The organism is Bradyrhizobium sp. B124, from assembly GCF_038967635.1.
Taxonomy (GTDB): domain Bacteria; phylum Pseudomonadota; class Alphaproteobacteria; order Rhizobiales; family Xanthobacteraceae; genus Bradyrhizobium.
Genome location: NZ_CP152413.1, coordinates 5,215,081 through 5,272,751 on the forward strand (window position 1 = coordinate 5,215,081; position 57,671 = coordinate 5,272,751).

45 protein-coding genes, 1 tRNA gene and 1 pseudogene (2 of these 47 only partly in view) are annotated in these 57,671 nt (G+C 64.5%); 23 read left to right on the forward strand and 24 right to left on the reverse strand.

Annotation, left to right across the window (positions count from 1 at the left end):
* The 7 genes in view from AAFG13_RS24855 to AAFG13_RS24885 are tightly spaced (at most 54 nt apart) and all read left to right on the forward strand, a layout consistent with a single transcriptional unit that may run on beyond the window.
* Positions 1 to 787, forward strand: the 3' portion of a protein-coding gene (locus tag AAFG13_RS24855) for a patatin-like phospholipase family protein (RefSeq protein WP_342708518.1). 386 nt of this gene lie to the left of the window's left edge; 787 of the gene's 1,173 nt are visible here — the last part of the coding sequence; its start codon lies off the left edge, out of view; it ends in the stop codon at positions 785 to 787.
* A gap of 34 nt (positions 788 to 821) precedes the next feature.
* Positions 822 to 1,970: an HlyD family secretion protein gene (locus tag AAFG13_RS24860; RefSeq protein WP_342708519.1), complete on the forward strand. Its 1,149-nt coding sequence runs from the start codon at positions 822 to 824 to the stop codon at positions 1,968 to 1,970.
* A gap of 36 nt (positions 1,971 to 2,006) precedes the next feature.
* Positions 2,007 to 3,626 (forward strand): MDR family MFS transporter, encoded by a 1,620-nt coding sequence (locus AAFG13_RS24865; protein ID WP_342708520.1) that lies wholly within the window; start codon positions 2,007 to 2,009, stop codon positions 3,624 to 3,626.
* Between the two features lie 31 nt (positions 3,627 to 3,657).
* On the forward strand, positions 3,658 to 4,122 hold the full coding sequence (locus AAFG13_RS24870; protein WP_342708521.1) for a carboxymuconolactone decarboxylase family protein: 465 nt from the start codon (positions 3,658 to 3,660) through the stop codon (positions 4,120 to 4,122).
* A gap of 32 nt (positions 4,123 to 4,154) precedes the next feature.
* The gene (locus AAFG13_RS24875) at positions 4,155 to 4,937 is read left to right on the forward strand and encodes a 3-hydroxybutyrate dehydrogenase (RefSeq protein WP_342708522.1); all 783 of its coding nucleotides are present in this window, start codon (positions 4,155 to 4,157) and stop codon (positions 4,935 to 4,937) included.
* A gap of 54 nt (positions 4,938 to 4,991) precedes the next feature.
* On the forward strand, positions 4,992 to 5,702 hold the full coding sequence (locus tag AAFG13_RS24880) for an SDR family oxidoreductase (RefSeq protein WP_342708523.1): 711 nt from the start codon (positions 4,992 to 4,994) through the stop codon (positions 5,700 to 5,702).
* Between the two features lie 15 nt (positions 5,703 to 5,717).
* A complete protein-coding gene (locus tag AAFG13_RS24885; RefSeq protein ID WP_342708524.1) occupies positions 5,718 to 7,031 on the forward strand; it encodes a threonine/serine exporter family protein in 1,314 nt (437 codons plus the stop codon).
* A gap of 301 nt (positions 7,032 to 7,332) precedes the next feature.
* Here the strand turns inward: AAFG13_RS24885 and AAFG13_RS24890 are convergent.
* The 5 genes from AAFG13_RS24890 to AAFG13_RS24910 all read right to left on the reverse strand — a co-directional run bounded on the left by AAFG13_RS24890 (position 7,333) and on the right by AAFG13_RS24910 (position 14,501).
* A tRNA-Ser gene (locus tag AAFG13_RS24890) sits at positions 7,333 to 7,422 on the reverse strand.
* A gap of 720 nt (positions 7,423 to 8,142) precedes the next feature.
* Positions 8,143 to 9,594 carry a trehalose-6-phosphate synthase gene (locus AAFG13_RS24895; protein WP_342708525.1) on the reverse strand — a complete coding sequence of 484 codons (1,452 nt, stop codon included), beginning with the start codon at positions 9,592 to 9,594 and terminating at the stop codon, positions 8,143 to 8,145.
* A 201-nt stretch (positions 9,595 to 9,795) separates the two neighbouring features.
* On the reverse strand, positions 9,796 to 10,605 hold the full coding sequence (gene otsB, locus AAFG13_RS24900) for a trehalose-phosphatase (protein WP_342713389.1): 810 nt from the start codon (positions 10,603 to 10,605) through the stop codon (positions 9,796 to 9,798).
* A 27-nt stretch (positions 10,606 to 10,632) separates the two neighbouring features.
* Entirely contained in the window at positions 10,633 to 12,123 is a 1,491-nt protein-coding gene (locus AAFG13_RS24905) for an MFS transporter (protein WP_342708526.1), read from the reverse strand.
* 344 nt (positions 12,124 to 12,467) lie between these two features.
* Positions 12,468 to 14,501 (reverse strand): methyl-accepting chemotaxis protein, encoded by a 2,034-nt coding sequence (locus AAFG13_RS24910; protein ID WP_212316596.1) that lies wholly within the window; start codon positions 14,499 to 14,501, stop codon positions 12,468 to 12,470.
* A gap of 464 nt (positions 14,502 to 14,965) precedes the next feature.
* On the opposite strand from AAFG13_RS24910, the gene AAFG13_RS24915 reads away from it, so the two are divergent.
* Together AAFG13_RS24915 and AAFG13_RS24920 are read left to right on the forward strand one after the other, a co-directional pair.
* On the forward strand, positions 14,966 to 16,138 hold the full coding sequence (locus AAFG13_RS24915; protein ID WP_342708527.1) for an FIST N-terminal domain-containing protein: 1,173 nt from the start codon (positions 14,966 to 14,968) through the stop codon (positions 16,136 to 16,138).
* A complete protein-coding gene (locus AAFG13_RS24920) occupies positions 16,135 to 17,505 on the forward strand; it encodes a hybrid sensor histidine kinase/response regulator (protein ID WP_342708528.1) in 1,371 nt (456 codons plus the stop codon). The genes AAFG13_RS24915 and AAFG13_RS24920 overlap by 4 nt, the downstream gene beginning before the upstream one ends.
* A gap of 98 nt (positions 17,506 to 17,603) precedes the next feature.
* Here AAFG13_RS24920 and AAFG13_RS24925 read toward each other — a convergent pair whose 3' ends face one another.
* The 4 genes from AAFG13_RS24925 to AAFG13_RS24940 all read right to left on the reverse strand — a co-directional run bounded on the left by AAFG13_RS24925 (position 17,604) and on the right by AAFG13_RS24940 (position 22,127).
* The gene (locus AAFG13_RS24925; protein WP_249132025.1) at positions 17,604 to 18,374 is read right to left on the reverse strand and encodes a response regulator transcription factor; all 771 of its coding nucleotides are present in this window, start codon (positions 18,372 to 18,374) and stop codon (positions 17,604 to 17,606) included.
* A 90-nt stretch (positions 18,375 to 18,464) separates the two neighbouring features.
* Entirely contained in the window at positions 18,465 to 19,145 is a 681-nt protein-coding gene (locus AAFG13_RS24930) for a response regulator transcription factor (RefSeq protein ID WP_212316593.1), read from the reverse strand.
* Between the two features lie 36 nt (positions 19,146 to 19,181).
* Positions 19,182 to 20,384, reverse strand: a complete 1,203-nt coding sequence (locus AAFG13_RS24935) for a transporter substrate-binding domain-containing protein (RefSeq protein WP_342713390.1) — start codon at positions 20,382 to 20,384, stop codon at positions 19,182 to 19,184.
* Between the two features lie 27 nt (positions 20,385 to 20,411).
* Positions 20,412 to 22,127, reverse strand: coding sequence for a PQQ-dependent dehydrogenase, methanol/ethanol family (locus tag AAFG13_RS24940; RefSeq protein WP_342708530.1), 1,716 nt, complete (start codon positions 22,125 to 22,127; stop codon positions 20,412 to 20,414).
* A 347-nt stretch (positions 22,128 to 22,474) separates the two neighbouring features.
* Here AAFG13_RS24940 and AAFG13_RS24945 point away from each other — a divergent pair, with 347 nt between their 5' ends.
* The 4 genes from AAFG13_RS24945 to AAFG13_RS24960 all read left to right on the forward strand — a co-directional run bounded on the left by AAFG13_RS24945 (position 22,475) and on the right by AAFG13_RS24960 (position 27,566).
* Positions 22,475 to 22,960, forward strand: coding sequence for a (2Fe-2S)-binding protein (locus AAFG13_RS24945; RefSeq protein ID WP_097675807.1), 486 nt, complete (start codon positions 22,475 to 22,477; stop codon positions 22,958 to 22,960).
* Between the two features lie 91 nt (positions 22,961 to 23,051).
* Positions 23,052 to 25,391 carry a xanthine dehydrogenase family protein molybdopterin-binding subunit gene (locus AAFG13_RS24950; RefSeq protein ID WP_342708531.1) on the forward strand — a complete coding sequence of 780 codons (2,340 nt, stop codon included), beginning with the start codon at positions 23,052 to 23,054 and terminating at the stop codon, positions 25,389 to 25,391.
* A 13-nt stretch (positions 25,392 to 25,404) separates the two neighbouring features.
* Positions 25,405 to 26,205 carry a xanthine dehydrogenase family protein subunit M gene (locus tag AAFG13_RS24955; protein WP_212316590.1) on the forward strand — a complete coding sequence of 267 codons (801 nt, stop codon included), beginning with the start codon at positions 25,405 to 25,407 and terminating at the stop codon, positions 26,203 to 26,205.
* Positions 26,206 to 26,453: 248 nt separating this feature from the next.
* Complete coding sequence (locus AAFG13_RS24960; protein ID WP_342708532.1) at positions 26,454 to 27,566, forward strand: CaiB/BaiF CoA-transferase family protein; 1,113 nt, start codon at positions 26,454 to 26,456, stop codon at positions 27,564 to 27,566.
* A 182-nt stretch (positions 27,567 to 27,748) separates the two neighbouring features.
* Here the strand turns inward: AAFG13_RS24960 and hppD are convergent, their stop codons facing one another.
* The gene (hppD, locus tag AAFG13_RS24965; protein WP_342708533.1) at positions 27,749 to 28,867 is read right to left on the reverse strand and encodes a 4-hydroxyphenylpyruvate dioxygenase; all 1,119 of its coding nucleotides are present in this window, start codon (positions 28,865 to 28,867) and stop codon (positions 27,749 to 27,751) included.
* Between the two features lie 123 nt (positions 28,868 to 28,990).
* On the opposite strand from hppD, the gene AAFG13_RS24970 reads away from it, so the two are divergent.
* On the forward strand, positions 28,991 to 29,467 hold the full coding sequence (locus AAFG13_RS24970; protein WP_212023276.1) for an Lrp/AsnC family transcriptional regulator: 477 nt from the start codon (positions 28,991 to 28,993) through the stop codon (positions 29,465 to 29,467).
* Positions 29,468 to 29,553: 86 nt separating this feature from the next.
* Complete coding sequence (locus tag AAFG13_RS24975; RefSeq protein WP_342708534.1) at positions 29,554 to 29,865, forward strand: DUF1272 domain-containing protein; 312 nt, start codon at positions 29,554 to 29,556, stop codon at positions 29,863 to 29,865.
* A 104-nt stretch (positions 29,866 to 29,969) separates the two neighbouring features.
* On the opposite strand, the gene fahA is transcribed toward AAFG13_RS24975, so the two are convergent.
* The 5 genes from fahA to AAFG13_RS25000 all read right to left on the reverse strand — a co-directional run bounded on the left by fahA (position 29,970) and on the right by AAFG13_RS25000 (position 35,580).
* On the reverse strand, positions 29,970 to 31,241 hold the full coding sequence (fahA, locus tag AAFG13_RS24980; protein WP_342708535.1) for a fumarylacetoacetase: 1,272 nt from the start codon (positions 31,239 to 31,241) through the stop codon (positions 29,970 to 29,972).
* Between the two features lie 143 nt (positions 31,242 to 31,384).
* Positions 31,385 to 32,731 (reverse strand): homogentisate 1,2-dioxygenase, encoded by a 1,347-nt coding sequence (gene hmgA / locus AAFG13_RS24985; protein WP_342708536.1) that lies wholly within the window; start codon positions 32,729 to 32,731, stop codon positions 31,385 to 31,387.
* A 2-nt stretch (positions 32,732 to 32,733) separates the two neighbouring features.
* The gene (locus AAFG13_RS24990) at positions 32,734 to 33,687 is read right to left on the reverse strand and encodes an MBL fold metallo-hydrolase (RefSeq protein ID WP_342708537.1); all 954 of its coding nucleotides are present in this window, start codon (positions 33,685 to 33,687) and stop codon (positions 32,734 to 32,736) included.
* 27 nt (positions 33,688 to 33,714) lie between these two features.
* On the reverse strand, positions 33,715 to 33,942 hold the full coding sequence (locus tag AAFG13_RS24995) for a DUF2783 domain-containing protein (RefSeq protein ID WP_342708538.1): 228 nt from the start codon (positions 33,940 to 33,942) through the stop codon (positions 33,715 to 33,717).
* Positions 33,943 to 33,951: 9 nt separating this feature from the next.
* On the reverse strand, positions 33,952 to 35,580 hold the full coding sequence (locus AAFG13_RS25000; protein ID WP_342708539.1) for an FAD-dependent oxidoreductase: 1,629 nt from the start codon (positions 35,578 to 35,580) through the stop codon (positions 33,952 to 33,954).
* Positions 35,581 to 35,884: 304 nt separating this feature from the next.
* Between AAFG13_RS25000 and AAFG13_RS25005 the strand changes: the two genes are divergently transcribed.
* Positions 35,885 to 36,334, forward strand: coding sequence for a MarR family transcriptional regulator (locus AAFG13_RS25005; protein WP_249132115.1), 450 nt, complete (start codon positions 35,885 to 35,887; stop codon positions 36,332 to 36,334).
* A gap of 327 nt (positions 36,335 to 36,661) precedes the next feature.
* Here AAFG13_RS25005 and AAFG13_RS25010 read toward each other — a convergent pair.
* A pseudogene (locus tag AAFG13_RS25010) lies at positions 36,662 to 37,546 on the reverse strand (NAD(P)-dependent oxidoreductase); the annotation flags it as partial.
* A 60-nt stretch (positions 37,547 to 37,606) separates the two neighbouring features.
* Positions 37,607 to 38,413 (reverse strand): N-acyl homoserine lactonase family protein, encoded by an 807-nt coding sequence (locus tag AAFG13_RS25015; protein WP_212316577.1) that lies wholly within the window; start codon positions 38,411 to 38,413, stop codon positions 37,607 to 37,609.
* A gap of 387 nt (positions 38,414 to 38,800) precedes the next feature.
* Between AAFG13_RS25015 and AAFG13_RS25020 the strand changes: the two genes are divergently transcribed.
* From AAFG13_RS25020 to AAFG13_RS25035, 4 genes are all read left to right on the forward strand, one after another.
* The gene (locus tag AAFG13_RS25020) at positions 38,801 to 40,405 is read left to right on the forward strand and encodes a caspase family protein (RefSeq protein WP_342708540.1); all 1,605 of its coding nucleotides are present in this window, start codon (positions 38,801 to 38,803) and stop codon (positions 40,403 to 40,405) included.
* Between the two features lie 140 nt (positions 40,406 to 40,545).
* Entirely contained in the window at positions 40,546 to 41,193 is a 648-nt protein-coding gene (locus AAFG13_RS25025) for an OmpA family protein (RefSeq protein WP_342708541.1), read from the forward strand.
* 245 nt (positions 41,194 to 41,438) lie between these two features.
* Positions 41,439 to 42,356: an efflux RND transporter periplasmic adaptor subunit gene (locus tag AAFG13_RS25030; protein WP_342708542.1), complete on the forward strand. Its 918-nt coding sequence runs from the start codon at positions 41,439 to 41,441 to the stop codon at positions 42,354 to 42,356.
* Between the two features lie 13 nt (positions 42,357 to 42,369).
* Complete coding sequence (locus AAFG13_RS25035; protein WP_212316570.1) at positions 42,370 to 45,519, forward strand: efflux RND transporter permease subunit; 3,150 nt, start codon at positions 42,370 to 42,372, stop codon at positions 45,517 to 45,519.
* Positions 45,520 to 45,848: 329 nt separating this feature from the next.
* On the opposite strand, the gene AAFG13_RS25040 is transcribed toward AAFG13_RS25035, so the two are convergent.
* The 6 genes from AAFG13_RS25040 to AAFG13_RS25065 all read right to left on the reverse strand — a co-directional run bounded on the left by AAFG13_RS25040 (position 45,849) and on the right by AAFG13_RS25065 (position 52,037).
* Positions 45,849 to 46,484 carry a pyridoxamine 5'-phosphate oxidase family protein gene (locus AAFG13_RS25040; protein WP_212316568.1) on the reverse strand — a complete coding sequence of 212 codons (636 nt, stop codon included), beginning with the start codon at positions 46,482 to 46,484 and terminating at the stop codon, positions 45,849 to 45,851.
* A 24-nt stretch (positions 46,485 to 46,508) separates the two neighbouring features.
* Positions 46,509 to 48,212, reverse strand: coding sequence for an ABC transporter ATP-binding protein (locus tag AAFG13_RS25045; RefSeq protein ID WP_212316566.1), 1,704 nt, complete (start codon positions 48,210 to 48,212; stop codon positions 46,509 to 46,511).
* Positions 48,209 to 49,042, reverse strand: coding sequence for an ABC transporter permease (locus AAFG13_RS25050; protein WP_342708543.1), 834 nt, complete (start codon positions 49,040 to 49,042; stop codon positions 48,209 to 48,211). Before AAFG13_RS25050 ends, AAFG13_RS25045 begins: the two co-directional genes overlap by 4 nt.
* Positions 49,042 to 50,043 carry an ABC transporter permease gene (locus tag AAFG13_RS25055; RefSeq protein ID WP_342708544.1) on the reverse strand — a complete coding sequence of 334 codons (1,002 nt, stop codon included), beginning with the start codon at positions 50,041 to 50,043 and terminating at the stop codon, positions 49,042 to 49,044. Before AAFG13_RS25055 ends, AAFG13_RS25050 begins: the two co-directional genes overlap by 1 nt.
* Positions 50,040 to 51,617, reverse strand: coding sequence for an ABC transporter substrate-binding protein (locus AAFG13_RS25060; RefSeq protein WP_212316561.1), 1,578 nt, complete (start codon positions 51,615 to 51,617; stop codon positions 50,040 to 50,042). Before AAFG13_RS25060 ends, AAFG13_RS25055 begins: the two co-directional genes overlap by 4 nt.
* A gap of 177 nt (positions 51,618 to 51,794) precedes the next feature.
* Complete coding sequence (locus tag AAFG13_RS25065) at positions 51,795 to 52,037, reverse strand: hypothetical protein (RefSeq protein WP_342713577.1); 243 nt, start codon at positions 52,035 to 52,037, stop codon at positions 51,795 to 51,797.
* Between AAFG13_RS25065 and AAFG13_RS25070 the strand changes: the two genes are divergently transcribed.
* The gene (locus tag AAFG13_RS25070) at positions 51,927 to 52,664 is read left to right on the forward strand and encodes a helix-turn-helix transcriptional regulator (RefSeq protein WP_342713391.1); all 738 of its coding nucleotides are present in this window, start codon (positions 51,927 to 51,929) and stop codon (positions 52,662 to 52,664) included. The genes AAFG13_RS25065 and AAFG13_RS25070 overlap by 111 nt on opposite strands.
* Before the next feature lie 243 nt (positions 52,665 to 52,907).
* On the opposite strand, the gene AAFG13_RS25075 is transcribed toward AAFG13_RS25070, so the two are convergent.
* Complete coding sequence (locus AAFG13_RS25075) at positions 52,908 to 53,582, reverse strand: Crp/Fnr family transcriptional regulator (protein ID WP_212316557.1); 675 nt, start codon at positions 53,580 to 53,582, stop codon at positions 52,908 to 52,910.
* 211 nt (positions 53,583 to 53,793) lie between these two features.
* Here AAFG13_RS25075 and AAFG13_RS25080 point away from each other — a divergent pair, with 211 nt between their 5' ends.
* Positions 53,794 to 55,872 carry an AsmA family protein gene (locus AAFG13_RS25080; protein ID WP_342708545.1) on the forward strand — a complete coding sequence of 693 codons (2,079 nt, stop codon included), beginning with the start codon at positions 53,794 to 53,796 and terminating at the stop codon, positions 55,870 to 55,872.
* 136 nt (positions 55,873 to 56,008) lie between these two features.
* A protein-coding gene (locus AAFG13_RS25085) for an adenylate/guanylate cyclase domain-containing protein (protein WP_342708546.1) crosses the window boundary here: on the forward strand, positions 56,009 to 57,671 show its 5' portion. 836 nt of this gene lie beyond the right edge of the window; 1,663 of the gene's 2,499 nt are visible here — the first part of the coding sequence; it begins with the start codon at positions 56,009 to 56,011; its stop codon lies beyond the right edge, outside the window.

The following is a 57,671-nucleotide window of genomic DNA, read 5'->3' on the forward strand; positions in this document are numbered from 1 at the left end:
CTTCAAGCCGCGCTTCCCCTCGCCGCTCTGGTCGCCCTTCGCAGGCGATGCCGCGACGAGCTTCTACGACACTACACCGTTGAAGCAGACGTTGGAGCGGCTGGTTGATTTTGATCGCCTGAACTCGGGCGAGATGCGCGTCAGCGTCGGTGCCGTCAACGTCCGCACTGGCAATCTGACGTATTTTGACACCGCCGAGCGCCGGCTGGGGCCGAAGCATTTCATGGCGTCTGGCGCGTTGCCGCCCGGCTTCCCTGCCGTCGAGATCGACGGCGAGCATTATTGGGACGGCGGCGTGGTCTGGAACACGCCCCTTTCACGCGTACTGACCAGCGAACCACGTGACACCCTGACATTTCAGGTCGATCTCTGGTCGGCCAAGGGTCGCGTTCCCAGCGACTTGATGGAGTTGTCGAGCCGGCAGAAGGACATTCAATATTCGAGCCGGACGCGCGCGATCACTGATCAGGTGCGGCGGATGCAGACGATGCGTCGGGCGTTGCAGCGCACGCTCGAACGCCTGCCGGCAAACGCAAGGCAGGATCCGGAAATCCGCGCGATCGCGGAAATGGCGCGCCATCGCGCCTACAACATCGTCCATCTGATCTACCAATCCAAGGTCTTCGAGAGCCAGTCAAAGGACTACGAGTTCGGCCGGAGTGCGATGCGCGCGCATTGGCAGAGCGGGCTTGACGACATCCGCCGCACGCTGGCCGACCCGCGTCGCCTCGACCCACCAAGCCATGAGCTCGGCATCGTCACCCATGATGTTCATCGTCCCGATTAACCTTCCGTGCTTCCTGCAGACATCGGAGAAAGTCATGTCCACCCTCACCTACGCTCCCGAACAAAACACCAAGACCGGCCTTCGCACGTCCAGGCAGGCAGTCAGGCGGTCGGCGATCGCCTTCGCCGCAATACTCGGCGTCGCCGGCGCGGCCGCTTTCGCCCGCTACTACATCACGACCGGCCGCTATTTGCAGACGACCGACGATGCTTATGTGAAGGCTGACTCCACGATCATCGCTCCGAAGGTTTCCGGCTACATCTCCGATGTGCTGGTTGCCGACAACCAGCCGGTGAAGGCTGGCCAACTCCTTGCGCGGATAGACGATCGCGATTTCAAGACCGCGGTGGATCAGGCCAAGGCTGACGTCGCCGCCTCCGCGGCCGCCATCCGTAACCTCGACGCGCAGATCGAATTGCAGCAGCCGATCATTCAACAACAGGCCGCCCAGGTCGATGCGGCCGAAGCCAATCTGAAATTCGCACAGCAGGAGCGTGCCCGCTACGACGACCTCATGAAGACGGGCGCAGGCACAATTCAGCGCGCTCAGCAGACCGACGCGGCGTTGCGGGCGCAGACTGCGCAGCTGCAGCAGGGCAACGCCGGATTGTCCGCGGCCAACAAGACCGTCGAGGTGCTCTCAACCCGGCGTGCACAGGCCGTCGCGCAACTCGAACACGCTCGCGCGCTTGAGCAGCAGGCCGCGTTGAACCTGTCCTACACGCGAATCACCGCGCCCGTCGATGGCACCATCGGTGCACGCACACTTCGGGTCGGGCAATATGTGCAGGCAGGTACGCAGCTGATGGCCGTCGTCCCCCTCGATCAGGTCTACGTGGTCGCTAACTTCAAGGAGACGCAGCTCACCTATGTGCGCAATGGCCAGCCCGTCGAACTGCGCGTCGATAGCTTCCATGCGACCAGGCTGAAGGGGCATGTCGACAGCTTGTCGCCGGCGAGCGGCCTGGAGTTCGCATTGCTTCCGCCGGACAACGCCACCGGTAACTTCACCAAGATCGTGCAGCGCGTCCCGGTCAAGATCGTGCTCGACGATCGAGGCCTGAGCGGTCTGCTACGTCCCGGAATGTCGGCGGTACCAACCGTCAACACCAAATCGACTGTTGTCACGGAGGGCGAAGCCGCGGGCCAACTGGCCTCGCGTGGCGGCGCCCCCCGCAGTTGAGCAAACGCATTCTCCGACGCGTCCGAGGAGACAACCATGACCACGCGGCAAACCACCGCCGACGGCATTCCGGCCAGCGAACATCTGCCTTCATCCGCGGCGCCGGCGTCTCCCGTCGTCTCTGCGAAAACCTGGCTCGCAGTGACCGGGGCCACGCTCGGCGCATTCATGGCCGTGCTCAACATCCAGATCGTCAATGCCTCGCTTGCCGACATCCAGGGCGGCATTGGAGCAGGCCACGATGACGGCGGCTGGATCTCGACCTCATACCTGATTGCCGAGATCGTCGTGATCCCGCTGAGCGGCTGGCTTTCCCAGGTGTTCTCCGTGCGCATCTATCTGCTCGTTAACGCGCTCCTGTTCCTCGTGTTCTCGGCGGCATGCGCGATGGCGCTAGACCTACCGCAAATGATCGCGTTACGGGCCGTGCAAGGCTTCACCGGTGGCGTGCTGATTCCGATGGCGTTCACGCTGATCATCACGCTCTTGCCGAAGGCAAAACAGCCGATCGGGCTCGCAATGTTCGCGATCTCCGCGACATTCGCGCCGGCAATCGGTCCAACCATCGGCGGCTATCTCACCGAGAATTTCGGGTGGCAATACGTCTTCTACGTCAACGTCGCGCCCGGGGCGGTGATGATCGCCATGCTTTACGTTTCGCTGGAAGCGAAGCCGATGAATCTGTCACTGCTGCGCGAGGGAGACTGGAGCGGCATCATCACGATGACGATCGGACTGGCGGCGCTCCAGACCGTACTGGAAGAAGGCAACAAGGACGACTGGTTCGGTTCGCCCTTCATTGTGCGGCTCGCGGTGATCGCTGCGGTCGCACTGACGCTGTTCCTCGTGATCGAGCTGACCACGAACAAGCCGTTGCTGAACCTGCGCATTCTGCTCCGTCGCAATTTCGGCTTCGGCGTGCTCGCGAACTTTCTGCTCGGCGTCGCGCTTTATGGCTCGGTCTATATCCTGCCAGTCTATCTGTCCCGTATCCAGGGCTACAATTCGGAGCAGATCGGTATGGTGCTCGCGTGGACCGGCTTGCCGCAGCTCCTGCTGATCCCGCTGGTGCCACAACTGATGAAACGCATCGACCCACGCCTCATCATCGGCATCGGCTTTGCGCTGTTCGCGGCCTCCAACTTCATGAACATCTACATGACCAACGACTACGCTGCCGATCAGTTGTTCTGGCCGAACGTCGTCCGTGCGATCGGTCAGGCCTTGTGTTTCGCGCCGCTCTCTGCTGTCGCGACCTCCGGGATCGAGCAAGAGAACGCCGGATCTGCATCCGCCCTGTTCAATATGATGCGCAACCTTGGCGGCGCGATCGGGATCGCCGCACTACAGACGCTGCTTACCAACCGCGAACAATTCCACTCCAATCTGCTTTCGCAGCAGGTCACGATGTTCGAGCAGGCGACCCGCGCTCGGCTCGATCAACTTACGCAGTATTTCATAAGCCATGGCGTCATCGACCGCGCCGACGCTATTCACCGTGCCTACGTCGCGATTGGGAAGATCATCCAGAAGCAAGCCTTTATCCTCGGCTTCAGCGACACGTTCTATCTGCTCGGCGTCTCGCAACTCATCGCTCTGGGCGCAGCGCTCATGCTCACCAGGCCCGACCGCCTCGACGGCGGCGGCGCCCACTGACGACCATCTTCAACCCCGAAGGAGAACGACCATGAAGCCCCGCATGAATTTCTATCAGGCCGCACCCGAGACCATCAAAGCACTCACCGCTGTCGAAATCCAAATCCAGTCGTCTGGGCTCGAATTGTCGCTGATCGAGCTCGTCCGGACCCGCGCCTCGCAGATCAACGGTTGTGCCTTCTGCATCAACATGCATACACAGGATGCACGCAAGCACGGCGAAGCAGAACAGCGGCTCTATCTTCTCGACGCCTGGCGGGAGGCTCCGCTCTATACTGATCGCGAACGCGCCGCGCTGGCCTGGACCGAGGCGCTGACCTTGATCGCCGAGACGCACGCGCCTGACGACGTCTACGAGGAGCTACGCAGGCACTTCTCCGAAGCCGAGGCGACGAACCTGACGATTCTGATCGGAACCATCAACGCCTGGAACCGGCTCTCGATAGCCTTTCGCGCGGTGCCGCCCGTGAAGGCAAAGCCTGCGACGGCTGCCTGATTTTTCCGTCTCAATCAGCGAAAGGAATTCCCATGTTGAAGGGAAAAGTCGCAATCGTCACCGGATCGACCAGCGGTATCGGACCGGGTATCGCGAAAGAATTGGCCCGGCTTGGTGCCGACCTGGTGTTGAACGGCTTCGGCGATACCGCGGAGATCGAGGCGATCCGTAGCGGTATCGGACGTGAGCACGGCGTGCGTGTCGTCTACGATGGCGCCGACATGGCAAAGGAGGAGGCCGTGCGCGGTTTGATCGCCGGGACGGTCGAGAAGTTCGGGCACCTCGACATCCTGGTGAACAATGCCGGCATCCAGTTCACCGCGCCGGTGGAGGAATTTCCTGCGACGAAGTGGAATGCAATTCTCGCCATCAATCTGTCGGCCGCATTTCACGCCATTGCCGCTGCAGTTCCTCAGATGAGAAAACAACGTTGGGGGCGGATCGTCAACATCGCCTCGACCCACGGCCTCGTCGCGTCCACCCACAAGGCCGCCTACGTTGCGGCCAAGCATGGGCTGGTTGGCCTCACCAAGGTGGTCGGCCTGGAGACAGCCGGCAGCGGCGTCACCTGCAATGCGGTCTGCCCGGGCTGGGTGCGAACGCCGCTGGTCGAAAAGCAGATCAGCGACATCGCGGCGCGAAAGCAGATCGGTCAGAAGCAAGCCGCCGAGGAGATTCTGGCTGAGAAACAGCCGTCTCTGGATTTCGTCTCTCCCTCGCAGCTGGGCGGCACCGTGGCCTTCCTTTGCTCTCCGGCGGCAGACCAGATCACAGGTGCGGCGATCCCGGTCGACGGCGGCTGGACCGCACAATAACGAAGCGAGCGCCGCAACGGCGCCTGTCCCTAACAGAGAGCGTGGAGGCCTATCATGGCTGCAGAGCAGAAAGTCGCTATCATCACGGGCGCGTCGCAAGGTATCGGCGAAGCGCTTGTCAGGGCATATCGCGATCGCGATTATCGCGTCGTCGCGAACTCCCGCTCGATCAGGCCGTCGTCTGATCCGAGTATCCTGGCCGTTGCCGGCGATATCGCCGATGCCAAGACGGCAGAACGCATCGTGTCGCAGGCAATCGAACGCTTCGGCCGCATCGATACGCTGATCAATAATGTCGGCATCTTTATCGGGAAGCCATTCACCGAATACACGGTTGAAGATTACGCCAACATGCTGGCGATCAATCTCAACGGCTTTTTCCATATCACCCGTCGCGCCGTCGCGGAAATGCTGAAGCGGCGAGCAGGGCACATCGTGCAGATCACCAGCAGCCTCGACGAGAACGCAAATAGCCAGGCGCCGTCGGCGCTGGCGGCCTTAACGAAGGGTGGTTTGAACGCCGCAACGAAGTCGCTCGCAGTCGAATATGCGAGCCGCGGTATCCGCGTCAATGCTGTGGCACCTGGCGCGGTCAAGACGCCAATGCATGCGCCAGAAACGTACGACTTCCTTGCCAAGCTGCATCCTGTCGGACGGATGGGCGAAGTGCGCGACGTCGTCGACGCGGTGATGTATCTCGAAGGCGCCAATTTCACCACCGGAGAGATCCTGCATGTCGACGGTGGACAGAGCGCCGGGCTCTAGGGCAGGAGCATTGTCATGCCGGTCGCCGCTCGAGAGCGCGCTTTGGCCGCTTCTTCCGGATGCCCATCTGCGCCCGGCCTCGCATTCGATTTCGGACCGCCAGCGAACGAGACATCACTTGGCATCGTCGCGCTGGCGGCCGCCCTCCTTTTCAAGAACGGGCAGACCACGGAACGGATGGCGGTCACAGTCGAACGCCTCGGACACGGGTTGGGCCTGCCCGTGCGAGTTCTGCCAGATTGGGACAAACTCACTATCGAGATCGACGGCACATCCCTGTCGCAGACCGTTCCCACAAAACCGCTGGGCGTCGACATGAACAGGGTACTTGCTGTCAGCAAGGTCATTGATCGACTGTGCGACGGCTCGCTACGCCTGGAAGAGGCACGACCAGCACTGTTGTCGGCAGGAAATCTGCCGCCGGTATCCACGCTGCGTTTCACCTCATTTGCAGCTACCGGCGCGGCATCGCTCGGGGTGATCTTTGGCGCGCTCGAAATGACGAGCTTGATCCTGATCGCCGTGAGCGCCGCCCTCGGTGCGCTCGTCCGCCGCTGCTGGCTGTCAGGCCTCGGCACCAACCCTTTCATTCAGCCGCTTTGTGCCGCGCTCATCGCCGGGAGCGTGGCCGTCATATCTTCCACCAGCCTGCATCTGCCGAGCTCAGCTCTTGTCGCATTCTGTCCCTGCATGGTGCTGGTGCCTGGTCCACATTTGCTCAACGGCGCAATCGATCTCGTACGCACGCGGATCGCACTTGGCATCGCGCGCCTGGCTTACGCCGGCGTCGTCGTGCTGATGATCTGCTTTGGTCTGCTCCTGGGCCTCACAGCCGGCGGCGCCGTCCCGCCGGCGGCTGGATCTTCGGCGCCGGTTCCATTCTTGGCCGACGTGATTGCGGCAGGATGCGCCGTCGCCTCCTTCGGCACTCTCTTCTCGATGCCGTGGCGCACGTTGCCATTCCCCATCGTAGCCGGCATGCTGGGGCATGCGGCTCGCTGGGCACTGATCTCGCTCGCGGGCACGAATGTCGCAACTGGAGCGCTTGCCGCCTGCATCCTGATCAGCATCATCGTCACGCCGGTTGTAGACCGACTACATTTGCCTTTTGCCGCGCTCGGCTTCTCCGCGGTTGTTTCTATGATACCAGGCTTCTTTCTTTTTACGGCGGCGAGCGCCGTCGTCGCGTTGATCTCGGCCGGTCCGCGCGCACCGATAACTCTGCTGACTGACATCGCGGTAAACGGGGTCACGGCAATTCTTGTCATCCTAGCCATAACTTTCGGGCTGATTTTGCCACGCATGCTGCTCGAACGATGTCACTCGTGATTTTGCGCAACCTTTGTGCCTCGCATCATTTGGGGGCGCGGTTCGTGCGCGAGGGTCTGAATGATGTTTACTCCGGTCGCACGGATTCGGCCGCAGGCAGATCGTAGGAGGTTGGCTGAGCGAGAGAGATTCGAAATCGGCCCCCATGAGGGCCTTGTTTTTCGCCGGAACGCCGTGGATTCGGAGAAAACGCATTCTCCAGCCCATTCACGGCCGGATTTCTCCAAGGCGAGAAAATGAACGAAAACGGCCGAGTTTTCGGGCCCGCCTCCGCTTCGAGGTACGAAATTTTAGGGCGAGGTGGCGGAGAGAGTGGGATTCGAACCCACGGTACGGTTTCCCGCACACACGCTTTCCAAGCGTGCGCCTTAAGCCACTCGGCCATCTCTCCGGGAGGCCTCTCTTGAAGGGCTGAGGCGGATTTTGCAAGGGAGCGCGGGGCCGGACCGCGAAATTTCCCCAATGGATTGAAAATATTGGGTAAATTGGCGGCAACATCAACCGCACCCGGCGGCCTTGCTTGCCGCGGCGCGCGATTTTGGCCGCTGGCCGGTCAAAGACCGGCGCAAATCAGGCCACACAATCGATCGGCCGATCCTCGTCACGCCGAGGTGCGCAATTGCGCACGGGGGGCATGCGGCTTCACCCCCGGCTTTCGACCTTTGCTTGGGGGCCTATGGGTGCGATCGGCACCCGGCTTTCCCTGCGCCCTCTGTTCAAGAGAGAGGACGGAACGAGATGCAAGACTCGGACAATCATGTCGCGAGAACGCGGAAGTATCTCACAGGCCGTGCCACGCATTCACCGTCGTCCCCGCGAAAGCAGGGACCCATAACCACAGACGGTTATCGTTGAAAGACGGTGGAACGACGAGTCCCGTTCACTACACAGGCCGCGGAGCATGGGTCCCTGCTTTCGCAGGGACGACGCCCGGAAGAAACCGCGACATCTCGGCTCAAGCACTCTGGATTACTGGATCACCCGCTTTCGCATGCGCGGGTGACGACACCGAGTGGCCGTTTGACATTTTGAATCGGAAGACAACGATGCACGACAATGGGCAAGCGCTGGCGTGTCCATCGTCGCTGTGCGCTGGCGAACTCGTGCTCGCTCAGTGATATCGCGCGGCAAAATCCGCCGTGCGGCGCGGCCACAGGCTTGGTGGCTCCGGCAGCGCCGCGGCACCCGCACTGTGCGTATCCTGGAGCGCCTCGATGAAATCGGCGAACCATTGCTGGATCGTGCCGCTGTTGAGCTTCTCCATCATGGCTTCCCAGCGCATCCGCCGCTCGGTCAGCGGCATCGCGAGCGCCATCGCCAAGGTGCGCGCCATGCCGTCGATGTCATGCGGATTGACCAGCAGCGCGGCGTCGAGCTCGTTGGCCGCACCGGCGAATTTCGACAGCACCAGCACGCCGGGGTCCGCCGGATTTTGCGCGGCGACATATTCCTTGGCGACAAGGTTCATGCCGTCCTGCAACGGCGTCACCACGCCGACCTGCGCGGTGCGGTAGAGCCCTGCAAGCACGCCCTGGCCGAAACCCTTGTTGAGATAGCGGATCGGCGTCCAGTCGACCTCGCCATGCACGCCGTTGACGTCGGTGACGAGCTTCGCCACCTCGCTCGCGAGATTGCCATAGGCCTCGATCGCACCGCGCGACGGCGTTGCGATCTGCAGCAGCGACACCGAGCGCTTCAGGTTCGGATGCACCGACCACATACGGTCGAACGCCTTGATGCGGTTGACGAGGCCCTTGGAATAGTCGAGCCGGTCGACGCCGATCGCGAGCTTCTCGCCGTTGAGGCTGCGCCGCAGCCGCGTCACGTCGGGATGCATCATCGCCTTGGTGGCCTGCTGCGCGAACTTCCCGGGGTCGATCCCGATCGGAAACACCGCAGCGCGGGTGTGCCCGAACGGCGAACTGATCACGCCGTCGCGCACCGCCAAATCGAGATCGTTCTGCACGTAGCTCAGGAAGTTCTCGCAGTCCTCATCGGTCTGGAAACCGATCAGATCATAGGACAGCATCGCCTCGATCAGCTCGCGATGATTGGGCACGCCCGCGATCACCGCGCGCGCCGGCCACGGCGTGTGCAGGAAGAAGCCGATCGGCTGCGTGACGCCGAGATCGCGCAGCTCGGCGCCGAGCGCGAGGAAATGATAGTCCTGGATCCAGAACACGGAATCAGGCTTGCGGAAGCGCAACAACGCGCGCGCCATGAACGCGTTCACTTCGCGATAGCTCTTGTAGTCTTCGTGCGACGCACGGATCAGATCCGCGCGCGAATGCATCGCGGGCCACAGCGCCGAATTGGCAAAGCCTTCGTAGTAGCCGCCATAGTGCGCGGCCGGCAGATCGAGCATTGCCAGCGCACCGGCGCCGAGAGCTTCGACCTCTGCAAAAGGTTCCTTGTGGTTCCCGTCGCGAACACGTCCGCTGGAACCAACCCATATTGCCCCTGTCTTTTCCACCACCGGCAACAATGCCGCAGCCAGCCCCCCCGTCATGGGTTCATTGGGTTTTCCGCGCGAGACGCGGTTCGATACGACGACGAGGTTCACCCGGTCCCCTCCTGTTGGTCAACTCGCGTATTAACAACCATTCATCAAGATGGTTCCTGATCAAGGAATCTCCCAATTGAAACCAAATTCTGACAAACGCGCATGGAACTCGCGGGAACTCGCGAAAAGAAAATTTCATGCGAGGTTGACGCAACGACGCAAAAGCACCGCATTCGACTCGGCTGCGATGAATGTGACTCGTTAGGACAGGCTGACGTCCCTATCATTGTCGAGCAGTTGTGCGAGAAATTCGCGCACATTGCTCGGCGCGTCGAAATGTCCGGCGACGCCGGTGGCGCGACGGCCTACGGAAAATGCGAGACCGTTGAAATCGGGCATGATCGCGAACACGGTCTCGTCGGTGACGTCGTCGCCGATGAAGAACGGGCGGCGTCCCTTGAAGGGCTCATGCATCATCAGCTCTTGCACGCCGGTCGCCTTGGTGAAGCCGGAATGCTTGATCTCGCAGACGCTCTTGCCCGGCAGCACCTCGATCGGCGCAGTCGGCAGCTCGGCGCGGATCAGCGAGACCGCCTCATAGATCGCCCGCTCCGCCTGCGGCGCCAGCCGATAGTGCAGCGCCAGCGAATAGCCCTTGTCCTCGAGCAGAATGCCGGGGCTGAGCTTGGCGATCGCGGCGAGGCGGCGCTTCAATTCCTTGTCGAGCGGCGGCGCGTGCGCGGCGACCGCTTCGCTGTCCGGCTGCAGCCGCATCTCGGCGCCATGGCCGCCGACCGCGGGAAACTGGTCGGGCGCGAAGATCAGGTCGATGTCGTTGAGCGAACGGCCGCTGACCAGCGCCAGCGCGCCGCCGGTGCGATCATGCAATTGCTTCAGCGTGGTCGCGAGCTCCGGCGGCACCCAGACCTCGCGCGGCGTCGGCGCAAAATCGAGCAAGGTGCCGTCGATGTCGAGGAGCACCGCGGTACGATCCAGCGGCGGAATCAGCGATGCCGGCGCCGGCATGCTGCCGGTCGTCGCATTGGGGGGGATGTCATCATCCAGGGGCATTCCGGCCAATTCATGCTTCGTCATAGTCTACTCCACAAATGCCAACGGTCGCGCGACAGATTCGAGCGGTTTTCGCTCGGCCGCGACGGCATAGCGCCATGCGACGGCTGCGGCGACCAACATGAGTGCCGACCCCAGCAGGTAGCCGGCGAACACGCTGTTGCGCGATCCGGTATCGATCAGTACGCCGAACAGCGCCGGCCCAATCACGCCACCGATGCCGGTGCCGACAGCATAGAAGACGGCGATCGCGAGCGCGCGGACCTCCAGCGGAAACGTCTCGCTGACGGTGAGATAAGCGGCGCTCGCCGCCGGCGAGGCGAAGAAGAAGATCACCATCCAGGCGATGGTCTGGGTCTGCGCGCTGAGCACGCCGATCGAGAACAGATAGCCGGACAGCGCCAGCAGCACGCCCGAGATGCCATAGGTCAGCGCGATCATGGTGCGGCGGCCGAGCGTGTCGAACAGGTGGCCCAGCAGCAGCGGCCCGAGGAAGTTGCCGGCGGCGAATGGCAGGATGTACCAGCCGACATTGCTGGCGGCGATACCGAAGAAATCGGTCAGGATCAGCGCGAAGGTGAAGAAGATCGCATTGTAGAAGAATGCCTGCGCGGCCATCAGCGTCAGCCCGACCAGCGAGCGCTGCCGATAGGTGGAGAACAGCGTCACCGCGACCTCGCGCAGCGGCGTGTGATCGCGCATCCGGAGCCTGATCTTCTCGAAGCCTTCGCTCGGCTGTTCGTGACCGAGCACGGAGGTTTCAATCTCGGCGACGATCCTGTGGGCCTCTTCGGGGCGTCCGTGGATCATCAGCCAGCGCGGGCTTTCCGGAATCCACATCCGCATCAACAGCACGACGAGGCCGAGCACCGCGCCGGTGAAGTAGGCGATCCGCCAGCCGTGGTCGGGCGCGAGCAACGCAGGATCGAGCAGGACGATGGCGCTCACCGCACCGATCGCGGCGCCGATCCAGAAGCTGCCGTTGATGACGAGATCGGTCCAGCCGCGATAGCGCGCCGGCACCAGCTCCTGGATGGTCGAATTGATCGCGGTGTATTCGCCGCCGATGCCGGCGCCGGTGAGGAAGCGAAACAGCGCGTAGCTCGCGACATTCCACGACAGCGCGGTCGCGGCCGTCGCCGAGAGATAGAGCGCGAGCGTGATGAAGAACAGCTTCTTCCGGCCGATCCGGTCGGTGAGCCAGCCGAAGCCGAGCGCACCGAGCACCGCGCCGGCGAGGTAGGCGCTGCTGGCAAGCCCGACATCGGCGTTGGAAAAGCTCATCGTCGGGCTCTCCTTCAGCGCGCCCGACAGCGCACCGGCGAGCGTCACTTCGAGCCCGTCGAGAATCCAGGTGATGCCGAGCGCCAGCACGACGCGGGTGTGGAAGCCGCTCCAGCTGAGATTGTCGAGCCGAACCGGGATCGAGGTCTCGATGATGCGGTCGTCATTTGGCGTGACTGGAGCCGCCGCCTCGTGCGTCGTCGCAGAGCTCAACTGTGTCCGCTGCAGTGTCATCAGAATGGACCAATGAGAAACGCCCCGGAACGGTGTGTTCCAAGGCTCTCTTTCCCAGGATTGCGGCAAACGAGTGCCCGCCACGCGATGTCAACGCCGCAGCCCGGCAAGGGTTCCCGCAATGCGGGAGAGCTAGGAAAATCGCCTTATTGCTGAAAGCAATCCGAGCGGGGTTGATTTTGTCGTCCCGGCGAAAGCAATTCGTTCCGTCGTCCCGGCGAAAGCCAGGACCCATACGCCGCGGCCATGGCAATGGGCGCGCGGCGAATTGCACGTATAACAATAACGATTGGTGGTAATGGGTCCTGGCGTTCGCCAGGACGATGATGGATAGACCAGCGCGCTTACGCCGCGCGGATGTTCGCCATGAAGCGATCGAGCTCCTCGCGCAACCGCGAGCTCTCGACCGACAGCGAGCGGGCCGAGTTCAGCACCTCTTCGGAGGCGACTCCCGTCTCGGTGGCGCCGCGGTTGACTTGGGTAACGCTGGAAGCGGCTTCCTGGGTGCCCTGCGCGACGTTCTGCACGCTGCGCGCGATCTCCTGCGTCGCCGCGCTCTGTTGCTCGACCGAGCTAGCAATGTTGGTCGCGATCCCGGAGATCTGCCCGATCGTGCCGCCGATCTCCTTGATCGCGGCGACCGATTCCTGCGTCGCGGCCTGCATGCCCGAGATGTGGGTGGAGATCTCGTCGGTGGCTCTCGCGGTCTGGCTCGCCAGCGACTTCACCTCGGCGGCGACCACCGCGAAGCCGCGGCCCGCATCGCCGGCGCGCGCAGCCTCGATGGTGGCATTCAGCGCCAAGAGATTGGTCTGCTCGGCGATCGCCGTGATCAGCTTGACCACGTCGCCAATCTCCTGCGCGGCGCGCGAGAGCTTGCCGATCCGGGCATCGGTCTGCTCGGCCTGACGCACGGCAGAATCGGCGATCTGGCTGGATTCCTTGGCGCGGCGGCCGATCTCGTCGACCGACGCCGACAGCTCCTCGGTCGCGGAAGCAACCGACTGCATGTTGCTGGAGGCTTCCTCGGAGGCGCCGGCGACCTGGCTCGACAGGTTCTGCGTGGTCTCCGCAGTGCGGGTCAGCGTGCCTGCCGCGGATTCGAGCTGCACGGCGGAAGCCGACACATTGGAGACGATCGAGCCGACGGCGGATTCGAATTCGTCGGCGAAGCGAATCAACTCGGTGCGCCGCGCGGCCGCGCTCGCCTTGTTCTGCGCTTCCTGGGTCGCGGCATCGCGCTCGGCCTTGGCGACCGCCTGGACCTTGAACTCCTCAACGGCGCCCGCCATCTCGCCGAGTTCGTCGCGACGGCCGAGGCCCGGCAGCACCACGTCGAAATTGCCGGCCGCAAGCTCGCGCATCGCCGCACACATCGCCGCGATCGGGCGCGAAATGCCCTTGCCGAGCAGGAAGGCCCACACCAGCCCGAGCACGAAGCTGCCCGCGGCAAGCATCAGGATCAGCTGCTCGGTGTCGCCGATCATGGAGTGCGATTCGTTCTCGAGCCGCTTCTGGTCGGCGAGCAGGTCGGACTTCATCGCCGCCGCACCCTGGCTGATAGCGGCTGCGGATTCCGTCATCTCGACTGTCAATTCGTCGATCGACTTCGCATTCGCGATCAGCTTGGCCAGCGCCTCGCGGTACTCTTCAAGCAGCCCGGTGATGTCCTTCACGCCCTGGGCGATCCGCTCGTTCTTCGAGGTGATCCCCTTCACGAGATTGTCGGCGAATTTCAGCCGGGCGAGCGCGCTGGTGGCAACGGTCTTGTCGCCGTTGACGACGAACGTGTTGACGGCGCCGGTGATCGACTGCAGCTGGTCGGCGACCTTCTTGGCACCGAACTGAATCGACTGCAGCTCGGAATCGTCGGCATTACTCGGCAGATCGTCGAGCTTGTAGCGCATCGAGGTCGCACTGCGGACCAGCTTGTTCTGCGCGGTCTGGGCGCTCTCATCCTTGATGCGGACGATCTCGGCAAAGATCTTGGTGAAGGCGCGGAATTCACGCTCCAGCTTGGTGACCTGCTCGAGCCGGGCCGGATTGCTGGTGCCCTTCATCGACGCCACGATGGCGTCCTTCAGGCTGGCCTCGGCGGCGAGCGCGGCCTTGGCGTCGTCCTCCTTGCCGGTGGCGACGTAGTAGCGCGCCTGCGAACGGTAGGAGATCAATTCGCGATCGATGTTGCGGGCAAGGTCGGCTTCCGCGACGCTCTGGCGGTAGGAGCCGACTCCGGCGGAGACCCGCTCGAAGCCCATATAGGCAAAGCCCATGGTGGCTGCCGACAGCGCCAGCGTCACGGCAAAGCCGAGCATGATCTTGGCTTGAAATCTGAGGGTTGGGAACCTGATCGACAGCGATCGCTTGAGTCCCGGCATTCCAACCCCCGTCTTCATTCTGAAAACCACGCGGGGTCCGGCAGCAACCCGCCCCAGCCCCCGGAGGGCAAAACTAAGGCAGAATCAATAAGGCCCGGTAAATGGGCAACAGGTCAGCCAATTCGGCGCGCTACTACCTTGGTCGGGCTCGGGGGGTGGGCAAGGCGATTGACGCGCGGGTCCGGCTAGATACTTTAGAACCGATCAAACCTGTCCCTGCCCGGGCCGGGAGAACACATCGGGAGGTGTCCCATGTCATCGCGTCGAGCGGCGCCGTTGGCGCTTGCGGCGGGCGCAGCTGCCGGCGAAGTCGCCCGGCCAATGACATTTCCCCTCACGACCTAGAAGATGCCGCCGGGCCTGACCGCAACCAATCGCGGCATGGCCCGTATGCCCTTACGACCCGCGCTGTCACGACGGGCCGCGCCAAGAAAAACAAAAAATTCTGGTCAGGGAGAACGCCTTTGGCGAAGCAGAACGGCAGCGCCACCGACAGTATTGTCGTGGTGCAGGCAAAGACCGGCGGACCGCAGGAAGCCGCCGACGAGATCGCGCGCCAGTTGACGGCGGCTGATCTCGCCATGCTCGTGGTGTTCGTGTCGCCGTTCTATGACCCGAAGGAATTCATTGCCGAGCTGTCGAGGCAGGTGGGCGACGTTCCGATCTTCGGCTGCACCACCGCGGGCGAATTGTCGCCCGGCGGCTGGGATGAGGACAGCGTCGTCGCGATGGGCTTCAACGCGGCCGATTTCGTCATCGCGGCCCGGCCGCTGTTCGATCTCGCGACGTTCCGGGTCGATCATGGCCGCTCGATGTGCACCGAGTTGCAGAGCGAATTCGCGCAACGCACCGAGCATTGCGATCACACCGACGATTCCTTCGGGCTGCTCTTCATCGATGGCATGTGCCAGCGTGAGGAAACCATCATGTCGGCGATCTACGCATCGCTCGGCGACATTCCGGTGGTCGGCGGCTCCGCCGGCGACGGCCTGCGCTTCGAGAAGTCGTGGATCTTCTACGGCGGCGAAGCCTTTACCGACGCTGCCGTCCTGATCCTGATCCGGACCCGGCTGCCGTTCCGCACCTTCAAATGCGACCATTTCGAGCCGACCTCGACCAAGATGGTGGTGACCGAGGCCGACATCGAGCACCGTATCGTCAAGGAATTGAATGCCGAGCCCGCCGCGCTCGAATATTCGCGCGCCGTCGGCCTCAGCGACAGCAAGCTCGAACTGTTCTCCTTTGCCGCGCATCCGGTCCTGGTCCGCGTCGGCGGCGCCTATTACGCGCGGTCGATCCAGCGAACCAATCCCGACGGGTCGCTGCAGTTCTTCTGCGCGATCGACGAGGGCATGGTGCTGACAGTGGCGCGCGAGCGCGACCCGATCGACGTGACGAGCCGCCTGCTCCAGGAGTTGACCGAGGAGCTCGGCGAGGTTTCGATGTTCATCGGCTTCGAATGCGTGCTGCGCCGGCTCGATGTCGAGCAACGCCAGCTGTCGCGGGAGATGTCGGAGCTCTATCGCCGCAACAAAGTGATTGGCTTTCAGACCTATGGCGAGCAGTATCGCTCCATGCATGTCAACCAGACGCTGACCGGCATCGCCATCGGCAAGCGGGCTGTCGCGCCGCAATGACCGACAGCAAGACCACGCGCATTGCGGCCCTCGAACGCGAAGCCGAGAAGCTGCGCAAGATCAACGCGGCGCTGATGTCGCGCGTCGAACGTTCGACCGACCAGCAGCTCAATGCCTTTTCCCTGTTCGAGACCGCGATCGCGCTCGATCAGCAGGTGCGCGACCGCACCCAGCAGCTCAAGCAGGCGCTGCAATCGCTGGAAAAGACCAACGGACGCCTGCTGCAGGCCAAGCAGCAGGCCGAGGCGGCAAGCTCGCTGAAATCATCGGTGCTGGTTTCGGTGACGCACGACCTGTTGCAGCCGCTCAATGCGGCGCGGCTGACGCTGTCCGCGCTGACCGAGATGGCCAGCGAGCCGAAGAACGGCGCGCTGACCGACCAGATCGACCGTTCGCTGGCCACGCTGGAAGACATGCTGCGGACGCTGCTCGACATCTCGAAGCTCGATGCCGGCGTGCTCAGGCCGGAATTCGGTCCGGTCGCAATCGCCTCGCTGTTCGAGCAGCTCGAGCAGGAATTTGTGGCGACCGCGGCCAAGCGCAACCTCGGCTTCAAGATCATGCCGTCGTCGGCGGTGGTCCGCTCCGATCCGCTGATGCTGCGCCGGATCCTGCAAAACCTCGTGGCCAATGCGCTGCGCTACACCCAGCGCGGCACCGTGCTGATGGGATGCCGTCTCAAGGGCGACGACATCTGCATCGAGGTGCATGACACGGGGCCGGGCATCCCGGAAGCCCAGCGCGAGGCCATCTTCGTCGAGTTTCAGCGCGGCGACGCGGGCGCCGGCGACAAGGCGGGCATCGGGCTCGGCCTTTCGATCGTGCGCCGGTTTGCCGATTTGCTCGGCCATAACATCAGGCTGAGTTCGCGCGCCGGCAAGGGCTCGGTGTTCTCGGTCACCGTACCCCGCACCTTCGATCCGGTTGCGATCGCAGTACGCGAGCAGGCCAGCGTCGACTACCGCTATGGCGGCATGGAGGGCGCCAAGATCCTGCTGATCGAGAACGACCTCTCGAGCGCCGAGGGCCTTGCCCATCTGCTGGAGAAATGGGGCTGCGACGTCGCAGTGACGATCTCCAAGACCGAGGCGCTCGAGCGCATCCACGCGCTGGACGGCATCCCCGACGCCATCATCGCCGACCTGCACCTCGACAATGGCGAGACCGGCATCCAGGCCGTCGACGTGATCCGCGGCGAAATCAACGCCAAGGTTCCGGCGATCATCGTGACCGCCGACTACTCGGCCAAGGCCGCCTCCGACGTCTCGGCCTTTGGCCACGAATTGCTGAAGAAGCCGATCAAGCCCGCCGAGATGCGCTCGCTGCTGTCGTTCCTCTTGGCGGCCGAATCGAATGCGCGGTTATGACCAGAGCGTTTTCGAGCGAAGTGGATACCGGTTCGCGTGAAGAAAACGCGTCAAGATAAGAACCTAGAGCCCCGTTCCGATTCCATCGGAACGGGGCTCTAGGCGCCGTGCGACGGCGGCGAGGCCGTCACCGGCGCATGGTCGTGCTTGCCGAAATCCAGTTTCGACAGCGCGATGATGGCCTCGGTCCGGCTGCGCACACCGAGCTTCCGCAGGATCTCGGAGACATGCACCTTGACGGTGGTGACCGAGATATCGAGCTGATAGGCGATGTGCTTGTTCTGCAGGCCGTGGCAGATCATGTCGAGCACGCGAAGCTGCTGCGCGGTGAACTGGCCGAGCTGCTGCACCAGTTGCTTGGTGTCCGCCTGGCCCTTCCGTGCGGCAGCCGAATCGCGAAAGCGCGTCGGCAGGCACACCTCGCCTTCGAGAATGCCGCGCAGCAGGCGCGCCAGCTCGAGCTTCGGCGTCGACTTCGGAATGAATCCGGAAATGCCGAGCGCGATCGCGCCGCCGATGATCCGGGAATCGTCATGCGCCGACACGATCACGAGCGCGCTGCGCGGCGCGGCGGCCCGCACCCGGTAGGCACCGAGCAGGCCCGTGGTTCCCGGCATCGACAGATCGAGCAGGATCAGATCGAGGCCGTCGCGCGCGGCGATCACGTCGAGCGCGCCATCGATCGAGGTCGCCTGCAGCACCTCGGCGTCGGGAAACTCTGCCCTGATCACACCGATCAGGGCAGCACGGAACAGCGGGTGGTCCTCGACGATCAGCAGTCGAGGCGCACCCGCTCGATCGACCGGCGGCTCGTCCGCCAGGGGCGCGGTCGTGGTCAATGCTGCGCCGTCCTCCCTCGGATCGCTCATGACAGCCATTGTGCGCAGGACATTATCTCAAAGCCGACCGGCAGCCTATAGGTAGCACCCCGGATGCCCTCGCCTTGCAGCGCAGCAAACCTAGGGCGCCTTCTCTGCCTTCGCACCCGAGCTGGCTTCGAGGACGGGAAGCGGAATCTTGCCGAGCTCGATGATCGCCTTGTTGCGGCTGAACAGCTTCAGCTTGCGCAGGATCTCGGTCACATGCGCCTTCACGGTGGATTCCGCGAGCTTGAGCTCAGTGGCGATTTCGCGGTTCTGCAGACCGCGGATGATCAGGTGAAGCACGCGGATCTGCTGCGGCGTCAGCTTCTGGATCCGCTCGCGCAGCGTCCGCGCCGTCTCGGACTGCTCCAGCGCGCCGACCGCGACGAAATCCCGCGGCGCCGAGACCGATCCGCTCAGCACGCGCGCGATCGCCTGCGACAGCTCGCCGAGCGAGGTCGATTTCGGCAGATAGCCGACCGCACCCATCTCCAGCGCCTCGCGGATCGTATGCTTGTCCTCTTCACTGGAAACGATGGCGATCGGCAGCCTGGGATAGCGATCTCTGATCTTCTGGAAGCCGGAGAAGCCGACCACGTCGGGCAGCAGCAGATCGAGCAGCGCGAGATCGATATTCGGTTCGCTGGCGAGGATGCCGAGGGCCCCCTTGATCGAGGTGGCCTCGTAGATCCGGGCATCGGGATGCGAGATGCGGATGGCGTTGCCAAGCGCCTCGCCAAACAGGGGGTGATCGTCGATGATCAGGAACCCCATCATGAGGACCCTCGCACTGCTATTCGCCAATGGCGGCGGCTAGTTCGACCCGCCGGTATCCTGCACACTCTGCAGATAGGCATACACGTTTCTGAGCTCGTCGTCGCTGAAGACGTCCTTCCAGGACGGCATGCCCTTGGCTGGCCGCCCGTCATGGACCGTCTTCCAGAATGTCGATTCCATGTCGTCAGCATAGCGCTGCTTCAGCAGCCTGAGATCGATCTTTCGCTCGGCCTGCACCGCGTCCGGACCATGGCAATGGGCGCAGGTGCCGTTGAAGACCTCCCGCCCCGCGGTGGCGTCGCCTTTGGCATCTCCGGCGGTCGCGGCGGTCTGGACCGGTTTCTCGGCCGCAGCCGCCTGCCCTACCGTGACGGGTTCGCTGGCCCCAACGGACGACGTCGCCGCCGGGGTTGCCTGGCCGAACTTCACCGGCGCGCCGTTGGGCACGCCATACTTGGCAAACAGGGCGGAAATCTCCGGCTGCAGCGACGGCAGCACGCCGTCGACTTCATCGCGCAACGCGCCGGACGCCTTGGCGAAGCCGATCGCGGTCGGCCAGAGCAGGCCGTCACCCTCGGTCGACACGATCTGGTACTTGTCGCCGTAGCTGGTCTTGTTGAGCCAACCCGCCACCGGCGCCCAGATGAAGGCGATATCAACTTTGCCCTGTTCGAGGGCCGCCATGCCCTCCTCCGGGCTGAGCACGGTGACCTTCACGATGTCGTCACGCAGCGCCAGCAGGTTCTGCGGCGTCGATTGATACTGCACCGCAACCCGCAATCCCCTGAGGTCGTCGATGCCGGCCAGTTTGCGATCCCTGGCGCCGACCATCGCGTAGCCTTCGTGGGCGATCGGCTTCGAGAAGATCACCGCCGGGCCCATGAAATCGTCGATCAGCGGCAGGCCGACCATGGCGTCGCACTGCTTGCTGAGCAGCGTCTCCCGCACGGTGCGCTTGCCGAAATAGGACTTGTACCAGTTGGTGCTCACCGTGCGGCCGAGCTTTTGCGCCACCGCCTGGCCGATCTCGAGATAGAGGCCGGGCTTGCCCGGGTCGTCGCTCGAGAACGGCAGGTTGGTCGGGTCGGCGCAGAGCCGCAGCGGCGGTTTTGTCTCGTCGGCGCCGGCCGCCAGGGCCGGCACCATCAGCAGGGCGGAGAGCAGCACGGTCCGGATTGCATGTTCCAACCGCGTGTTGCGCGAGGGGGTGCGCAGTTCGTTTCGGGCGATGCAGGACATGGACAATGCTGCCTCCTAGACGATCGTTTACTGCAGGGCGAACACGAACAGCGAGCCGCCTTCGGGCGCTGCGGCGACCATCTTCTTGCCGATGTCGCCGAGGAAGGCCGGCAGCGCCGCGGTACGTCCGACCACGATCGCGACATACTGCTTGCCGTCGACCGAGTAGGTCACCGGACCGGCGCCGATGCCACTGCCGAGGTTCTTACTCCACAGCACCTTGCCGTTCTTGGCATCGATGGCGCGGAAGTCGCCGTGCAGATTGCCGGAGAACACCAAATTGCCGCCCGTCGTCAGCGTGCCGCCGTTGAAGGGCAGGTCTTCCTTGATGCTCCACACCTTCTTGTTGGCGATCGGATCCCAGGCGACGAGCTCGCCGAGGAAGCCGCCGGGGCCCGCCTTGGTCGGGAATTCGGCGCCGAGATAGAACACGCCGCGCTTGTAGTTCACGTCAGAGACCGACCAGTCCATGCAGACGTTGTTGCTCGGGATGTAGACGAGGCCGGTCTGCGGGTTGAACGACATCGGCTGCCAGTTCTTGCCGCCGATCAGGTTCGGGCAGATGTCCTTGGCGGGGTGGCCGGGGCCCGGACGCTTGTCCGGATCCTCCTCCGCCCGCATCGTGTTGATGTCCCACTTCTTGGCCCAGTTGGCGAAGACATACTTCTCGGCCGAGATCATCTTGCCGGTCTCGCGGTTTGCCACCAAGAAGAAGCCGTTGCGATCCGCCTTCATCAGAACGGGCGTCTCGGTGCCCTTGATCTTGAGGTCGGCGAGCAACAGTTCGTTGACGCCGTCATAATCCCAGGCGTCGGCCGGCGTGCCCTGGATGTGCCACTTGATCTTGCCGGTGTTGGGATCGATCGCCAGCGTCGAGGCCGTGTAGAGGTTGGTCAGCTTGCCGAAATTGCCGTCGCCGGTGGAGCGCACGCCGGTATTCCACGGTCCCGGATTGCTGGTACCCCAGTAGACGGTGTCGGACTTGGCGTCGTAGGAGCCGACCAGCCAGGCGGCGCCGCCGCCGTGCAGCCCGGTGTCGCCCTTCCAGGTGTCGCTGCCGGGTTCGCCGGGCGCCGGCACCGTGTAGGTCTGCCAGAGCAGCTTGCCGTCATTGAGCGAGAAGGCCTGCAACGAGCCGCGGACGCCGTATTCGCCGCCGCCGAAGCCGGTGATCACCTTGTCGCGGACGATGAGCGGCGGCGAGGTGATGACCGAGCCCTGCTTGTAGTCGACCACCTTCGAGGTCCAGAGCTCCTTGCCGGTCTCGGCATCGAGCGCGGTCAGCTTGCCGTCGAGCCGGCCGACGAAGATCTTGCCGTCGGCGTAGGACACGCCGCGGCTGTTGACGTCGCAGCAGGCGTATTGAAGCACATCATCCGGAATATCGGGCTGCCAGGTCCATTTGCGCGCGCCGGTCGCGGCATCGATGGCATAGACGTATTTCGGACCCCACGACGTCGACACATACATCGTCTTGCCGATCACGACCGGCGACGACTCATTGGAGCGCAGCGAGGCCAGCGACAGCGAGTAGACCAGCTGCAGCTTGCCGGCGTTCTCGGAATTGATCTGCTTCAGGGGGCTGAAGCGTGTATTGCCGTAGTCGTGGCCGGCGATTGCCCATCCGTTCGGATCGGACGCCGCCTTCACCACGGAATCATTGGCTTTCGACGCGCCAATGCTTGCCATCACCATGGCGACCAGCGACACACCGGCAAAGAAAATCCCGCTCCTCAGCTTCATTGGCTTCCTCCAATATGGTTTCGTTGCCGCGATGGATGCATCGCGTGCGCGGATCGATACCCAATTTCATGAACCAGCGATCTTCTGTCGCTGCGTCGGCGATGAAAATGACAGCAACGCTATTGCGTCGTTATAGGCGGAAGGTAGTAGCAATCGCGGCGGCGATTTTGGCGCGCCGGAGCATGCTCCCGGCAGCTTGCAAATTGCTCATTGAACGGCTGCCTGCTAGGATCGCAGGCACTGCCCGGCGCCTTCATGACAGGGCCGCACCTACGACTTTGATCGCGGTTACGTCCCATATGAAGCGTGGTCTACTGGGCCCATAACGAAGCTATTGGGAGAAACGCGTGTCTACAGTCAAACTGACGGTAAACGGCAGGGCGGTTTCGGTCGACGTCGAGGACCGAACCCTCCTCGTGCATCTCTTGCGCGAAAACCTCAACCTCACCGGCACCCATGTCGGCTGCGATACCAGCCAGTGCGGCGCCTGCGTCGTCCATGTCGATGGACGGGCGGTCAAATCCTGCACCATGCTGGCCGGCCAGGCGGCCGGCTCCAACGTCACCACGATCGAAGGCCTCGCCAAGGGCGACGAGCTGCACCCGATGCAGGCGGCGTTCCGCGACAATCACGGCCTGCAGTGCGGCTATTGCACCCCCGGCATGATCATGTCCGCGGTCGATATCGTGCACCGCCATGGCGGCAAGCTCGACGAGGAAACGGTCCGCCACGAGCTCGAAGGCAACATCTGCCGCTGCACCGGCTACCACAACATCGTCAAGGCGGTGCTCGACGCAGCCGGCCGCATGAAGGTCGCGCAGGCCGCCGAATAGCCGGCCCACGCAGTACACACGAATCAAGCTCATCACCGCCGGTCTCGATGGAAACGGCGGCAAATCGAATCTCCGTCGGGAGGACTAGACTATGGGTGTTGAAGGAATTGGCGCACGCGTCGTGCGCAAGGAAGATCGCCGGTTCATTACCGGCCAGGGACGTTACGTCGACGACGTCAAAATGGTGGGCATGAGCTACGCTCACTTCATCCGCAGCCCGCACGCACATGCCAAGGTCAAGGGCATCAACTCCGCCGAGGCCATGAAGATGCCCGGCGTGATCGCGGTGCTGACCGGACAGCAGATCGTCGACGACAAGGTCGGCAATCTGATCTGCGGCTGGGCCATCACCTCGAAAGACGGCTCGCCGATGAAAATGGGCGCGTGGCCGGCGATGGCGCCGGAGACCGTGCGCTTTGTCGGACAGGCGGTCGCGGTCGTGATCGCCGAGACCAAGAACCAGGCCAAGGACGCGGCCGAAGCCGTCGTCGTCGACTACGAGGAGCTTCCCGCGGTTGCCGACGTCAGGGCCGCGATCAAGTCGGGCGCGCCGCAACTGCATCCCGAAGCCCCCGGCAACATCGTCTATGACTGGCACATCGGTGACGAAGCCGCGGTCGGCGACGCCTTCAGCAAGGCCGCCAATGTGGTGACGCTCGAGCTCACCAACAACCGCCTGGTGCCGAACGCGATGGAGCCGCGCGCGGCGATCGCACAATATGACCAGGCCGAAGAGCACTACACGCTCTACACGACCTCACAGAATCCGCACGTCGCCCGCCTCGTGCTGTCGGCGTTCTACAACATCGCGCCCGAGCACAAGCTCCGCGTGATCGCACCCGATGTCGGCGGCGGCTTCGGCTCCAAGATCTACATCTATCCGGAAGAGATGGTGGCGCTGTGGGCGTCGAAGAAGGTCAATCGCCCGGTGAAGTGGACCGGCGACCGTTCGGAGGCCTTCCTGACCGACGCGCATGGCCGCGACCATGTCTCGAAGGCGGAGATGGCGTTCGACAAGGACAACAAGATCCTTGGCCTGCGGGTGAAGACCCACGCCAATTTCGGCGCCTATATGTCGCTGTTCTCCTCGGCGGTGCCGACATATCTCTACGCGACCCTGCTATCGGGCCAGTATGTGATCCCGGCGATCTACGCCGAGGTGATCGGCGTCTACACCAACACCACACCGGTCGACGCCTATCGCGGCGCCGGCCGTCCCGAGGCGAGCTATCTGCTCGAGCGGATGATGGAGACCGCGGCGCGGCAATTGAAGGTCGATCCGACCGAGCTGCGCAAAAAGAACTTCATCAACGCGTTCCCGTATCAGACGCCTGTGATCATGGCGTATGATGTCGGCGACTTCCACGCCTCGATCGATGCGGCGATGAAGGCGATCGACTATGCCGGCTTCCCGGCCCGCAAGGCCAAGGCGAAAGCCGATGGCAAGCTGCGCGGCATCGGCGTCTCCTGCTACATCGAGGCCTGCGGCATCGCACCGTCGAAGGCGGTCGGCAGTCTCGGCGCCGGCGTCGGTCTGTGGGAATCGGCGGAGATCCGCGTCAATCCGGTCGGCACCATCGAGGTGCTTACCGGCTCGCACAGCCACGGCCAGGGCCACGAGACGACATTCTGCCAGATCATCGCGGAGCGGCTCGGCGTGCCGATCAGCCAGGTCTCGATCGTCCATGGCGACACCGACAAGGTGCAGTTCGGCATGGGCACTTACGGCTCGCGCTCGATCGCGGTCGGCGGTGCGGCGATCGTGAAGGCGATGGAGAAGGTGGAAGCCAAGGCCAAGAAGATCGCGGCGCATGCGCTCGAAGCGTCCGAGAGCGACATCGTGATCGAGAACGGCGAGTTCAAGGTCACCGGCACCGACAAGGCGATCGCGCTGCCGATGGTCGCGCTCGCAGCCTACACCGCGCACAACCTGCCCGACGGCATGGAGCCCGGCCTGAAGGAGACGGCGTTCTACGACCCGACCAACTTCACCTTCCCGGCCGGCGCCTATATCTGCGAGCTCGAGGTCGATCCCGGCACCGGCAAGACCTCCTTCGTCAACTTCGTGGCAGCGGACGATTTCGGCCGGCTGATCAACCCGATGATTGTCGAGGGCCAGGTCCATGGCGGCCTTGCGCAGGGCATCGGCCAGGCGCTGCTCGAGGGCGCGGTCTATGACGATACCGGTCAGCTCGTGACCGCGTCGTTCATGGACTACACCATGCCGCGCGCCGACGACCTGCCGTCGTTCCAGCTCTCCCACACCACGACGCTGTGTCCGGGCAACCCGCTCGGCGTCAAGGGCTGCGGCGAAGCCGGCGCGATCGGCGCCTCTGCTGCCGTGATCAACGCGATCACAGACGCCATCGGCAACAACAAGCTGGAAATGCCGGCGACGCCCGATCGCGTCTGGCACGCCATTCACGGTTGAGGGAGGAAGAGCCATGTACGAGACAAATTATCACCGTGCTTCCTCGATCGACGATGCCGTGGCGCAATTCGGCAAGGGCAAGGAGTCCAAGTTCCTGTCCGGCGGACAGACCTTGCTCCCCGTGATGAAGCAGCGCCTTGCTGCGCCATCCGATGTGATCGACGTCGCCAAGATCAAGGACATGATCGGCATCGACGTGTCCGGCGACACCGTCACCATCAAGGCCGCGACCACGCATTATGACGTGGCGCAAAGCGACGCCGTGCAGAAGGCGATCCCGGCGCTTGCCAATCTGGCGTCGATGATCGGCGATCCCGCCGTGCGCTATCGCGGCACGATCGGCGGCTCGCTCGCCAACAACGATCCGGCGGCGGACTATCCGGCGGCGGTGCTGGCACTCGGCGCGACGATCAAGACCAACAAGCGGTCGATCGCGGCGGATGATTTCTTCAAGGGCCTGTTCACGACGGCACTAGAGGATGGTGAGATCATCACGCAGGTCGCGTTCCCGATCCCGGCCAAGGCGGGTTATGCCAAGTTTCCGAACCCGGCCTCGCGCTTCGCCCTGACTGGCGTGTTCGTCGCCAAGACCAAGTCGGGTGACGTCCGCGTCACCGCGACCGGTGCATCGCAAAGCGGCGTCATGCGGGTGGGGCCGATCGAGCAGGCGCTGAAGGCGAATTGGGCGGCTTCGGCGCTCGACAGCGTCACGATCCCGGCGAGCGGCCTGCTCGCCGATATCCACGGCTCGGCGGATTACCGCGCGAACCTGGTGAAGGTGATGGGACAGCGGGCGGTGACTGCCGCCGGCTGATAGCGCCTAAACACAAGTCGAGCGGCGGCGCGCAGCGATGCGCGCCGTTCGCGTTTTACCGACGCCTCGTTTTACCGGCGCTTCGGGGCAAAAGACGCTTGCCTCATCGGGCGTTCGGCGAGACAATTTAGCTAATCAGCTAATTAAAAATACCGTCCCACGGACGGCTGGGGGAACGCATGGCATTCGGCACCAAGCCAGCCGTAAGCACCTCAGCCGCATAACGCCCACAACGAACGGATAACAACGTGCTCGATAAACCCGCCTCCCAAACCGCCGCCCGCACCTCGGGCCCGCTCGCCGGCTTCCGCATCGTCGAATTCGCCGGCATCGGCCCCGGCCCGTTCGCCTGCATGCTGCTCGCCGACATGGGCGCCGAGGTCATCACCCTCGATCGGGTCGGCGCCGGCAAGAATTTGAAGGCGGTGGCAACCCGCGGCCGCAAGGTCATCGAGCTCGACCTCAAGAACAAGGCGGCGATATCTGAAGTGCTCGACCTGCTCAGCCATGCCGATGCGCTGATCGAAGGCTTTCGCCCCGGCGTGATGGAGCGCCTCGGTCTCGGCCCGGACGTCGTGCTCGCGCGCAATCCGAAGCTGGTCTTCGGCCGCATGACCGGCTGGGGCCAGGAAGGCCCGCTGGCGAACGCCGCCGGCCACGACATCAACTACATCTCGATCACCGGTGCACTGGCTGCGATCGGCACCAAGGAGAAGCCGGTGCCGCCGCTCAACCTGGTCGGCGATTTCGGCGGCGGTGCGCTCTATCTCGTGGTCGGCGTGCTCGCAGCGCTGCTGGAAGCGCAGAAGTCCGGCAAGGGCCAGGTGGTCGACACCGCGATGTGCGACGGCGCGGCTTCGCTGATGTCGATGTTCTACGACATGCGCGCACAGGGCCGCTGGAGCGGCGGCCGCGACCAGAACTTCTTGGACGGCGGCGCGCATTTCTACGGCGTCTACGAATGTTCCTGCGGCAACTTCATCTCGATCGGCTCGATCGAACCGCAGTTCTACGCGCTGCTGCGCAAGCATGCCGACCTGACCGACGCCGACTTCGACGCCCAGATGGACCGCAAGGCCTGGCCGGCGCTGAAGGAGAAGCTGACCAAGGTGTTCAAGAGCAAGTCGCGCGCGGACTGGTGCACAATCATGGAAGGCACCGACATCTGCTTCGCGCCGATCCTGACCATGGAAGAGGCACCGAAGCATCCGCACATGGCGGCGCGTCAGGTGTTCGTCGAGCGCCACGGCGTCACCCAGCCCGCCCCCGCGCCGCGCTTCTCGCGCACGCCGTCGGCGATCCGCGAGCCGGAGCTGGCAAGCATTGGCGACGTGACCAGCGCGTGGAAGGCGGGGAAATAAACCTCCCTGTCGTTCCGGGCAAGCGCAGCGCGACCCGGGACCCATAACCACGAATGGCAGTTATCAGGCGTCGTTGGAGCCGCGGCGCCCTCAACAATCCAATCCTGTGGTTATGGGTCCCTGCTTTCGCAGGGACGACACCTGTGTTGGCTGTGCGCTAACGTCGCACTCCTACGACGTCTTCACGCGGCGTGATCGACCTTGAGCACGCCGCGGCGGATCTGGTCTTCCTCGATCGATTCGAACAGCGCCTTGAAGTTGCCTTCACCAAAACCGTCGTCGCCCTTGCGCTGGATGAACTCGAAGAAGATCGGCCCGATCGCGTTCGCCGAGAAGATCTGCAGCAGCACCTTGGTCTGGCCGCCGTCGACCACGCCCTCGCCGTCGATCAGGATGCCGTTGGTCTTGAGCCGCGCCAGGTCCTCGCCATGCTGCGGCAGGCGGGCATCGATCCGCTCGAAGTAGGTCTCGGGCGGCGACGGCATGAACGGCAGGCCGTCCGCGCGCAGCGTCTCGACCGTCGCATAGATATCGCGCGCGCCGCAGGCGATGTGCTGGATGCCCTCGCCGTGATAGATGTTGAGATATTCCTCGATCTGCCCGGAATCGCCGGCGTCCTCGTTGATCGGAATCCGGATCTTGCCGTCCGGGCTGGTCAGCGCGCGCGAGAACAGGCCGGATGCGCGGCCCTCGATGTCGAAGAAGCGGATCTGGCGGAAGTTGAACAGCTTGGCATAGAAGCCGGTCCAGACATCCATGCGGCCGCGATGGACGTTGTGGGTGAGGTGATCGACGTAATAAAGGCCCGAGCCTGCGGGACGCGGATTCTCCGCCCCTAACCACTCGAACTCGGCATCATAGGCCGAACCCTTGGCGCCGTAGCGGTCGACGAAATACAGCAGGCTGCCACCGATGCCCTTGATCGCGGGCACATCGAGCGTCTTCTCGGCGGACGGCACATCTGCCGGCTCGGCGCCGAGCGCGATCGCGCGCTCATAGGCATGCTTCGCATCGACGACACGGAACGCCATCGACGGCGCGCAGGGACCGTGCGCGGCGACGAAATTGAAGCCGTGGGTGCCGGGCTCCTCATTGACGAGATAGTTGATGTCGCCCTGGCGATAGACCGTGATCTTCTTGGTCTTATGGCGGGCGACCGCGACAAAGCCCATCAGCTTGAACAATGCGTGGAGCTCGCCGGGGTTGGGGTGGGCATATTCGACGAACTCGAAGCCGTCGGTGCCCATCGGGTTCTCAGTGCTGATTTCGGCCGGCGGCGCATCGTGCGGAAACGGACCCATGGCGGTAACTCCCTGATTTGTCTGGAGATCAGTTTCCGTCACCAGCTGCGCAACGTGCGTGCATAATTGCCGCTGATTTGCTAGATTCGCGCACGATCCGTGCATGATATGGATATTTTACGCATGCCTGACGTCGATGCCTTCGACCTCAAAATGCTCGCCGCGTTGCAGGACGACGGCCGGCTGACCAACCAGCAGCTCGCCGACCTGGTCGGGCTGTCCGCCTCGCAATGCTCGCGGCGGCGGATGCGGCTGGAGGAGGAGAAGGTGATCGCGGGCTACCACGCCGACCTCGCCGGCGAGGCGCTCGGCTTCGGCCTGATCGCCTTCATCCACATTACGCTTGCGACCCATTCGCCCGACAACGCCAAGCGGTTTCGCGAGCTGGTCAACCGCGTCGACGACATCCAGGAGGCCTATGCGCTGACCGGAGATGCCGATTACGTGCTGAAGGTGATGCTGCGCGACCTCAAGAGCCTGTCCGACATCGTCAACAACGTGCTGATGCCGCACCAGAGCGTGGCGCATGTGCGCTCCTCGATCGTGCTCGACCGCTTGAAGGAAAGCACCAAGCTGCCGCTGAAATCGTTACCGACCTGACCTGGCGCAAATCGAGGGAATTCCGTCATTCGCTTTCCCTGCCCGATTTGCGATCATTCCTCCAGCATCCCCCAAGAGAGGCGACCATGGCGCTGCAGCTACGACCGAACTGCGAATATTGCGACAAGGACCTGCCACCGAGCGCCACGGACGCGCGGATCTGCTCCTATGAATGCACGTTCTGCGCGGACTGCGCCGAGACCAAGCTCGGCAATGTCTGCCCGAACTGCGGCGGCGGTTTTGCACCGCGGCCGATCCGCCCGGCCAAGCCGTGGCGGCCGGGTGTCTGCACCGTGAACCAGCCGCCGTCGGACCAGCGGGTGCATCTGAAATACAGCCTCGAGGACTGCGCGGCGAATACGGCACGGCTGAGGGATGTCAGGCCGGAGGAGCGATGAGTTTCCTCTCGTCATTGCGAGCGAAGCGAAGCAATCCACCCTCTCCGTGCGGGGATAGGTGGATTGCTTCGTCGCTTCGCTCCTCGCAATGACGGAGAAACAACTTACTCCGCTGCGACGATTGTGCCTTCAACCTCGCCAAAGCCGACGCGATAGCCGTCGCCCTGGCACCAGCCGCGCATGACAAGCGAGTCGCCATTTTCGAGGAACGAGCGCGTCACGCCGCTGCCAAGCTCGACCGGCTCGGTGCCGTTCCAGCTAATTTCCAGGAGGCTGCCGCGCTGATGCTTCTCAGGACCGGAGATCGTGCCGCTGCCTAAGAGATCGCCGACATTCATCGCGCAGCCGCTGGAGGCGTGGTGGACCAGCTGCTGCACCGACGACCAGTACATGTATTTGAAGTTGGTGCTGCAGATCGTCTTCGCTTCGTTCATCGCACCGGCGCGCAGCGCGACGTCGAGCTGCAAGTCGTAATTGTTCGGCTGCGCCTGCTTGAGATAAGCCAGCGGCTCCGGCTGCTGCGCCGGGCCCTGCATGCGGAACGGCTCCAGCGCCTCGCGCGTCACCACCCACGGGCTGATCGAGGTCGCGAACGCCTTGGCCTGGAACGGCCCGAGCGGCACATATTCCCACTGCTGGATATCGCGCGCGCTCCAGTCGTTGAGAATGACGAAGCCGAAGATCATCTCTTCGGCCTGCTTCTCCGTGAGCATCTCGCCCATCGCTGACGCTTGGCCCACCACCACCCCCATCTCGAGCTCGAAGTCGAGCCGCTTGCAGGGGCCGAAGCTCGGCACGTCAGCGGTCGGCGGCTTCAGCTGGCCGCGCGGCCGCCGCACCTTGGTGCCACTCACCACCACGGTCGAGGCACGGCCGTTGTAGCCGATCGGCATGTGCAGCCAGTTCGGCTGCAACGCATTGTCCTTGCCGCGGAACATGACGCCGACATTGGTGGCGTGCTCCTTCGACGAATAGAAATCGGTATAGCCCGAGACGGCGAACGGCATGTGCAGCCGGACGTCCGCCATCGGCACCAGCGTCCGCGCCCGCAACTCCCTGTTGTCGCGCAACTCCGGATGATCGGCGCGCAGCAGTTCGCTGATCCGCGCCCGCGTCGCCGACCACACCTTCGGCCCGAGCGCCATGAAGGCGTTGAGTGACGGCTGCGAGAACGCGCCGAGCGGCCCGACATCGAGCCGCGAGTCCTGCTCGAGCTCCCAGAGGTCAAGCACGTAGTCGCCGATCGCAACGCCGACGCGCGGCGCAAGGCCATCCTTCGACGAGAACACGCCATAGGGCAGGTTCTGGATCGGAAAGTCCGAGGTGGGAGCGACGTCGACGAAGGAGCGGAGTTTTGGGTCGTTGGGGTGGGGCATGGCTTCCTGCCGATTTTGCTACGATCTATCGGTCGTCATTCCGGGATGGCCCGAAGGGCCAGGCCCGGAATCCATACTCATTATCGTGGTTATGGATTCCGGGCTCGCGCTTGCGCGCGCCCCGGAATGACGGGGAGTTGTGTTTACGGCTTGTTCGGGTCGAACTTCTTCTCCAACCCCTTCCAGCAATCCGAGTAGTCGTCCTGCAGCGTCGACGACGTCGCGGCGTGCTGCGTCACGCGCTGGGGGTAACGGGTCTCGAACATGAAGGCCATCGTGCCGGTCAGCTTCACCGGTTTCAGCTCGCTGTTGCTGGCGTGCTCGAAGGCTTCGCGGTCGGGGCCGTGCGGCAGCATCATGTTGTGCAGCGAGATGCCGCCGGGCACGAAGCCTTGCGGCTTGGCGTCGTAGACGCCGTAGATCAGCCCCATGAACTCCGACATGATGTTCATGTGGTACCACGGCGGGCGGAAGGTGTTGTCGGCCACCATCCAGCGCTCCGGGAAGATCACGAAGTCGATGTTCGCGGTGCCGGCGGTCTCCGACGGCGAGGTCAATACCGTGAAGATCGACGGATCGGGATGATCGAACGCGATCGCGCCGACCGGCGAGAAGGTGCGCAGGTCGTATTTGTACGGTGCGTAGTTGCCGTGCCAAGCGACGACGTCGATCGGCGAATGCGGCAACGTGGTCTTGAACAGCGCGCCGCCCCACTTCACGTAGAGCTCGGTCGGGGTGTCCTTGTCCTCGTAGCTCGCGACCGGCGTCAGGAAGTCGCGCGAATTGGCCAGGCAGTTGGCCCCGATCGGGCCGCGCTCCGGCAGCGTGAAGGCGCCGCCGTAGTTCTCGCAGAGATAACCGCGCGCAGGTCCATTCGGAATCTCGACGCGGAATTTGACGCCGCGCGGGATCACGACGATCTCGCCCGGCTCGGCATCGATGCGGCCGAACTCGGTGACGAGGCGCAGATTGCCCTGCTGCAGCACGAACATCATCTCGCCATCGGCATTGTAGAAATGCTGATCGACCATCGATTTGGTGATGAGATAGATGTGCGCCGCCATGCCGGCCTGCGTGTTGGCATCGCCTGCGGTCGTCATAGTCTGCACGCCCTGCAGGAAGGTCATGTCCTCCTTCGGGATCGGTGCCGGGTCCCAGCGCAGCTGCGCGATCGGCATATCGTATTCGTGACACGGCGCGGTGCGCCACAGCCCCGCATCGGCCTTGGCGAAACGGCCGGAGTGCCGCACCGACGGGCGGATGCGGTAGAGCCAGGAGCGCTCATTGGTGCCGCGCGGCGCCGTGAACGGCGAGCCCGACAGTTGTTCGGCATAGAGCCCGTAGGCGCAGCGCTGCGGCGAGTTGCGCCCCATCGGCAGCGCGCCGGGCAACGCTTCGGTCTCAAAGCTGTTGCCGAAACCGGACATGTAGCCCGGCGTGACTTGCCCCGAGCTGCGAACGATCTGGTCAGGCGAGGTATTGATGTTCATCGCTATCCTCCTTGCAGGGCGGCCCACATTTCCTGGTCACGCTTGTCGGTCCAGATCACGGGATCGTCGATCCCGGACGCTTCGTCATAGGCGCGCGAAACGTTGAACGGCAGGCAGTGCTCGTAGATCGCAAATTTCGAGAATTTCGGATCCATCACCTCGCGCGTCGCCGCCATCGATTCCTTCAGGCTGCGGCCCTTGGCGACGGAGGATTCGGCGGCACCATAGAGCGTGGTGACGAAATCGCGGGTCATCGCAATCGCATCGCGCCCGGTCTCGAGGCCCTTCAGCGCATCGCCGCGGCCCGGCGCGATCGCCTTCGGATTGAAGGCGCGGATCTCGTTCAAGGTCATCGGCCATTCGCGCAGATGCGCATCGCCGCAATAGCAGGCCGAGTGATACTCGATCAGGTCGCCGGAGAACATCACCTCGGCATCCGGCACCCAGGCGACGATATCGCCCGAAGTGTGGCCGGCGCCGAGCTGCATCAGCCGGACCTCGCGCTTGCCGAGATAGACCGACATCTCGCCTTCGAAGGTCAGCGTCGGCCAGGTCAGTCCGGGAATGCTCGCCGCGTCCTGAAACAGCCGCGGGAAGCGGCCGTACTCGGAATCCCAATCCTGCTGGCCGCGCTCCTGGATCAGGCGATAGGTCTCCTGCGAGGCGACGATGCCCTGCGCGTGATAGGCCGAGGCACCGAGCACGCGCACCGCGTGATAATGCGATAGCACGACATATTTGATCGGCTTGTCGGTGACGGTCTTGACCCGCTCGATCACCTTGTTGGCCATTGCGGGCGTAGCCTGCGCGTCGAACACAAGGCAGCCGTCGTCGCCGACGATGACGGCGGTGTTGGGATCGCCCTCGGCGGTGAAGGCGTAGAGATCGGTGCCGATCTCGGAGAAGGTGACCTTCTTCTCCGCGAGATCCGTGGTCGATGCAAAACCTTTGGCCATCAGTTCAATCCTGTTCGTTGATCGGTGCTATTGTTGTTGCTGTTGTTGCTGCTGGCTCGCATCCAGCGTCCGCCGCTTCGCCAGCGCGATCGCCTCGCGCAGTACGTCGAGATCGCCGATATGGTTGGCAAGCACCAGAACCAGCGCGGCATCAAGATCGGCGCTCTGCGCGTCGGTGAGGCCGCGATGCGCCTCGACGATGGCGCGGAAGGCGTCGTCGGGACGAGCGAAGTTCGAACTGGTCGACAGCGCCATGACTGCTCCTCAGTCCAAGCCGGCAGCGCGCGCCAGCGCCGCATCGAGTGCCGGCCGCGCGGCGTTGCGGAAGCGTGCCGCGACGTAGCCGTCCGGCCGCAGCAGATAGGCGGTGCCAGGCTCGGCATCGTAGCGCTTGCCGGCAAGGCCCTGCGCATCGACCAGCCCGCCCTCGCCGCCAACCCGGATGGTGCCGACGCCGTCAGGGACATCAGCAGCTGCGCCATTGCCAAACTCCAGCAGCGTGAATCGCGTTCCCTGCCTGATGAAAACGTCCGTCAGATAGCTGGAACCGCCGCCCTGCTCGGTCACCGGCGCGTCCAGCATCGAGGCACCCGGCCGCGGGCCGCCGCGCCAGCTGTCGCGATCGCCGCTCGACAGCGGCGTGTCATAGACCGACGGCACCGACAGCCGACCGCCATTGACCATGCGCTTGCCGAACTCGGTGTCCTTGGCGAGCGAGAGCACCGCTTCGCGCAGCCGCGCCTCCTGCCGGGTCACCGGTGCCATGAAATCGGTCGAGCGGGTGGATTCGCGGATGTTCTCGTCCGCCGCCGCACTGCGCTCGATGTGATAGGTCTCGAGCAAGCCCTCCGGCGACAGCCGACGCAGCACGCGATCGAGCTTCCACGCCAGATTCTCGGCGTCCTCGAGCCCAGAGTTGGCGCCGCGCGCGCCGAACGGCGAGACCTGATGCGCGGAATCGCCGGCAAAGATCACGCGGCCGTGGATGAACTTGGCCATCCGGCGGCACTGGAACTTGTAGAGCGATATCCATTCGAACTCGAACTTGTCGTGGCCGAGCATGCGCTCGATCCGCGGCCGCACGTTCTCGGGCTGCTTCTCGGCCACCGGATCGGCATCCGGATTGAGCTGCAGATCGATCCGCCAGATATCGTCCGGCTGCTTGTGCAGCAGCGCCGAGCGTCCGGCGTGGAACGGCGGATCGAACCAGAACCAGCGCTCGGTCGGGAATGCGGCGGTCATCTTGACGTCGGCGATCAGGAACTGGTCCTCGAACACCTGCCCCGCAAAGTCCGCACCGACCATCTGCCGCAGCGAGGAGCGCGCGCCGTCGCAGGCGACGACGAAGGAGGCGTGCACCTGGTACGCGCCCTCGGGCGTAGCGATCGTCAAAGCGACGCCATCGTTGCGGCTTTCCAGCGCGATCACCTTGTTGCGCCAGCGCAGGTCGATTTCAGGCAGCTGCTCGACCCGGTCGACCAGATAGGCCTCGGCGTAGAACTGCTGCAGGTTGATGAAGGCGGGCCGCTTATGGCCCTCCTCGGGCAGCAGATTGAACTGGTAGAGCTGCGAGGCGCCATGGAAGATCTTGCCGACGCTCCACACCACCCCCTTCTCGACCATGCGGTCGCCGACCCCGAGGCGATCCCAGAATTCCAGCGAGCGCTTCGAGAAGCAGATCGCGCGCGAGCCTTCGCCGATCCGGTCGGCATCGTCGAGCAGCACCACGCGCTGGCCGCGCTGCGCGAGATCGATCGCGAGCGACAATCCCACCGGCCCGGCGCCGACCACCACGACCGGATGCTCCGCGACGTTGGCGCCCGAGCGATCCTGGTCGGGATGACGGCGATAGCCGAACTGGGTTTTGGCCTGTGCCGTATTGGCTGGTGCCATTGCGTGACCCTGATTGCCTGACCCTGGATGTTCCCTGGTGCCGCCGGCCCTTTTTGTGGCTCGGGCTGCGGCTTGTGTGACCGGTTTGCGACCGGGACCTTGCGGGCCGGGCGCGACCTTGCTAAATTAGTCTCACTTGCAACTATCTTAAACTCCCAGTCGGACCCGCCGTCAACTCAAATTGGAGGAATTTTTGGCCAGGACCTCTGCAAGCCAGCCTCCAGCCCGGCCGCGCAGCGCCGTGGAAGCGGACGCGCGCGACAATGTCGCGCCAACCAAGAAGCGCCTCGACCTCTTCCACTTCATGCCGTTCCGCCTGAACCGGCTGGCGGCCGAGGTGTCCTCGGCGCTGTCGAGCGAATATCAGGTGCGCTACGGCCTCGACATTCCGGAATGGCGCGTGCTCGCCACGCTGGGTTTCCGCAGCGATCCCTGCAGCGCGCAATACATCGCGCATTGCACCCGCACGCATAAATCCACCATCAGCCGCGCGGTGTCGGCGCTGATGGAGCGCGAGATCGTCGAGCGCGTCGAGAACGCCGACGACCGCCGCGAGTTCCGCCTGCGCCTGACCAAAAAGGGCCAGGCACTCTACGAAGAGCTGATCCCGCGCCTGCTGCGCAAGGAGCAGGAGATCCTGTCCTGCCTGTCCGCACAGGAGCGCCGCGATCTCGCACGCCTGCTCGGCAAGGTCGAGACCAGCCTCGAGCTGGTGCAGACCAGCGAAGAGGCCGACGCGAAGGAGGTGTATTAGCCTCACACTCCGTTGTCGTCCTGGCGAAAGCCAGGACCCATACTCCGCGGCCGGTGTTGTGAACGGGACTCGTCGTTCCAGCGAGCCCAACAAGGGACATTTGTGGTTATGGGTCCTGGCTTTCGCCAGGACGACGCCGGAGTTGGCTGGCGTCCCAGCACAACACGAGCATAGCTTTCAAACCCGTCATCCTGAGGTGCGAGCGGAGCGAGCCTCGAAGGATGCACGGCCACAGTCGGGCCGTCGTGCTTCGAGACGGCCGCTGCGCGGCCTCCTCAGCATGACGGTGATGGGATTACGCGCGCAATGCCGGCGTGAAATATTGCACTACGCCCCGCCGATATGCTTCGCGATCACAGGGAAATAATTATCCCCCGATCCCTTGTCGATCGCTTCCTGCAGTACTGTGCCGATCAGCTCCGCGCCGCGGATCTTGATGCCGGCGTCGGCGGCGAGCTCCAGCGCATAGGACAGATCCTTCAGCGCATATTCGGTCGAGAACGCGCGCTCGGGAAACACGCCGGGCACGATCGCCTTCATGCCGTGGTTGCGCAGCGCAAAGCTGTCGGCCGAGCCCTTCGACAGGGTTTCCAGCAGCAGTTTCGGATCGACGCCATTGTGCTTCGCTACCGCGACGGCCTCGGCAAGCGCGTTCACAGTCTCGAACAACACCATGTTGTTGAGGATCTTGGTCACCTGCCCGGCGCCGACATCGCCGCAATTGGTGACGTCGGTAGCAAAGCAGCGGATCAGGGGCTCGATCGCGGCGTAGAGCGCGGGCACCGCGCCGACCATCACGCTGAGCGTGCCGTCCTGCGCCGCCTGCCGGGTACGCGCGATCGGCGCGTCGGCCCAGGCCGCGCCCTTGGCCTGTAGCTGCCCGGCGAAGTCGCGGGTCTGGCTGACCGACGACGTGCCGAGATCGACCACGACCTGGCCGCTTCTGATGTTCTACAGGATGCCGTCGCCTTCGAACACCGCGCGTACATGCTTGGCGCTCGGTAGGCAGAGGAACAGCACATCGCTCTGCCTGACGACGTCGGCGACCGTTTCAGCCACATCGGCGCCGTCAGCGCGCAGCCGTTGCAGCGGCTCAGCCGCGAGGTCGAACACCACGACGCGCTTGCCGCTCTTCTTGACCAGGTTGCGGCAAATCGGCTCACCCATCACGCCGAGGCCGATGAATCCGAGAGTCTCGTATTCAGTCATATCGCTTCTTCTTTTTGACGCTTCTTGAGGTGTTGTGCATACGCCGCGCCCATATCGGCGAGGCTACTTCACGAACGATCGCGACGGCGCCAGATGCAGCGCGAACGCGTCGACCTTGTCGCTGGCGCGCGGATAGATCTCGCTGACGATCGGATCGTGGCCCGGGATGAAGCGGTCGGGATGACCGGCAAGCCGCTCGACGGTCTCCCAGCCCTGCGCCATGTCGCCGACATTGTAGACGATCGGGAACGGGCTACGCTTGTGCAGGTTCGCATAATAATGCGCGGCGTCCGACGCCAGCACGACCGGGCCGCGCGCGGTCTCGACCCGCACCACCTGCAGGCCGTCGGAATGGCCGCCGACGCGATGCACGGTGACGCCGGGCGCGATCTCGCCGTCACCGGAATGGAAGGTGACGCGCTCGCCATAGACGTGGCGCACCATCTGGGTGACGTGCTCGATGGAGAACGGATGGCGCAGCATGCCGTTGCACATGCAGCGGCCGGTCGCGTAGCTCATCTCGCGTTCCTGCAGATGGAATTTGGCATTCGGGAAGCGATCCAGATTGCCGGCGTGGTCATAATGCAGATGGGTCACGATGACGTCGCGGATCGCATCGGCGCTGACGCCGAAGCCGGCCAGCGCATCGACCGGGTTGAGCGTCAGCTTGCGGGCGCGCGCCTTGGCCTCCTCGGCGTTGAAGCCGGTGTCGACCAGGATATCGCGGCCGTGACCGCGGATGAGCCAGACGAAATAATCGAGATCCTGCGCCGTGGTATCATGCGGATCGGGCACCAGGAAGTTGAGGTGAGGCGTGCGCGGCGACATCGTCGCATAGCGCAGGGCGTAGATTTCGTAGGCGTTTCCCATCGGTTTCGCTCTTGTTGGCAGACCTTGTTTGAACGGGTTGTTCTTGATTGGCTTGGCGTCCCGACCACAAAGCCATCGCCTCGCGCAAAGGTCAAACCGCGCGAAGTGCGACGAGCGCATGACGGGACGGCCGCGGCCTCTGTGAATGGAATCACATTATCCGGTCGCAGGAACCTGCACCATGCCACGGAGGCGATGGCCGCCATGATCGCGGCTGCTGCACTGCGGCCTCGCTCCTGCCGCCGCGATCAGCGATGGTGCAGCAAGCCGTTGACGGGGGTTTGACCGTGGTTTGATAATGGTTTTTCGCTAGAGTAAGGTCCCCGGGGCGCAGGCCGAAAGCGGCGCCATTTCATTACAATGCCGCGATCTGGATTTGCTGCGATTATGAAAATCCGCCTTGCCTTGCTCGCCACGCTGATTTTTTCAATCGCGTCGCCCACCCTGTCCGTCGCCGCCGGCGATCGTTTCGCGCTGGTCATCGGCAATGCCAAATATCCCGACGCCGACGCACCGCTGAAGGAGCCGGTTAACGACGCGCGTGACGTCGCCGACGAGCTCAAGCGCGACGGCTTCACCGTCGAGGTCGGCGAGAACCTGACCGGCGACGGCATGCGCCGCGCCTTCGACCGGCTCTATGGCAAGATCAAGCCCGGCTCGGTCGCGCTGATCTTCTTCTCGGGTTACGGCATCCAGTCGAACCGGCAGAGCTACATGATCCCGATCGATGCCCAGATCTGGGCCGAGGCCGACGTCCGCCGCGACGGCTTCAGCCTCGAGACCGTGCTCGGCGAGATCAACAGCCGCGGCGCCGGGGTCAAGATCGCCCTGGTCGACGCCTCGCGGCGCAACCCGTTCGAGCGCCGCTTTCGCAGCTTCTCGGCCGGGCTCGCCCCGGTGATCGCCCCCAACGGTACGTTGGTGATGTATTCGGCCGCGCTGTCGTCCGTGGTCTCGGACAATGGCAGCGACCGCAGCCTGTTCGTGCGGGAATTGCTGAAGGAGATCCGCACCCCCGACCTGATGGCGGAGGAAACGCTGAACCGCACCCGCGTCGGCGTCACCCGGGCCTCGCGGCAGGAACAGGTGCCGTGGATATCGTCGTCGCTGGCCGAGGATTTCTCGTTCAGTCCGGGCGGCGCAGCCACGCCAAGCGCCGCAGCCACACCAGGCGGCGCGGCCATTCCAGGCGGCGCGCCGGGACCGTCGAGCGCAGCGCCCGCGCCTGCCGCGTCGCCGTCGACCGAGGTGGCAACGGCACCGCCAGTTGCACCTCCGCCGGCCCCGCCCGCTGCAACGCCGAAGCCGACACCGACGCCTCCGGCTGCAACCGCGCCGACGTCGCCACCAGCGCCGCCGAAACCACCGGGCGCGACAGCGCCGGCGGCACCCCCGCCCCCGCCAAAAGCGCCCGAGATCGCGCTGCCGCCACCCGCGCCTCCGCCGCCCTTGGTGATCCAGCCCACCCCGGCTCCGAGCAATTCGCCCGTGCTCGCGGACGATCCGACGATCAAGGGCCTGAACGAAAAGCTCGACAAGAACCCGGATGACGCGGCTGCGCTGTATCGCCGCGGCCAGGTCTTTGCCAGCAAGGGCGCGTACGACCTCGCGGTGAAGGATTTCACCAATTCGCTGCGACTGAACCCGAAGGATGTCGAGGCCTATAACAACCGCTGCTGGGTCCGCACCGTGATCGGCGACCTGCAGGCGGCGCTGAAGGACTGCAACGAGGCATTGCGGCTGCGCCCGAATTTCGTCGATGCGCTCGACAGCCGCGGGCTGATGAACCTGAAGGGCGGGCAGAACAAGAACGCCATCGCCGATTTCGACGCCGCGCTGAAGATCAACCCGCGGCTGACCTCGTCGCTGTACGGGCGCGGCCTTGCCAAGAAGCGCAGCGGCGCGGTCGCGGAAGGCGATCTCGACATCGCCAACGCCAAGGCGATGGACCCGAACATCGTCAAGGAATTCGCCTACTACGGCGTGCAGTGACAAATGAGCGAGGCCTGCCCGCGGCTCGAACCCCAGGCGAAATTGCGCGACTAATCAGAGGGTGCGTGCCGGGCAGCGATGCCCGCAATCAATCCAAACCGTTGCATGGAACCGCGCCAGCCGGCGCAGGAGGGACCGAAATGTTCAAGCCGTCGGCAAGGGCCGCGATGCTTTCAATCGCGACCGTCGGCGCCATGCTCTGGTTCGGCATGGCGACCGCCCGCGCTGGTGACGTCACCGAGGATCAGATCATCAAGGCGTTGACACCCGAGAAGAAGCCGCTGACCCGCGGCCTTTCGGCCGGCCCGCAGACCTCGCCCGGGCTGAACGCCGACCAGGCCAAATTCGTGCAGAGCGTCCGTGGCCGCGCCACCCGCTCGCTGTCCTCGACTGAGCGCGAGGAAATCGCGACCATCGTCCAGGACAAGCCGAAGATCGATCTTGAGATCAACTTCGATTACAACTCCGCCGACATCAGCGCGAAGTCGCTGCCGTCGGTGCAGGCGCTCGGCCGCGCCCTGACCAATCAGGACCTGAAGGGCTCGACCTTCGTGGTCGCTGGCCACACCGACGCCGCCGGCGGCGAGGACTACAATCAGGGCCTCTCGGAGCGCCGCGCCGACGCCATCAAACGCTATCTGGTCGACAAATATGGCATCAACGGCACCGATCTCGTCACCGTCGGCTATGGCAAGAGCAAGCTGAAGGACCCGAGCCACCCGATGGCGGACGTCAACCGGCGGGTGCAGGTCGTCAACATGGAAAACAAGGACACCGCCTCCAAGTGATGGGCGGTGGCGTGGCCCCTTTTTGAGGTTACAATGCGTCCCGCACCCCGGCGGGGCGCATTTGCTTGAGGGCGAACGCCCAAAGCGGCCCACAGGTGACCCGCCTCACATGACATCAGGGCATGATCCGGAACAATGGACCCCGGCCTTTCCGATGCCCACACAATACGACGGCGAGATGAGACTTCGACGAGCGCCCAAGACAATCACTGTCGATACGCGCCAAGTTCTGGATTGATCAGGCGATGAATTTCTCCCAATACCTCAAGCCTGCGCTCGGCACGGTGGTGTTCCTCGCGCTGGCTGTCGCCTATTACGCGTTCGAGCACCGCTCCCATCCGGAGGAGAAGGAGACGCCGGGCCAGGCGCTGGTCGTGGTGACGAAGTCGACCAATGCCTGCTTCTCCGACATGGTCCGCGTCACCGGCTTCATCGTGCCGCGCCGCGAGGCGCAGGTGTATGTCGACCAGGACGGCTCCAAGGTCACCGACGTGCTGGTCCGCGAGGGTGACACCGTGACCGAGAACCAGGAACTGGCGCGGTTGACCCCGCCGCCGCAGCAGGCGGCGCAGGGCAATGCCAAGCCGATCGTGCTGCGCGCGCCGGCCGCCGGCCTCGTGACCGAGGTGCGCACCGCGCCCGGCGCGCCGGCCTCGCCGCAGGCTCCGCCGATGTTCAAGATCTCCGTCAACAACGAGATCGAGCTCGACGCCGAGGTGCCGGGCTTCCAGCTCCTGAAGCTCAATCCCGGCGCCAATGTCCGGATCAGCCGCGACGACGCGCCCGACATCGTCGGCAAGGTTCGCCAGATCTCGCCGCAGATCGACCGCGCCACCCAGCTCGGGCACGTCCGCATCACCATCAATAACAATCCGACGCTGAAGGTCGGCATGTTCGCGCGCGCCAATATCGACGCCAAGCGCTCCTGCGGCGTCGCGGTGCCGCGCACCGCGATCGACCGCCTGACCCTGCAAGTCGTGAAGGGCAACACGGTCGAGACCCGCAGGGTGCGCGTCGGGCTGACCTCCGACACCTCGACTGAAATCCTTGAAGGCCTCGACGTCGGCGAAATCGTCGTGGCCGATGCTGGCACCTCGCTGCATGACGGCGACCAGATCAAGACCATGTTCGCCGACGAACTCGATCGCACGCGATCACGCTAATTCGGGCACGCTAATGGCTTTGAACATCTCGGCATGGTCGATCCGGAACCCGCTTCCCTCGATCGTCTTCTCGATCATCCTGCTGGTGCTGGGCTGGGTCTCCTTCACCAAGCTCGCGGTGACGCGGCTGCCGAGCGCCGACATTCCGGTGATCTCGGTCGCGGTGTCGCAGTTCGGCGCCGCGCCCTCGGAACTTGAGTCGCAGGTCACCAAGACGATCGAAGACGGCGTCTCCGGCGTCGAGGGCGTGCGCCATATCTCGTCCTCGATCACCGACGGCCTGTCGGTGACGACGATCCAGTTCGCGCTGGAGACCAATACCGACCGCGCGCTCAACGACGTCAAGGACGCCGTAACGCGGGTGCGCGCCAACCTGCCGCAGAACGTCACCGAGCCGTTGATCCAGCGCGTCGACGTGATCGGCCTGCCGATCGTGACTTACGCAGCGATCTCGCCCGGCAAGACGCCGGAGCAGCTCTCATATTTCGTCGACGACGTGGTCAAGCGCGCACTGCAGGGCGTGCGCGGCGTCGCCCAGGTCGAGCGCATCGGCGGTGTCGAGCGCGAGATCCTGGTCTCGCTCGATCCCGACAAGCTGCAGGCGGTCGGGCTCACCGCGGTGAATGTCAGCCAGATCCTGCGTGGCACCAATGTCGACGTCGCCGGCGGCCGCGCCGAGATCGGCAAGAACGACCAGGCGATCCGCACCCTGGCCGGCGCCAAGACACTGAACGAACTCGCCGGCACCATGATTCCGCTGTTCGGCGGCGGCGAGATCCGGCTCGACGATCTCGGCACCGTCACCGACACCATCGCCGACCGGCGCACCTTCGCCCGCTTCAACGGCGAGCCGGTGGTGGCGCTCGGTATCAAGCGCTCCAAGGGCGCCAGCGACGTCGTCGTCGCGGCCGCGGTGCAGAAGCGGATCGACGCCCTGAAAGTTGCCTATCCCGACGTCGACCTCAAGCTGATCGACACCTCGGTCGAGTTCACCAAGGGCAATTACGAGGCCGCGATCTCGACCTTGTTCGAGGGCGCGATCCTCGCCGTCATCATCGTGCTGCTGTTCCTGCGCGATATGCGCGCCACCATCATCGCCGCGGTCTCGCTGCCGCTGTCGATCTTCCCGGCATTCTGGGCGATGGACCTGCTCGGCTTCTCGCTCAACCTCGTCTCCTTCCTCGCCATCACGCTGTCGACCGGCATCCTCGTCGACGACGCCATCGTCGAGATCGAGAACATCGTGCGCCACATGCGGATGGGCAAGACGCCCTACCGGGCCGCCCTCGAAGCCGCCGACGAGATCGGGCTCGCGGTGATCGCGATCTCGCTCACCATCATCGCGATCTTCGCGCCGGCGAGCTTCATGTCCGGGATCGCCGGGCAGTTCTTCAAACAGTTCGGCATCACCGTGTCGGTACAGGTGTTCTTCTCGCTGCTCGCCGCGCGCTTCGTGACGCCGATGCTGGCCGCCTATTTCCTCAAGCATCATGACCACGACGACCCGCCGCCCGGCCGCATCCTGCGCAGCTATCACGGCCTCGTCACCTGGTCGGTGAAGCACCATTACATCACCGTGCTGATCGGCTTTGCGGTGTTCGCCGCGTCGATTTGGAGCATCACGCTGCTGCCGCAGGGCTTCCTGCCGGCGCAGGACACTGCGCGCTCGCTGCTCGCAATGGAGCTGCCGCCCGGCTCGCAGCTGGCCTATACCGAGAAGGTCACCGAGGAGATCGTGGCGCGGCTGCGCAAGCGGCCCGAGGTGCGCAGCGTGTTCGTCGACGGCGGCCGCGTGCCGCCGGGCATCCAGGAAGTGCGCCGCGCCGCGCTGATCATCAACTACACGCCGAAGGCGGACCGCAAGATCACCCAGCGCGAGCTCGAGCTGTCGATCGGCAAGGAGCTCGATAACGTCCCCGATATCCGGTTCTGGTTCCTCGACGAGAATGGCCTGCGCGCCATCTCGCTGGTCGTCACCGGCACCGACAGCAACATCGTCAACAACGTCGCCAGCGAACTGGCGACGCAGATGAAGCGGATCCCGATCATCGCCAACGTGATCTCGGAGACCGCGCTCGACCGGCCCGAACTGCGCATCCGTCCGCGCGCCGAGCTCGCGGCGCGGCTCGGCGTCTCGACCGAGAGCCTGTCGCAGACCATCCGCGTCGCCACCATCGGCGACGTCGGCCCGGCGCTGGCCAAGTTCGACGCCGGCGACCGCCAGGTCCCGATTCGCGTCCAGCTCGAGGACAATGCGCGCAGTGATTTGCAGATGCTGGAGCAACTGCGCGTGCCGCTCGGCGCGCGTGGCGAACGCGGTGGCGTCCCGCTCTCCGTCGTCGCCGACATCCAGCTCGACCAGGGCCCGACCAGCATCAACCGCTACGACCGCGAGCGGCAGGCGACTGTCGCGGCCGACCTCGTCGGCAATGCCGCGCTCGGTGACGCCACCAAGCTGATCTACGACCTGCCTGTGATGAAGAGCCTGCCGAAGGGCGTGAAGGTCAGCCCGTCCGGCGACGCCGAGAGCCTCGCCGAGCTGTCCGACGGCTTCGCCACCGCGATCACCGCCGGCCTGATGATGGTCTACGCCGTGCTGGTGCTGCTGTTCGGCACCTTCCTGCAGCCGATCACCATCCTGTTCTCGCTGCCGCTCTCGATCGGAGGCGCGATCGGCGCGCTGCTTTTGACCGGCAAGCAGCTCACCACGCCGGTGTGGATCGGCATCCTGATGCTGATGGGCATCGTCACCAAGAACGCCATCATGCTGGTGGAGTTCGCGGTGGAGGCGATCCGCGACGGCAAGGCGCGCGAGGAAGCCATGATCGACGCCGGCATGAAGCGCGCCCGCCCGATCGTGATGACCACGATCGCAATGGCCGCCGGCATGATGCCGTCGGCGCTGGCGTTCGGCGCCGGCGGTGAATTCCGTTCGCCGATGGCGCTCGCGGTGATCGGCGGCCTGATCTTCTCGACCGTGCTGTCGCTGGTGTTCGTGCCGGCGATGTTCATGGTGATGGACGACATCGGCAACCTGATCTGGCGCTTCGGCAAGCGGCTCGTGGTCTCGCATGCCGACCACGAGCTGACCCCGAGCGAGCCCGAGGCTGACAAGGCCAAGAAGCCCGGTCCGCCGAGCATGATCTCGCCCGCCGCAGAATGAGCCAAGTTCGCGCCGCGTCAGCGCACGATGAAGGGGCGCCCACCAAAATATCGAAAACAACCCCATGCACAGTAGCCGGCGGCCGCCGCGTTCGACACGGCAACTTGACTCGTCGGGCAACTCAGGGGTATTTTTCCATTATCCAGAAATCGTGCAGACGCCCTTCACCTTGCTCAGTGTCATCACCCGCGCATGCGGGTGATCCAGTATTCCAGAGACCGCAGTGCTTGAGCCGAGAGGCTGCGGCGTACTGGATCGCCCGGTCGAGCCGGGCGATGACCACGGTGGACGAGGATATAGCGGCGCGCCGAAGCGAGTCCTGTCGCGCTCTAATACAGCCGCGTGCGATAGGCCTCTTCCATCGTCTTCTCGGCGACCTCGACCTCGACGGCGGCGGTCTGCTCGGCGATGATCCGGCCGAGCGTCGGGAAGCTGTGGCGCTCGACCTGCGCGGCCGGATTCCAGAGTTTTGAGCGCATCAGCGCCTTGCCGCAATGGAAGTAGGTCTCATCGACATGCACCTTGATGCCGATGATCGGCGTGACGTTCTGCACCGTCAGCGGCGTCAGGAGATCCGGCTCCTGCGAGATCTCGGCCCGCCCGTTGATGCGCAGGGTCTCGTTGATGCCCGGCACCATGAAGATCAAACCGACCCCGGGCGAAGCGATGATATTGCCGAATGTATCGACCCGGTTGTTGCCGCGCCGATCCGGGATCAGCAGCGTCTTGTCGTCGAGCACCGAGACGAAGCCCGGCGCGTCGCCGCGCGGGCTGGCGTCGGCATGGCCCTTGCCGTCGCTGGAGGCGATGACCAGGAACGGCGACAGCGCGATGAAGTCGCGGCAGAACTTGTCGAGATGGTTGAGCACCTTCTTCTCGGCGAGCGGGCTCAATTGCCCGAAATGCGCGCGAAGATCCTCCTGCGACTTGACCGGCGGCTTGCCGCCTGCGCCCTCGTGACCCATAGCGAACCTCCCTTTGTTGTTAGTTTACACCGCGTCGATGCCGGAAGCGATCCTCGCCGTCTGGCGTGCGCCGGCCGCGGCCGCAAAGCCCGGCTGGTCGAAGAAATCGCGGCCGGGGATCGCATCGAGCAGGTCGCGCGTATAGGCCTGACGCGGCGCGGTGAAGACCTCTGCCGTAGTGCCTTCCTCGACGATGCGCCCCTTCTGCAGCACGATGACGCGGTCGGCGATCTCGGCCGCGATGCGCAGATCGTGGGTGATGAAGATCATTGCGAGCCGCATCTCCTGGCGCAGTTCGGCGAGCAGCGCCAGCACCTGGGCCTGCACCGAGACGTCGAGCGCCGACACCGCCTCGTCGGCGATCAAGACCCGCGGCTTGAGCGCGAGCGCCCGCGCGATGCAGATGCGCTGGCGCTGGCCGCCCGAGAATTCGTGCGGGTAGCGATCCGCGGCGGTCTCCGACAGGCCGACCCGCACCAGCAGCTTCCGCGCCTGCGCCATCGCCTCGGCACGCGAGGTGCCATAGGCCATCGGACCGCGCGCGACGGCATCGCCGACCTTCTGGCGCGGATCGAGGCTGGCAAACGGATCCTGGAACACGATCTGAAGCCGCCGCCGCGCCTGGCGGAGCGCTTCACCACGCAACAGCCGGAGGTCGGCGCCGCCGAAACGAATGGCGCCGGCATCCGGTTCGGTCAGCCGCATGATCATGCGCCCCAGCGTCGACTTGCCGGAGCCGGATTCGCCGACGACGGCAAGCGTCTCGCCCTGGTGCAAGGTCAGCGAGATGCCGTCCGCGGCGACGACTTCGCGCGGCGGCTGCAACCAGCCGCGCTTGACCCGAAAGGTCTTCTGCAGGCCGACGACCTCCAGCAACGGCTCCGGTCGCACGATCGTGTCATGGATATCGGCGAGCCGCGCCTTCGGCACCGCATCGATCAGTTCGCGCGTGTAGGCGGCTTGCGGATTGCGCAGCACCTCACTGGCCGTGCCTTGCTCGACCACCTTGCCATGGCGCAGCACCACGACGCGGTCGGCGACATCGGCAACGACGCCGAAATCATGGGTGATCAGCAACACGCCCATGCCGCGCTCGCGCCGGAGATCGTCGATCAGGCGCAGGATCTGACGCTGGGTCGTGACATCGAGTGCGGTGGTCGGCTCATCCGCGATCAGCAGCGCGGGCCGGTTGGCCATCGCCATCGCGATCATCACGCGCTGGCGCTGACCGCCGGAGAGCTCGAACGGGTAGCTCTTCTCCAGCAGAAGCGGGTTCGGCAGCCCGACCTGCGTCAGCAGCGTCTGCACCCGCTCGCGGACCTCCGCCATCGACGGCGTGGGCCGCTGGTGCGCCAGGATCATCTCCTCGATCTGCTTGCCTACCCGCTTGAGCGGATTGAGCGAGGACAACGGCTCCTGAAAGATCATCGCGGCATTGCCGCCGCGCAAATTCCTTAGCCCGCGACTGTCGAGCTTGGATGGATCCTGCCCCGCGACCATGACGGTGCCGGACACGATATCGACGCCCCGCGGCAACAGCTGCAGGACCGCATGGGCGATCATCGACTTGCCGGAGCCGGATTCGCCGACCAGACAGACCACCTCGTTGGGCTTGATCTCAAACGACACATTCTCGACCGCGAAGGGCCGATCGCCGCCCTTGGGAAGCGCGATCGAGAGATCCTTGACCGCAAGAACCGGGGCGTTGCTCTGCATAGCTTCGCTCATGACCGGCGCCTCGAGACGCGCGGGTTGAGGACATCGGACAGGCCTTCGCCGAACAGGTTGATCGCCAGCACGGTGACGAGGATGGCAAGCCCGGGAAACACGCTCATCCACCACGCATTGCGGATCGCGGTACGCCCCGCGCCGATCATGAAGCCCCACGACATCAAATTGGGGTCGCCGAGCCCCATGAAGGACAGCGCGCTTTCCAGCAGGATCGCGGTGGCGACCGTCAGTGACGTCACGACCAGGATCGGCGAGATCGCATTCGGCAGGATATGGCCGAGCACGATGCGCCGGGTGCGCTCGCCCTGGCACAGCGCCGCCTCGACGAATTCACGATGGCGCAGGCGCAGGAATTCCGCGCGCGTCAGCCGCGCCAGCGGCGGCCAGCTCACCGCCCCGATGGTCAGGATGATCGTGAGCAGCGACGGATTGAACGTTGCGACCAGCAGGATGGCGAGCACGAAGGCCGGAATGGTCTGGAACAATTCCGTCATCCGCATCAGCACCAGATCGACCTTGCCGCCGAAATAGCCCGAGATCGCACCGACCACGACGCCGATCGCCATCGCCGCGAGCGCCGATGCGATGCCGATCAGCAGCGAGACGCGCGCGCCATAGGCGACGCCGGCCGCGACATCGCGGCCGAGCGTATCGCCGCCGAGCCATAAGCCGTCCTCGCCGGGCGGCGTGAACGGCGCACCGACCATCTCCCAGGGTGAGACCGGAAACACGATCGGCGCGATGATCGCGATGACAACGACGACGAGCAGCAGGACAAGCCCGATCATACCGCTGGGATGACGCAGGAAAGCGCGCACCGTCTCCATCACGCCGCTCCCGTGGTCATGCGCGGATCGATCAGCCGGTAGACCAGATCGGTCAGAAGGTTGAGCGCGATCACGACGATCGAGAGGATCAGGAAGATGCCGAGCAGGACGGGATAGTCGCGCTGCAGCAGGGCCTCGAAGGTCAGGCGGCCAAGGCCGGGCCAGGCAAACACCGTCTCGATGACGACGGCGCCGCCGACCAGCGCGCCGGCCTGCATGCCGGCGACGGTGACGACCGGCACCAGCGCATTGCGCAGCATGTGCCCGACGACGATACGCGTGCCGGACAGGCCCTTGGCGCGCGCCGTCTTGATGAAATCCTGTTGCGCGACCTCGATGATCGAGGATCGCATCAGCCGCGCATAGATCGCCAGATAGATCGCCGCCAGCGAGGTGACCGGCATGATCATGTGCTTCATGATGTCGAGCGCGTGCTCGATCGGCGAGAGCTGGACGTTGATGGTCTCATAGCCGAACGGCGGCAGCCAGCCGAGCGCTACCGAGAACACCAGCACCAGCATCAGCCCAAGCCAGAACACCGGCGTCGCATAGAGCACGAGCGAGAGCACGGTGAACACCGTATCGAGCACGCTGCCGGCCGCGAGCCCCGCCAGCGCGCCGAGCGCGGTGCCGATCAGGAGCGCGAGACAGAACGCCGTGACCGTCAACAGCAGCGTCGCTGGAAGCCGTTCGAGGATCAGATCGACGACGGGGCGGCGCTGCCGATAGGAATAGCCGAGATCGAGCCTGACGACGCGGCCGAGGTGGCTCACGAGCTGCACGAAATACGGCTTGTCGAGCCCGTACTCCTTGCGCAGATCGTCGAGCAGTTTTGGATCGGACGCGCCGGATTGCCCGGCCATCACCTGGGCCGGATCGCCGGGTGCGGCCCGCACCAGCACGAAGTTGAACGTCGCGATGACGATGATCACGGCGACGAGCTGGGCGATGCGGCTGATCGCCTGGAGCCCGATCGCCGTTGCGCTCCCGAGCCGGGTCACGATTTGTAGACCGACCCGAAGGTTTCGTGCGAGCCGATGCCCGTCGTCACGATGTTCTTGAACGCCTTGTCGTAGATGATGGGATATTCGATCTCGAGCGTCCAGGCCACCGGCACATCCTCGACCAGGATCTGCTGCACCTTGCTGTAGAGCTCCTGGCGCTTGGCTTCGTCGAGCGTGATTGCGGCCTCGTCGAACAGTTTGTCGACCTCGGGATTCGAGTATCCTTGCGTGTTCGAGAACAGGATGCCCTTCTTGATGTTCGACGAAATATAGGTGCGCGCCACGCCGAGCGCGGGATCGCCGAGCTGGTAGAGCAGGTTCTGGGTCATCTCATAGTCCCAGTTGCCGACCTTCTCGGCCCAGCCCGCCATATCGGTGCCGACAAGCACGAGGTCGATGCCGACGCGTGCAAAGCTCTGACGGAAGAATTCGCCGGCGCGCTGATAGGACTCGCCATAGGGCGGCACGATGTACTTGATCTCGGCCCGCTTGCCGTTGGCGCCAGGCTTCAATCCCATCTCGTCGAGCAGCGCCTTGGCCTTGTCCACGGAGAACTCGTAGCGCTTCACGTTCGGATCGTAGAACCGCGTCTTCGACGAAATCGGGCCGGTCGCAACCTTGGCGTTGCCGAAGTACACGCGCTTGCTGAACGCCTCGCGATCGATCAGGTGCATCACCGCTTGCCGGAACCGCTTGTCGTTCATCGGCGCGATGCGGTTGTTCATTTCGAGCCACTGGTGCGGCGCGAAATACTCGTAGCCCTTGGTGGTGAATTCGAGATTCTTCTGCGCCTTGAAACGCTGCACGTCGTAGAATTCGACGTCGGACCATTGCACGAGCTGCACGGTGCCGTTCTCGAGCGCGAGCGCGCGCGACGCCGCATCCGGAATCACGCGGTAGACGATCTCGTCGAGATAGGGCTCGTCCTTCAGATAGTAGCCGTCGTGGCGGACGAGGTGAACATGCGAGCCGCGCACCCATTCCTTCAGCTTGAAGGGGCCGGTGCCGATCGCCTTGTCGTTCTCCGGGTTCTTGCGATAGTCGGTGCCGTCGTAGATGTGCTTGGGCACGATCGGGGCGGACGTGCAGTCGAAGCAGCCGATGAAGGGCGCGAACGGCTGCTTCAGCTTGAACACGACGGTGAGCGGATCGGGCGCTTCGGCCGACGCCACGCGGGCGAAGTTCTGCCGCGCGCGCGGATGGGTCTCCACCAGCAGCTTCATGCAGCTGAAGACCACGTCCTCCGAGGTCATCGGCTTGCCGTCGTGGAAGGTGATGCCGGGAAACAGCTTGAATGTGTAGGTCAGGCCGTCCGGCGAGACCTCCCAGGACTGCGCCATGCCGGGCATCGGCTTGAGGTCGGCGCCGTATTTCAGCAGGCCTTCATAGATCTTGCCGCCGAGTGTCAAGGTCGGCTGCTGCTGGTTCAGCGCGGTCACCAGAACCGGCGGCTCGGGCTGGATGATGGTGTTGAGCGTTCCACCGCGGGTCTGGCCCGCCGCCCGCGTGATGCCGAACGGGATGGCTGCACCGCAGGCCAGCATCGCCTTGGTGAATTCGCGTCTGTTCATCGGACCTCTCCGTCGCCGCGCGTCAGGCATTCGATTTCGGCGAATGTCGCGGGGTGAGGCATTGTTGCCAAACGCCGTATCCCGCGCTACCTGAATGGGGACAACAACCATCGCGATCGGGCCAACTGGCCCGGAAGATGCATGAGCACCCTGCGAAAACGACGATCGATCAGGAGCTCACGACACTTGAAAGTCGCAGCGCGACGAAATGACACCGCCGGCTTGCGCGTGTGCCGCAAGCAATCCGGTCCCGTAGCCGCCGCGCATTATGCCGGACAACTGCAACAGGTCGAACGGCCGCTCGCGGCTATGGCGGCCTCTTATCCGAACGAAAGCACGAGCGCGCGACACGCGCATCGGCGCGATCAATTCATCCTGCAGACCGCAGGCGTGACCTCGATGATGACCGAGCGCGGTCATTTCGTCGTTCCGCCCGGCCATGGCCTGTGGATTCCGGCCGGCGTCGCGCATCAATCGCGTGCATGGGGCGAGGTCGAGATCCAGACCATCTATGTCACGCCGGATCGCGTGCGGAATGCGCCGGCAACCTGCCGCCTGATCAGGGTCTCCGCGCTGGTCGAAGCGTTGATGGAAGAAGCGGTGCATATGCCGACCCGTTACGACCCGGAAGGGCGCGACGGCCGGCTGGTCGATTTCCTGCTCGATGAGATCGGCAGGATGCCTGAAGTGTCGTTGCATGTGCAGGTGCCGCCCGATCCGCGGCTCGCCGCGATCTGTGAAGCGGTGCTGGTCGATCCGAGCTCCGATCTCACGCTCGACCAATGGGCCGACCGCTGCCAGCTCAGCCGGCGGACCTTGACGCGGCTGTTCCGGCGCGAGACCGGACAGAGCTTTGCGGCCTGGCGCCAGCGGGTGCGGCTGCTCGAAGCGCTGGCGCGGCTCGGCGCCGGCGAAGCGGTCACCGGCGTCGCGCTCGACGTCGGCTATGACAGCCCGAGCGCGTTCGCCGCGATGTTCAAGCGCGAGCTCGGCGCCGCGCCGCGCCAGTATCTGCGCTGGGCCAATCCCGAAGTGGTGATGAGGTAGGCGAATTCGCGTCACGCACTCGTGGAACGCAAAACCCCTGCGGTCAACGGGAAAGACCGCAGGGGTTTGCAGGTGGATGGCGTGAGGCCAGCAAGGCTGGGTGTCACCCCAAGGACCGGCACGCGGATGAAAGCGATACCCGCCTCGTCATGCAAGCAAGTCTTTTAGGCAGGAGTGCGTCAACATTCGCAAGCAAGGCGCGCGAGAGGACGCGATCCTCGCGCGCGCGTTGCATGCGACCGTTTAGTCGTTGCGTGCGACCGCCGTCAGCTTGGTCATGTTGTGCAGCATGATCCGGCCGCGCTGCAGGTCGACGATGCCGTCCTTGCGCCAGGTCTGCAGCTGCCGGTTGACGCTCTCGCGCGCGGCGCCGACGAAGATGCCGAGCTGCTCCTGCGAGATGTGCACCTCGGAACCGAAATCCTCGGCCAGCGCGCACAGCCGGCGTGCGAGACGGACCGGCAATGGCTGCAGCACGGATTCTTCCATCCGCTCGCTCTGCCAGCGGATGCGCTGGCACAGCAATTCGATCAGGCGGACCGCGACCTTCGGCTCGCGCTCGAGGAAGCCCAGGAAATCCTCCCGCCGCAGGACGAACAATTCGGTGGGCTCGCCCGCGGTCGCATCCGCGGTGCGATCCTGACCGTCGAGGACAGCGACTTCGCCGAACAGGTCGCCGGATCCCATGAAGTTCAGTGTGAGCCGGCTGCCGTCGGAGGCGCCGGTTTCGATGCGTACCTGGCCGCGGCGGACCCCGAACAGGGCGTCGCCGGGATCGCCTTTCTGGAACAGCACCTCGCCGGTGGCGAGCTGCTGGGTGTGGCAGAGGCCCGAAAGCCGCGCCAATTCGTCCGCACCGAGATCGGCGAACATAGGGTTCATTTTCAGAATGACCGCAAATTCGGCCTGTTTGCTCATTGTATTGCCTTCCAAATCGATCCGAGCGGTCCCCTCCGCCCGGTTAGCAACAATCACCCTCATAAGAGTGTGTGAGAGGTCACATAAGTTCATGCTGGTAACGGATTATTTTTCGCCTCGTTGGAGCAAGGTCCCGTTTGCGGGATAATCTCATGCGATCGGCCGTGCCTTTCCACGGCGGAACCCTGTCTGCCCGGCCTGGAATATCGAGATGAGAGCACTGAAATTCGCCGGGGCCGCCATCGCTGTCGTGATCGTGATCATCGCGCTGGTGGCCGCGGTCGGGATCCCGTCCTCGTTTCTCACATCGGCCATCACCGAGCGGGTCGAGCGGGAGACCGGCTACACACTCACCATCAATGGCAGCGCCAAGATTGGCCTCTGGCCGACCGTCAATCTGACGCTAAGCGACGTCGTGTTGCAGGACCCGCGGGAGCGCGAGGCCAACAACCGGTTCGCGGCTGATCGGGTCGAAGCCGAGATGACGCTGTCGAGCCTGTGGTCGGGCCAGCCCGACATCACCGACCTTGTGATCGTCAAGCCGGTGATCAATCTGCCGCTGCAGCGCGAGCGCACCCGCGATCACAATCCGCCGGCGAAGTCTTCCGCGTCCGACAGCGGCGGGCTCACGATCCGGCATGTCAGCGTCACCGGCGGCACCATCGTGTTCTCCAATGTGCGCGACCGGGTCGAGAATCGGATCGAGACGCTCAATGCCGATGCGACCATCGACAACGACCGCAAGATCGTCGTCACGGGGAGTGCGAGCGCCAGTGACAAGCCGCTGAAGTTCGAGATCCGCGCGACCGCGCCGCAAGCGCCGCTTGAACGCCAAAACGTGCCGGCCGAGTTCAACATCGACGCACCCGGCCTGTTGCCCGCGGCGATCAAGGCGAATGCGGAAGTGCGCCTGAACGGCACGGTGGTGATGTTCAACGGCGTATCCGGCACGCTCGGCGATGGCGGCTTCACCGGCTGGGCCTCGGTCGACTTCGCCAGCAACAAGCCGCTGGTGAAGCTCGATCTCGACTTCCAGCGCATCTCGATGGCGCTGCCGCCGAGCCAACCGGATGCGGCGCAGCCATTGGGCACCAACATTTGGAGCAACGCATCGATCGACCTCGGCGGGCTCAATTATGTCGACGTGCAGGCGCGCATCTCAACGGCGGAGCTCGTGATCGGTGACGGCCGCTTCGCGCAGGCTGCGATCGATGCATCTGTCGACAGCGGCGTGCTGAAGGCCCGGCTCGCCAATCTTGGCGCCTATGAGGGCACCGCCAATGGCGACGTCACCGTCGACGCCAAGGCAGCTACTCCAACCTACGCGCTGCGGCTCGATCTCGCCGGCGTCCGTGCGCTGCCGGTGCTGAAGAGCCTCGCCGAATTCGACAAGCTCGACGGCAAGATGCAGGCCAAGATCGCGCTAACCTCGCAGGGCACCAGCGCGCGCGCCATCGTCGGCAATCTCGGCGGCACGGCGTTCGTCGTATTCCAGGACGGCAAGATCCTCGGCCTCAACGTCGCGCAGATGATCCGCAACCTCACCACCAACACCTTGTCGGGCTGGCAGCAGAGTGAGGCACTGTCGACCGATCTCAGCCAGCTCTCGGCCTCGTTCAAGCTCGACAAGGGCCAGGCCGTGACCACCGACCTCAATCTGGTCGGCCCGCTGGTGAAGATGGGCGGGGTCGGCACCGTCGATCTCAACACCCGCCAGATCGGGTTCCGCGTCGAGCCGCAGCTCGTGATGACCACCGAAGGCCAGGGCCGCACCGGCAATCCGGTCGGCCTCGGCATCCCCGTGATGATCGAGGGGCCGTGGGTGTCCCCACGGATCTATCCGGAGATGCAGGGCATCCTCGACAATCCAGAGGCCGCCTATGCCAAGCTCAAGGAGATGGGCAAGGGCCTGTTCGGCGCGAATGGCCAGGGTCTGAACCAAGGCCTGAGCCAAGGCTTGAACGGGCTCAGCAACCTCCTCAACGGCGTGCAGGGCAGCGGGACCGCCGCGCAGCCCGGCACCGGCCAGGCGCCAGCCGGCGCGGCCGCCGGCCAGAACAGCCCGCTCGGCGGGCAGCTCGGCGACACCATCGGGAACCTGCTGCAGCAGGGCCTCTCGACCCTCAATCAGGGCAACGCCTCCCGCCCGAGCCGCAGCCTGGCCCAGCCCACCCCGGACGCGCCGCCGGCCGCCGCACCACCACCGCCCGCCCCTCCGCCGGCCGACCCCGCCGAGCAGCATGACAATCCCGCGATGAGCGACGTGCTGCGGCAGCTGTTCAACCGCTGAATATTCCCGGATATCCCCCGCCGGAATGCAGGGCTAACCATGCGACGGGAGGCCCCGCCTTGCCCCGCCGATCCGTGCTAAACAGCAGCGATACAGTGGCGCACCCGACTGATCGGAGGGGAACGGACGAGGCTGGATGAACGGGGCACCGGACAAGGGCAAGAACTGGTTCCTGCGCGGCGGCCTGTTCGCCAAATACGTCCTCGCGCTGGTCGGCCTCGTCGTGTTCGTGCTGGCGGTCAACGGCGCGCTAGAGACCTGGATCAGCTACCGCGGCATCAGGAGCACGCTGACCGACGCGATGAGCGAGAAGGCGGACGCCACCGCCAAGCACATCGAGCAATCGATCGCCGATCTCGAACGGCAGATCTCCTGGGTGACCCGCGCCTCCTCCAACACGATCGAGCTGCGCCGCGCCGATTATGCCCAGCTGCTCGGCCAGGTGCCGGCGGTGAACCAGCTCACCCTGATCAACGGCCAGGGCCGCGAGGTGCTGCGGCTGTCGCGCCAGACCTACACGCTGAATTCCAACGCCGACTTCTCCCGCGACCTCCGCTTCACGGAGGCGATCGAGCGCGGCACCGCCTATGCGCCGGCGTACTTTCGCGACGAGCGGCCGTATATGTCGATCGGCGAGCAGCATTCCGGCTTCAATGCCGGCGTCACGGTGGCCGAGATCGACCTGCGTTTCCTTAACGACTATTTCGGCGATTCCCAGGTCGGCCGCACGGCCTACGCCTATCTCGTCGACGCCAAGGGTCGCGTGCTCGCGAGCTCGTCGAAGGGCCCCGAGGTCGGCAAGGACCTTGCCGCGCTGCCGCAGGTCGCCGCGGTGCTGTCGCCGAGCGGCAGGCGGATCGCCTCCGGCAAGGATGTCGACGGCAACGCGGTGCTGACGACTGCAACCGCAGCGCCGGACCTCGGCTGGCACGTCTTTGTCGAGCAGCCGACCGCGCAGGCGCTCTCCCCGATCCGCGACCAGCTGGTGCGCATCGCGCTCTTGATCGCGCTCGGTCTCGTGGTCGCGATCATCGCCGGCACGATTTTGGCGCGGCGCATGCTGGTGCCAATCACGGCGCTGCGCACCGGCGCGCGGCGGCTTGGCGATGGCGATTTCGGCCACCGCATCGAGGTGAAGACCGCGGATGAGCTGGAGGAGCTCGCCGGGCAATTCAACAGCATGGCCTCGCAGCTTGCCGAGACCTATTCCGGCCTCGAAGGCAAGGTGAAGGAGCGCACCCGCGACCTCGCGCAATCGATCAACGAGCTGAAGGTGCTGGAGGAGGTCGGCCGCGCGGTAGCGTCCTCGCTCGACCTCAACGCCGTGCTGCCGACGGTCGCCGCCCGCGCGCTCGAGATCACCCATGCCGACGCCGTGCTGATCTATGGCTACGACGCGACACACCGCACGTTCAACCTGACGCAGTCGATCGGCATCGACGCCGACGCCGAGGGCCATCACCGCGCGATCGATGCCGCGAACAGCCCGCTCGGCGAAGCCGCGACGAAGGGCGAGCCGCTGGCGTTCCCTGATCTCGCCACGATAGCGTTTTCGAGCGAAGCGGATACCGGTTCGCGTGAAGAAAACGCGTTAAAACAAGAATCCAGTCCCGATCATCCGCTGCGCGATGTCGTGGTCGGCGCCGGCTTCCACTCGGTGCTGGTGGTGCCGCTGGTCGATCAGCAGGGCGTGCTCGGCTCGCTGGTGGTGCTGCGCAAGACGGCCGGCGATTTCCCCGCGAGCCTGATCGGCCTGATGAAGACTTTTGCGCATCAGGCCGTGCTGGCGATGCGCAATG

Excerpts from the sequence above, each read along its gene's own strand:
- AAFG13_RS24860 (WP_342708519.1), top strand. The coding sequence starts at position 822 with ATGTCCACCCTCACCTACGCTCCCGAACAAAACACCAAGACCGGCCTT.
- AAFG13_RS24865 (WP_342708520.1), top strand. The coding sequence starts at position 2,007 with ATGACCACGCGGCAAACCACCGCCGACGGCATTCCGGCCAGCGAACAT.
- AAFG13_RS24870 (WP_342708521.1), top strand. The coding sequence starts at position 3,658 with ATGAAGCCCCGCATGAATTTCTATCAGGCCGCACCCGAGACCATCAAA.
- AAFG13_RS24875 (WP_342708522.1), top strand. The coding sequence starts at position 4,155 with ATGTTGAAGGGAAAAGTCGCAATCGTCACCGGATCGACCAGCGGTATC.
- AAFG13_RS24880 (WP_342708523.1), top strand. The coding sequence starts at position 4,992 with ATGGCTGCAGAGCAGAAAGTCGCTATCATCACGGGCGCGTCGCAAGGT.
- AAFG13_RS24885 (WP_342708524.1), top strand. The coding sequence starts at position 5,718 with ATGCCGGTCGCCGCTCGAGAGCGCGCTTTGGCCGCTTCTTCCGGATGC.
- otsB (WP_342713389.1), bottom strand. The coding sequence starts at position 10,605 with ATGCCCCTGGATGATGACATCCCCCCCAATGCGACGACCGGCAGCATG.
- AAFG13_RS24905 (WP_342708526.1), bottom strand. The coding sequence starts at position 12,123 with ATGACACTGCAGCGGACACAGTTGAGCTCTGCGACGACGCACGAGGCG.
- AAFG13_RS24910 (WP_212316596.1), bottom strand. The coding sequence starts at position 14,501 with ATGCCGGGACTCAAGCGATCGCTGTCGATCAGGTTCCCAACCCTCAGA.
- AAFG13_RS24920 (WP_342708528.1), top strand. The coding sequence starts at position 16,135 with ATGACCGACAGCAAGACCACGCGCATTGCGGCCCTCGAACGCGAAGCC.
- AAFG13_RS24925 (WP_249132025.1), bottom strand. The coding sequence starts at position 18,374 with ATGAGCGATCCGAGGGAGGACGGCGCAGCATTGACCACGACCGCGCCC.
- AAFG13_RS24930 (WP_212316593.1), bottom strand. The coding sequence starts at position 19,145 with ATGATGGGGTTCCTGATCATCGACGATCACCCCCTGTTTGGCGAGGCG.
- AAFG13_RS24935 (WP_342713390.1), bottom strand. The coding sequence starts at position 20,384 with ATGTCCTGCATCGCCCGAAACGAACTGCGCACCCCCTCGCGCAACACG.
- AAFG13_RS24940 (WP_342708530.1), bottom strand. The coding sequence starts at position 22,127 with ATGAAGCTGAGGAGCGGGATTTTCTTTGCCGGTGTGTCGCTGGTCGCC.
- AAFG13_RS24950 (WP_342708531.1), top strand. The coding sequence starts at position 23,052 with ATGGGTGTTGAAGGAATTGGCGCACGCGTCGTGCGCAAGGAAGATCGC.
- AAFG13_RS24955 (WP_212316590.1), top strand. The coding sequence starts at position 25,405 with ATGTACGAGACAAATTATCACCGTGCTTCCTCGATCGACGATGCCGTG.
- hppD (WP_342708533.1), bottom strand. The coding sequence starts at position 28,867 with ATGGGTCCGTTTCCGCACGATGCGCCGCCGGCCGAAATCAGCACTGAG.
- AAFG13_RS24970 (WP_212023276.1), top strand. The coding sequence starts at position 28,991 with ATGCCTGACGTCGATGCCTTCGACCTCAAAATGCTCGCCGCGTTGCAG.
- AAFG13_RS24975 (WP_342708534.1), top strand. The coding sequence starts at position 29,554 with ATGGCGCTGCAGCTACGACCGAACTGCGAATATTGCGACAAGGACCTG.
- fahA (WP_342708535.1), bottom strand. The coding sequence starts at position 31,241 with ATGCCCCACCCCAACGACCCAAAACTCCGCTCCTTCGTCGACGTCGCT.
- hmgA (WP_342708536.1), bottom strand. The coding sequence starts at position 32,731 with ATGAACATCAATACCTCGCCTGACCAGATCGTTCGCAGCTCGGGGCAA.
- AAFG13_RS24990 (WP_342708537.1), bottom strand. The coding sequence starts at position 33,687 with ATGGCCAAAGGTTTTGCATCGACCACGGATCTCGCGGAGAAGAAGGTC.
- AAFG13_RS24995 (WP_342708538.1), bottom strand. The coding sequence starts at position 33,942 with ATGGCGCTGTCGACCAGTTCGAACTTCGCTCGTCCCGACGACGCCTTC.
- AAFG13_RS25000 (WP_342708539.1), bottom strand. The coding sequence starts at position 35,580 with ATGGCACCAGCCAATACGGCACAGGCCAAAACCCAGTTCGGCTATCGC.
- AAFG13_RS25005 (WP_249132115.1), top strand. The coding sequence starts at position 35,885 with ATGCCGTTCCGCCTGAACCGGCTGGCGGCCGAGGTGTCCTCGGCGCTG.
- AAFG13_RS25015 (WP_212316577.1), bottom strand. The coding sequence starts at position 38,413 with ATGGGAAACGCCTACGAAATCTACGCCCTGCGCTATGCGACGATGTCG.
- AAFG13_RS25020 (WP_342708540.1), top strand. The coding sequence starts at position 38,801 with ATGAAAATCCGCCTTGCCTTGCTCGCCACGCTGATTTTTTCAATCGCG.
- AAFG13_RS25025 (WP_342708541.1), top strand. The coding sequence starts at position 40,546 with ATGTTCAAGCCGTCGGCAAGGGCCGCGATGCTTTCAATCGCGACCGTC.
- AAFG13_RS25030 (WP_342708542.1), top strand. The coding sequence starts at position 41,439 with ATGAATTTCTCCCAATACCTCAAGCCTGCGCTCGGCACGGTGGTGTTC.
- AAFG13_RS25035 (WP_212316570.1), top strand. The coding sequence starts at position 42,370 with ATGGCTTTGAACATCTCGGCATGGTCGATCCGGAACCCGCTTCCCTCG.
- AAFG13_RS25040 (WP_212316568.1), bottom strand. The coding sequence starts at position 46,484 with ATGGGTCACGAGGGCGCAGGCGGCAAGCCGCCGGTCAAGTCGCAGGAG.
- AAFG13_RS25045 (WP_212316566.1), bottom strand. The coding sequence starts at position 48,212 with ATGAGCGAAGCTATGCAGAGCAACGCCCCGGTTCTTGCGGTCAAGGAT.
- AAFG13_RS25050 (WP_342708543.1), bottom strand. The coding sequence starts at position 49,042 with ATGGAGACGGTGCGCGCTTTCCTGCGTCATCCCAGCGGTATGATCGGG.
- AAFG13_RS25060 (WP_212316561.1), bottom strand. The coding sequence starts at position 51,617 with ATGAACAGACGCGAATTCACCAAGGCGATGCTGGCCTGCGGTGCAGCC.
- AAFG13_RS25070 (WP_342713391.1), top strand. The coding sequence starts at position 51,927 with ATGGCGGCCTCTTATCCGAACGAAAGCACGAGCGCGCGACACGCGCAT.
- AAFG13_RS25065 (WP_342713577.1), bottom strand. The coding sequence starts at position 52,037 with ATGACCGCGCTCGGTCATCATCGAGGTCACGCCTGCGGTCTGCAGGAT.
- AAFG13_RS25075 (WP_212316557.1), bottom strand. The coding sequence starts at position 53,582 with ATGAGCAAACAGGCCGAATTTGCGGTCATTCTGAAAATGAACCCTATG.
- AAFG13_RS25080 (WP_342708545.1), top strand. The coding sequence starts at position 53,794 with ATGAGAGCACTGAAATTCGCCGGGGCCGCCATCGCTGTCGTGATCGTG.